General features: G+C 64.9%; 50 protein-coding genes (2 of these 50 only partly in view). 23 read left to right on the top strand and 27 right to left on the bottom strand.

Going from position 1 to position 57671, the window contains the following annotated elements; genetic code table 11:
- The 6 genes from XH92_RS27125 to XH92_RS27150 all read left to right on the top strand — a co-directional run.
- On the top strand, positions 1-1425 hold the 3' portion of the coding sequence (locus XH92_RS27125) for an AMP-binding protein (protein ID WP_194454844.1). Its footprint begins 546 nt before the window's first position; only the last 1425 of its 1971 coding nucleotides appear in the window; its start codon lies beyond the left edge, outside the window; it ends in the stop codon at positions 1423-1425.
- On the top strand, positions 1422-2207 hold the full coding sequence (locus tag XH92_RS27130) for an ABC transporter ATP-binding protein (RefSeq protein WP_194454845.1): 786 nt from the start codon (positions 1422-1424) through the stop codon (positions 2205-2207). Before XH92_RS27125 ends, XH92_RS27130 begins: the two co-directional genes overlap by 4 nt.
- A 9-nt stretch (positions 2208-2216) precedes the next feature.
- A complete protein-coding gene (locus XH92_RS27135; protein WP_210345479.1) occupies positions 2217-3146 on the top strand; it encodes a branched-chain amino acid ABC transporter permease in 930 nt (309 codons plus the stop codon).
- Positions 3147-3161: 15 nt separating this feature from the next.
- Positions 3162-4289, top strand: coding sequence for a branched-chain amino acid ABC transporter permease (locus tag XH92_RS27140; RefSeq protein ID WP_194454846.1), 1128 nt, complete (start codon positions 3162-3164; stop codon positions 4287-4289).
- Between the two features lie 107 nt (positions 4290-4396).
- A complete protein-coding gene (locus XH92_RS27145) occupies positions 4397-5722 on the top strand; it encodes an ABC transporter substrate-binding protein (protein ID WP_194454847.1) in 1326 nt (441 codons plus the stop codon).
- Between the two features lie 70 nt (positions 5723-5792).
- Positions 5793-6635 carry an ABC transporter ATP-binding protein gene (locus XH92_RS27150; RefSeq protein WP_194454848.1) on the top strand — a complete coding sequence of 281 codons (843 nt, stop codon included), beginning with the start codon at positions 5793-5795 and terminating at the stop codon, positions 6633-6635.
- 131 nt (positions 6636-6766) lie between these two features.
- Here the strand turns inward: XH92_RS27150 and guaB are convergent, their stop codons facing one another.
- Both guaB and XH92_RS27160 read right to left on the bottom strand, forming a co-directional pair.
- Positions 6767-8257 (bottom strand): IMP dehydrogenase, encoded by a 1491-nt coding sequence (gene guaB / locus XH92_RS27155; protein WP_194454849.1) that lies wholly within the window; start codon positions 8255-8257, stop codon positions 6767-6769.
- A 202-nt stretch (positions 8258-8459) separates the two neighbouring features.
- Positions 8460-8705: a hypothetical protein gene (locus tag XH92_RS27160; protein ID WP_092125564.1), complete on the bottom strand. Its 246-nt coding sequence runs from the start codon at positions 8703-8705 to the stop codon at positions 8460-8462.
- Positions 8706-8844: 139 nt separating this feature from the next.
- Here XH92_RS27160 and XH92_RS27165 point away from each other — a divergent pair, with 139 nt between their 5' ends.
- Both XH92_RS27165 and XH92_RS27170 read left to right on the top strand, forming a co-directional pair.
- The gene (locus tag XH92_RS27165; RefSeq protein WP_194454850.1) at positions 8845-10332 is read left to right on the top strand and encodes a DHA2 family efflux MFS transporter permease subunit; all 1488 of its coding nucleotides are present in this window, start codon (positions 8845-8847) and stop codon (positions 10330-10332) included.
- 658 nt (positions 10333-10990) lie between these two features.
- Complete coding sequence (locus tag XH92_RS27170; protein ID WP_194454851.1) at positions 10991-11764, top strand: hypothetical protein; 774 nt, start codon at positions 10991-10993, stop codon at positions 11762-11764.
- A gap of 12 nt (positions 11765-11776) precedes the next feature.
- On the opposite strand, the gene XH92_RS27175 is transcribed toward XH92_RS27170, so the two are convergent.
- Both XH92_RS27175 and XH92_RS27180 read right to left on the bottom strand, forming a co-directional pair.
- Complete coding sequence (locus XH92_RS27175; RefSeq protein ID WP_194454852.1) at positions 11777-12460, bottom strand: RlmE family RNA methyltransferase; 684 nt, start codon at positions 12458-12460, stop codon at positions 11777-11779.
- 33 nt (positions 12461-12493) lie between these two features.
- Positions 12494-13537, bottom strand: coding sequence for a Ppx/GppA phosphatase family protein (locus XH92_RS27180; RefSeq protein ID WP_194454853.1), 1044 nt, complete (start codon positions 13535-13537; stop codon positions 12494-12496).
- Positions 13538-13745: 208 nt separating this feature from the next.
- Between XH92_RS27180 and XH92_RS27185 the strand changes: the two genes are divergently transcribed.
- A complete protein-coding gene (locus XH92_RS27185; protein ID WP_194454854.1) occupies positions 13746-16118 on the top strand; it encodes a xanthine dehydrogenase family protein molybdopterin-binding subunit in 2373 nt (790 codons plus the stop codon).
- Between the two features lie 180 nt (positions 16119-16298).
- Here the strand turns inward: XH92_RS27185 and XH92_RS27190 are convergent, their stop codons facing one another.
- The gene (locus XH92_RS27190) at positions 16299-17090 is read right to left on the bottom strand and encodes a hypothetical protein (protein ID WP_194454855.1); all 792 of its coding nucleotides are present in this window, start codon (positions 17088-17090) and stop codon (positions 16299-16301) included.
- Positions 17091-17226: 136 nt separating this feature from the next.
- Between XH92_RS27190 and XH92_RS27195 the strand changes: the two genes are divergently transcribed.
- The 3 genes from XH92_RS27195 (at position 17227) to XH92_RS27205 (ending at position 20745) form a co-directional block, all read left to right on the top strand.
- On the top strand, positions 17227-17724 hold the full coding sequence (locus XH92_RS27195; RefSeq protein WP_194454856.1) for a YaiI/YqxD family protein: 498 nt from the start codon (positions 17227-17229) through the stop codon (positions 17722-17724).
- 4 nt (positions 17725-17728) lie between these two features.
- The gene (locus tag XH92_RS27200) at positions 17729-19546 is read left to right on the top strand and encodes an ABC-F family ATP-binding cassette domain-containing protein (protein WP_194454857.1); all 1818 of its coding nucleotides are present in this window, start codon (positions 17729-17731) and stop codon (positions 19544-19546) included.
- Between the two features lie 119 nt (positions 19547-19665).
- Positions 19666-20745, top strand: coding sequence for a D-TA family PLP-dependent enzyme (locus tag XH92_RS27205; protein ID WP_194454858.1), 1080 nt, complete (start codon positions 19666-19668; stop codon positions 20743-20745).
- 213 nt (positions 20746-20958) lie between these two features.
- Here the strand turns inward: XH92_RS27205 and XH92_RS27210 are convergent, their stop codons facing one another.
- On the bottom strand, positions 20959-21861 hold the full coding sequence (locus tag XH92_RS27210) for a LysR family transcriptional regulator (protein ID WP_194454859.1): 903 nt from the start codon (positions 21859-21861) through the stop codon (positions 20959-20961).
- A gap of 93 nt (positions 21862-21954) precedes the next feature.
- On the opposite strand from XH92_RS27210, the gene XH92_RS27215 reads away from it, so the two are divergent.
- Complete coding sequence (locus tag XH92_RS27215) at positions 21955-23172, top strand: MFS transporter (RefSeq protein WP_194454860.1); 1218 nt, start codon at positions 21955-21957, stop codon at positions 23170-23172.
- 6 nt (positions 23173-23178) lie between these two features.
- Here XH92_RS27215 and XH92_RS27220 read toward each other — a convergent pair whose 3' ends face one another.
- From XH92_RS27220 to XH92_RS27260, 9 genes are all read right to left on the bottom strand, one after another.
- A complete protein-coding gene (locus XH92_RS27220) occupies positions 23179-24402 on the bottom strand; it encodes a TIGR03862 family flavoprotein (RefSeq protein WP_194454861.1) in 1224 nt (407 codons plus the stop codon).
- Between the two features lie 2 nt (positions 24403-24404).
- Positions 24405-25322, bottom strand: a complete 918-nt coding sequence (locus XH92_RS27225; RefSeq protein WP_194454862.1) for an SDR family NAD(P)-dependent oxidoreductase — start codon at positions 25320-25322, stop codon at positions 24405-24407.
- A 280-nt stretch (positions 25323-25602) separates the two neighbouring features.
- Positions 25603-25749, bottom strand: a complete 147-nt coding sequence (locus tag XH92_RS27230; protein WP_246787647.1) for a hypothetical protein — start codon at positions 25747-25749, stop codon at positions 25603-25605.
- 335 nt (positions 25750-26084) lie between these two features.
- On the bottom strand, positions 26085-26564 hold the full coding sequence (locus XH92_RS27235) for a MaoC family dehydratase (RefSeq protein WP_163162560.1): 480 nt from the start codon (positions 26562-26564) through the stop codon (positions 26085-26087).
- 12 nt (positions 26565-26576) lie between these two features.
- A complete protein-coding gene (locus XH92_RS27240) occupies positions 26577-28301 on the bottom strand; it encodes an AMP-binding protein (RefSeq protein WP_194454863.1) in 1725 nt (574 codons plus the stop codon).
- Positions 28302-28431: 130 nt separating this feature from the next.
- A complete protein-coding gene (gene mmsB, locus XH92_RS27245) occupies positions 28432-29319 on the bottom strand; it encodes a 3-hydroxyisobutyrate dehydrogenase (protein WP_194454864.1) in 888 nt (295 codons plus the stop codon).
- A gap of 25 nt (positions 29320-29344) precedes the next feature.
- Complete coding sequence (locus XH92_RS27250) at positions 29345-30427, bottom strand: enoyl-CoA hydratase/isomerase family protein (protein ID WP_194454865.1); 1083 nt, start codon at positions 30425-30427, stop codon at positions 29345-29347.
- The gene (locus tag XH92_RS27255) at positions 30424-31569 is read right to left on the bottom strand and encodes an isobutyryl-CoA dehydrogenase (RefSeq protein WP_194454866.1); all 1146 of its coding nucleotides are present in this window, start codon (positions 31567-31569) and stop codon (positions 30424-30426) included. Before XH92_RS27255 ends, XH92_RS27250 begins: the two co-directional genes overlap by 4 nt.
- A gap of 121 nt (positions 31570-31690) precedes the next feature.
- On the bottom strand, positions 31691-33187 hold the full coding sequence (locus XH92_RS27260) for a CoA-acylating methylmalonate-semialdehyde dehydrogenase (RefSeq protein ID WP_194454867.1): 1497 nt from the start codon (positions 33185-33187) through the stop codon (positions 31691-31693).
- A 121-nt stretch (positions 33188-33308) separates the two neighbouring features.
- On the opposite strand from XH92_RS27260, the gene XH92_RS27265 reads away from it, so the two are divergent.
- Positions 33309-34223 (top strand): LysR family transcriptional regulator, encoded by a 915-nt coding sequence (locus tag XH92_RS27265; protein ID WP_194454868.1) that lies wholly within the window; start codon positions 33309-33311, stop codon positions 34221-34223.
- 15 nt (positions 34224-34238) lie between these two features.
- Here XH92_RS27265 and XH92_RS27270 read toward each other — a convergent pair whose 3' ends face one another.
- Positions 34239-34478 carry a DUF1127 domain-containing protein gene (locus tag XH92_RS27270; RefSeq protein WP_194454869.1) on the bottom strand — a complete coding sequence of 80 codons (240 nt, stop codon included), beginning with the start codon at positions 34476-34478 and terminating at the stop codon, positions 34239-34241.
- A gap of 164 nt (positions 34479-34642) precedes the next feature.
- Between XH92_RS27270 and XH92_RS27275 the strand changes: the two genes are divergently transcribed.
- Positions 34643-36214 (top strand): winged helix-turn-helix domain-containing protein, encoded by a 1572-nt coding sequence (locus tag XH92_RS27275; RefSeq protein WP_194454870.1) that lies wholly within the window; start codon positions 34643-34645, stop codon positions 36212-36214.
- 206 nt (positions 36215-36420) lie between these two features.
- On the opposite strand, the gene XH92_RS27280 is transcribed toward XH92_RS27275, so the two are convergent.
- Together XH92_RS27280 and XH92_RS27285 are read right to left on the bottom strand one after the other, a co-directional pair.
- Entirely contained in the window at positions 36421-37035 is a 615-nt protein-coding gene (locus tag XH92_RS27280) for a TetR/AcrR family transcriptional regulator (RefSeq protein ID WP_194454871.1), read from the bottom strand.
- A 60-nt stretch (positions 37036-37095) separates the two neighbouring features.
- Positions 37096-37644, bottom strand: a complete 549-nt coding sequence (locus XH92_RS27285; protein ID WP_194454872.1) for a PaaI family thioesterase — start codon at positions 37642-37644, stop codon at positions 37096-37098.
- A gap of 133 nt (positions 37645-37777) precedes the next feature.
- On the opposite strand from XH92_RS27285, the gene XH92_RS27290 reads away from it, so the two are divergent.
- Both XH92_RS27290 and XH92_RS27295 read left to right on the top strand, forming a co-directional pair.
- The gene (locus XH92_RS27290; RefSeq protein ID WP_194454873.1) at positions 37778-38548 is read left to right on the top strand and encodes an enoyl-CoA hydratase; all 771 of its coding nucleotides are present in this window, start codon (positions 37778-37780) and stop codon (positions 38546-38548) included.
- A gap of 327 nt (positions 38549-38875) precedes the next feature.
- The gene (locus XH92_RS27295; protein WP_194454874.1) at positions 38876-41155 is read left to right on the top strand and encodes an FdhF/YdeP family oxidoreductase; all 2280 of its coding nucleotides are present in this window, start codon (positions 38876-38878) and stop codon (positions 41153-41155) included.
- A gap of 249 nt (positions 41156-41404) precedes the next feature.
- Here the strand turns inward: XH92_RS27295 and XH92_RS27300 are convergent, their stop codons facing one another.
- The gene (locus XH92_RS27300) at positions 41405-42664 is read right to left on the bottom strand and encodes an MFS transporter (RefSeq protein ID WP_194454875.1); all 1260 of its coding nucleotides are present in this window, start codon (positions 42662-42664) and stop codon (positions 41405-41407) included.
- Between the two features lie 265 nt (positions 42665-42929).
- On the opposite strand from XH92_RS27300, the gene XH92_RS27305 reads away from it, so the two are divergent.
- The 3 genes from XH92_RS27305 (at position 42930) to XH92_RS27315 (ending at position 46263) form a co-directional block, all read left to right on the top strand.
- Entirely contained in the window at positions 42930-43097 is a 168-nt protein-coding gene (locus XH92_RS27305) for a hypothetical protein (protein ID WP_194454876.1), read from the top strand.
- Positions 43098-43487: 390 nt separating this feature from the next.
- Positions 43488-44684 carry an acetyl-CoA C-acyltransferase gene (locus XH92_RS27310; RefSeq protein WP_194454877.1) on the top strand — a complete coding sequence of 399 codons (1197 nt, stop codon included), beginning with the start codon at positions 43488-43490 and terminating at the stop codon, positions 44682-44684.
- A 274-nt stretch (positions 44685-44958) separates the two neighbouring features.
- A complete protein-coding gene (locus XH92_RS27315; RefSeq protein ID WP_194454878.1) occupies positions 44959-46263 on the top strand; it encodes an MFS transporter in 1305 nt (434 codons plus the stop codon).
- 17 nt (positions 46264-46280) lie between these two features.
- Here the strand turns inward: XH92_RS27315 and XH92_RS27320 are convergent, their stop codons facing one another.
- Positions 46281-47060, bottom strand: coding sequence for an acetoacetate decarboxylase (locus XH92_RS27320; RefSeq protein ID WP_194454879.1), 780 nt, complete (start codon positions 47058-47060; stop codon positions 46281-46283).
- A 219-nt stretch (positions 47061-47279) separates the two neighbouring features.
- Here XH92_RS27320 and XH92_RS27325 point away from each other — a divergent pair, with 219 nt between their 5' ends.
- Entirely contained in the window at positions 47280-48443 is a 1164-nt protein-coding gene (locus XH92_RS27325) for a patatin-like phospholipase family protein (protein ID WP_194454880.1), read from the top strand.
- A gap of 104 nt (positions 48444-48547) precedes the next feature.
- Here the strand turns inward: XH92_RS27325 and XH92_RS27330 are convergent, their stop codons facing one another.
- The gene (locus XH92_RS27330; protein WP_194454881.1) at positions 48548-50107 is read right to left on the bottom strand and encodes an acyl-CoA carboxylase subunit beta; all 1560 of its coding nucleotides are present in this window, start codon (positions 50105-50107) and stop codon (positions 48548-48550) included.
- The gene (locus XH92_RS27335; protein ID WP_194454882.1) at positions 50037-51011 is read right to left on the bottom strand and encodes an IclR family transcriptional regulator; all 975 of its coding nucleotides are present in this window, start codon (positions 51009-51011) and stop codon (positions 50037-50039) included. Before XH92_RS27335 ends, XH92_RS27330 begins: the two co-directional genes overlap by 71 nt.
- A gap of 130 nt (positions 51012-51141) precedes the next feature.
- Between XH92_RS27335 and XH92_RS27340 the strand changes: the two genes are divergently transcribed.
- Complete coding sequence (locus XH92_RS27340; RefSeq protein ID WP_194454883.1) at positions 51142-51363, top strand: acetyl-CoA carboxylase biotin carboxyl carrier protein subunit; 222 nt, start codon at positions 51142-51144, stop codon at positions 51361-51363.
- A 282-nt stretch (positions 51364-51645) separates the two neighbouring features.
- The gene (gene glsA / locus XH92_RS27345; protein WP_194454884.1) at positions 51646-53505 is read left to right on the top strand and encodes a glutaminase A; all 1860 of its coding nucleotides are present in this window, start codon (positions 51646-51648) and stop codon (positions 53503-53505) included.
- Positions 53506-53724: 219 nt separating this feature from the next.
- Here glsA and XH92_RS27350 read toward each other — a convergent pair whose 3' ends face one another.
- From XH92_RS27350 to XH92_RS27370, 5 genes are all read right to left on the bottom strand, one after another.
- Positions 53725-54252 carry a carboxymuconolactone decarboxylase family protein gene (locus tag XH92_RS27350; RefSeq protein ID WP_194454885.1) on the bottom strand — a complete coding sequence of 176 codons (528 nt, stop codon included), beginning with the start codon at positions 54250-54252 and terminating at the stop codon, positions 53725-53727.
- Positions 54253-54670: 418 nt separating this feature from the next.
- On the bottom strand, positions 54671-55030 hold the full coding sequence (locus XH92_RS27355; protein WP_194454886.1) for a Zn-ribbon domain-containing OB-fold protein: 360 nt from the start codon (positions 55028-55030) through the stop codon (positions 54671-54673).
- The gene (locus XH92_RS27360; RefSeq protein WP_194454887.1) at positions 55027-56163 is read right to left on the bottom strand and encodes a thiolase family protein; all 1137 of its coding nucleotides are present in this window, start codon (positions 56161-56163) and stop codon (positions 55027-55029) included. Before XH92_RS27360 ends, XH92_RS27355 begins: the two co-directional genes overlap by 4 nt.
- Positions 56164-56324: 161 nt before the next feature.
- On the bottom strand, positions 56325-57491 hold the full coding sequence (locus XH92_RS27365; protein ID WP_194454888.1) for an acyl-CoA dehydrogenase family protein: 1167 nt from the start codon (positions 57489-57491) through the stop codon (positions 56325-56327).
- A gap of 11 nt (positions 57492-57502) precedes the next feature.
- Positions 57503-57671 carry the final stretch of a CaiB/BaiF CoA-transferase family protein gene (locus tag XH92_RS27370; RefSeq protein ID WP_194454889.1) on the bottom strand. Its footprint extends 1031 nt past the window's final position, so 169 of the gene's 1200 nt are visible here — the last part of the coding sequence; its start codon lies off the right edge, out of view — the gene reads right to left on this strand; the stop codon is at positions 57503-57505.

Below are 57671 nucleotides of genomic sequence, written 5' to 3' on the forward strand. Positions count from 1 at the left end.
GCGGGCAACGGTTCGGACATCGCGGTCATCCTCTACACGTCCGGAACGACCGGTGCGCCGAAGGGCGTCATGCTGTCGGCGCGAAACTGCATCGATGCTGCAATCGACACCACGCGGTTCGACAGACTGACCGACAAGGACGTGGTGCTCGCCTATCTGCCGCTGGCCTGGGCGGGCGATCACTATGTCAGCTATGTGCAGGGCCTGGTGGCCGGATACTGCATGGCGTGTCCGGAAAGCAGCGACACGATCGAGCAGGATCGGCATGAGATCGGACCAACCTTCTATCTGGCTCCGCCACGAATTTTCGAGGCCATGTTGACACGGCTGATGGTCCGGATGGAGGACGCCGCACCGATCAAGCGGCGATTGTTCAGCTACTTTCTCGACGTCGCGCAGCGGTATGGCGAGCAAGTCCTGACGGGACGCCCGGTGCCGCTGTCAGGCCGATTGATCTATGCGCTCGGCCGCTGGCTGGTCTACGAGCCCCTCAAGAACGTTCTTGGCCTGTCCCAGGTGCGCGTCGCCTACACTGGAGGCGAAGCTATCGGTCCGGATCTGTTCGCGTTCTACCGCTCGATCGGCCTGAACCTGAAACAGCTCTACGGCCAGACCGAAGCGTTCCTCTATGTAACCTGCCAGCCCGATGGCGAGATCTACTCGGATACGGTTGGTCCGCCGGCGCCCAACGTCGATATCCGCATTGCGGAATCGGGCGAAGTGCAGTTCCGCTCGCCCGGCATGTTCCTCGGATATTTCAAGGACCAGGCAAAGACCGCGGAAGCCATGACATCGGACGGATACGTCAGGACCGGCGATGCGGGCTTTTTCGACGAGAAGACCGGGCATTTGAAGGTCATCGATCGTGCGAAGGACGTCGGTCGATTGGCTGACGGCACGATGTTTGCCCCCAAGTACCTCGAGAACAAGCTGAAGTTCTACCCCAATATCAAGGAAGCGATCACGTTCGGCGACTCCAGGGAGTTCGTCTGCGCGATGCTCAACATCGACCCCGTCGCGGTCGCGAATTGGGCCGAACGCAACAACGTCGCCTACGGATCCTATCACGAGCTTGCCGGGCATCCGCTGGTCTACGACATGGTCGCCAAAGACGTTGCCGCAGTGAACCGCTCCCTGGCCGCGGAAAAGCAGCTTGCGGGCGCCCAGATTCGCCGCTTCCTCATTCTGCACAAGGAGCTCGACGCGGATGACGGCGAACTGACCCGCACGCAGAAGGTGCGCCGCCGCTTCATTGCCGAACGCTATGCGCCATTGGTCACCGCCCTCTACAACGGAGCGCACGAGGCCGACATTTCCACGGAAGTGACTTTTGAGGATGGCCGGAAGGGCAAGATCGCGGCACAGGTCAAGGTTCGCGACATGCAAGTCATCGCTCCGGCAGAATCGCTCGGAAGGGCAGCATGAGAGCGCCGGACACCAACGAAATCCTGCTGGAGGTCGAGGGCGTGGCGCTGGCCTTCGGCGGCGTCAAGGCGCTGCGAGACGTTTCGTTCAACGTCAGAAAAGGCGAAATTCGAGCCATCATAGGCCCCAACGGCGCCGGCAAGACCTCGATGCTGAACGTCGTCAACGGTTTCTATCATCCAAACCATGGTGCCATCACCTTCAAGGGACGCACCCGGGCCAAAATGCAGCCTTTCGAGGCGGCGCGCGGCGGCATCGCGCGTACTTTTCAGAATGTCGCCCTGTTCAAGGGCATGAGCGCGCTCGACAACATCATGACGGGGCGCACCTTGAAGGTGCGCCGCGGGCTGTTGTGGCAGGCGCTGCGCTATGGCCCTGCTCTCGCGGAGGAGGTCGAGCATCGGCGCAAGGTCGAGGAGATCATCGACTTTCTCGAAATCGAGACAATCCGCAAGGTACCGGTCGGGCGTTTGCCATACGGCTTGCAGAAGCGTGTCGAACTCGGTCGCGCTCTCGCGATGGAGCCGGACCTTCTTCTCCTCGACGAGCCGATGGCAGGCATGAACCTCGAGGAGAAGGAGGACATGTCGCGGTTCATCATTGATGTGAACAATCACTACGGCACGACCATCACCCTGATCGAGCACGACATGGCCGTGGTCATGGATCTGTCGGATCGCGTCGCGGTGCTGGATCACGGCGTCAAGATCGCCGACGGCACGCCTGCTGAAGTGAAGATGAGTCAAGCCGTCATCGACGCATATCTTGGCGTCGCGCATTGAGGTGCGTCCATGATCGCATTGGGTCAGTTTCTCGAGGTCCTTATCGGCGGATTGATGTCCGGCGTGCTCTATTCGCTGGTCGCGCTCGGCTTCGTACTGATCTTCAAGGCATCCGGCGTATTCAATTATGCGCAGGGAGCAATGGTTTTGCTCGCGGGATTGGCGCTTGTTCGCGCCCTCGACCTCCTGGTCGCCAACGGCCTTCCGCTTTGGGTCGCGGTCGTCCTCGCGATCGGCTTTGCCGCCGTGATCATGGCGGCAACGGCCTGGCTCATCGAGCGGTTGGTAATCGGGCCTCTCGTCAACCAGGACGCCCTGACGCTGTTCATGTCGACGATCGGCGTGACATTCGTCATCGAAGGCGCCGCGGAGATGATCTTCGGATCGGATGTCTACCCGTTGCGGCTGTTCCCGACCGACGCCTGGTTCTTGTTTGAAGGCCTGTTCCCGGGTGGGATTCTGGTCAACAAGCTGGATGTCTGGGGCGCATTGATCGCAGGCGTCCTGGTCGCCGGCCTCGCCGTCTTCTTTCAGCGTACCAAGACCGGTCGCGCGCTCAGGGCCGTGGCCGACGATCATTTGGCCGCGCACTCGATCGGGATTCCAATCAGTTGGATCTGGTTCGTGGTCTGGCTCGTTGCCGGCCTCGTTGCGCTGGTCGCCGCGACCGTGTGGGGGACCAAGCTTGGCGTGCAGTTCTCCATCACGTTTCTCGCGCTCAAGGCTCTGCCCGTCCTGATTATCGGCGGCCTCACCTCCATTCCCGGAGCCATCGTCGGCGGGCTCATTGTCGGCGCGGGTGAGAAGCTCGCAGAGGTCTATCTCGGGCCATCGATCGGCGGCGGCATCGAATATTGGTTTGCCTACGTACTGGCGTTGGCGGTGCTGCTGTTGCGGCCACAGGGTCTGTTCGGCGAGCGCATCATCGAACGCATCTGAGGCAAGGAGATCGTTGTGCTTTATCGCGAAGCCGGCCAGTTCAAGACGAACTACGCGGAGGACATGGCGATCTTCCCGATCCGTCAGGATCGTATTGCGCTCGCTATTCTGCTCGGGATTGCGTTCATCGGCGTGCCGCTGTTGGCCAGTTTCCGTATCTGGCCGTTCCGCACCGACTATCTGTTGTGGGCCATCCTGCTGCCCTTCCTCATCCTGGCGCTCGCTGCCATCGGAACAAACATTCTGGTCGGCTATTGCGGCCAGATCTCGCTCGGCAGCGGCGCGTTCATGGCGATCGGCGCCTATTCCGCCTACAAGCTGGCGACCGGCGTTCATATCCCGCTTGCCTGGCTTGGTTTCGCGATCGCGATCCCACCGTTGCCCGTGCTCGCATCCATCCTGCTGGGCGGGTTGATGGCGGCCTGTGCCGGAATCCTGTTCGGCATTCCCAGTCTGCGGATCAAGGGTCTCTACCTGGCGGTCGCAACGCTCGCCGCGCAGTTCTTCTTCGATTGGGCGTTCCTGCGGCTCCCGTGGTTCACCAACTACGCCCCGTCGGGATCGGTGAATGCGCCGGAACTGGATTTCTTCGGCATGATCGTTCGCACGCCGGTCGAGCGCTACCTGCTGTGCCTGCTCTTCGTAACCGTGATGGCGGTGCTGGCGAAGAATCTCGTTCGCGGTAATCTCGGCCGGCAGTGGATGGCGATCCGCGACATGGATATCGCCGCCGAGCTGATCGGCATCCGACCGCTCTATGCAAAGCTCACGGCCTTCGCGGTGTCTTCGTTCATCATCGGGGTGGCGGGTGCGCTCTGGGCGTTCGTCTACCTCGGTTCATGGGAGCCGCTTGCGTTCTCGATCGACCGCTCGCTAGAGCTTCTGTTCATGGTCATCATCGGCGGGCTCGGATCGATCATGGGTTCGTTCATCGGGGCGGCTTTCATCCTCATCATGCCGATCATGCTGAATGTGATTCCGACCGAGCTCGGCCTGCCACTGTCGACGCAAACGATCACTCACCTCCAGTTCATCATCTTCGGATCCTTGATCTGCTATCTGCTCATCAAGGAACCCCATGGCTTCGCCAGGCTGATATCGATCGGCAAGGAGAAGCTCAGACTTTGGCCGTTTCCCTATTGAAGGAGCGATCGCGCCACGATCGCAACGCGGATGGCGGCCGCCGACAACGGAGAGGAAGGAAGCAACGCGGACGGAAAAGAGGGACTTTAAACGAGGAGGATATCAATATGGCAAGTGTTGCACGCAATGTATTGATACTGGCGGCCGCCCTGGCCGGCGCGGCGTTGAGCGCACCGGCCGCAGCGCAAAACGAGCAGTTCATTCCAATTCTGTCCTACCGGACCGGACCGTACGCTGTGAACGGCGCGCCCTACGCAAACGGCGTTGTAGACTATTACAACCTGATCAATGAACGTGACGGCGGCATCAACGGCGTCAAGATTCTAATCGAGGAATGCGAGACGGGTTACGCGACCGATAGGGGCGTGGAGTGTTACGAGCGTCTGAAGAGCAAGGGTCCAACCGGCGCGGCGTTCATCAATCCGCTGTCGACCGGCATCACTTTCGCACTCACCGAAAAGACCGCGACAGACAAGATCCCGATCATCACGATGGGGTACGGCCGTGCTGATTCCAAGAACGGCGCGGTGTTCGCCTATAATTTTCCATTGCTCGGCACCTACTGGTCCGCGGCCGATATCGCGATCCAGTACGTCGCCAAGGAACTCGGCGGCTTCGACAAGCTGAAAGGCAGGAAGATTTCGCTGCTGTACCATGACAGCCCCTATGGCAAAGAGCCGATTCCGATGCTGCAAGTGCTGGCGCAGAAGTACGGCTTCGACTTCACGCCCATCCCCGTCACGCATCCGGGCGTCGAGCAGAAGTCGCAATGGCTGGCGATCCGCCAGAACCGGCCGGACTATGTCCTGGTCTGGGGCTGGGGCGTCATGAACAGCACGGCAATCAAGGAAGCGGCCGCCGTCGCCTATCCGCGCGACAAGATGATCGGCGTCTGGTGGTCAGGCGCAGAGCCGGATGTGACGCCGGCAGGTGATCAGGCCGCCGGCTACAAATCGCTGATGCTTCAGCACGGCGCCGGCAAGTTTCTCGTTCATGCCGACATAGAGAAATATCTCTACGCGAAGGGCAAAGGTTCGACAGAACCTGGCAAAATTGGCGAAATTCTCTACAACCGCGGCATGACGAATGCCATGCTCGGCGTGGAGGCAATCCGCAAGGCACAGGAAAAGTTCGGCAAGAAACCGCTGACGGGCGAGCAGGTCCGTTGGGGGCTTGAGAACCTCATCCTCACCGCTGATCGTATCAAGGAACTCGGCTTTGAGGGGATGTTGAAGCCGGTCAGCATTTCCTGCTCCGACCATGAGGGCGCGCGCTACGGGCGCGTCCAGCAATGGGATGGCAAGGGTTGGAAAGTGATCTCCGACTGGTACACGGCTGACGAATCGCTCATCGAACCGCTCGTCGCCGATGTGTCCGCGAAGTATGCCGCGGAGAAGAAGATCCAGCCGCGCGATTGCGCGAAGGAAACCTGAGCCCGCGCGATCCGGGGGCAGTTTGGCTGCTCCCGGATCCCGGAAGGTGCAACTGCTTGGAGGTCTGCGCGTGTCAAACGCCAAGGCGGTCGCCGCTGCGACGGAAGCGGCAGCTCTGATTCTATCGGTCAACAATATCGAGGCTGTCTACGATCACGTCATCCTCGTGTTGAAGGGCGTCTCGCTGGAGGTCCCGCGCGGCGGCATTGTCGCGCTTCTCGGCGCCAACGGCGCCGGCAAGACGACGACCCTGAAGGCGATCTCCAATCTGCTGCACGCAGAGCGCGGCGAGGTCACCAAGGGCTCGATCCTGTTCAACGGCGTCGAGGTGAAGTCGCTGTCGCCAAACGACGTGGTGCGACGCGGCTGCATTCAGGTGATGGAGGGCCGGCGAGCCTTCCCCCATCTTACGGTCGAGGAGAACATCCTGACCGGCGCCTTTACGCGGACCGATGGCAAGTTCGCGATCGCGCAGGACGTTGAACGGGTCTACGCCTATTTCCCCCGCCTCAAAGAGCGACGCAACTCCACCGCCGGCTATACGTCGGGCGGCGAACAGCAGATGTGCGTGATCGGGCGCGCGCTGATGTCGCGCCCGAAGATGATCCTGCTCGACGAACCATCGATGGGCCTCGCGCCGCAGATCGTCGAAGAGATTTTCGAAATCGTTAAGGATCTCAACGCCAAGGAAGGCGTATCCTTCCTCCTCGCCGAGCAGAACACCAACATGGCGCTCAAATATGCGAGCCACGGCTACATTCTCGAAAATGGCCGCGTGGTGATGGACGGCGAAGCGCGCGCGCTCGCCGCCAACGAGGACGTCAAGGAGTTCTACCTTGGCGTCGCCGGAGACAAGCAGAAATCATATCGCGATGTGAAGCACTACAAGCGACGCAAGCGCTGGCTCGCCTAGCGCTCCCTCTCCCGCTTGCGGGGGAGGACTGAGGTGGGTATCGCCGCGAATCTCATTGTCCGCTCAATCCCCGCCATTTCGAGATTCCGGGCCTGGTGCCAACGCGCCATCCCGGAATGACAGTTGTGGACTTACACCCCGCCCGGATAGTTCGGGGCCTCGCGCGTGATGGTCACGTCGTGGACGTGGCTCTCACGCAAGCCCGCGCCGGTGATGCGGACGAACTCGGCCTTGTCGTGGAAATCCTTGATGTCCTTCGCACCGACATAGCCCATCGCAGCCCTGAGGCCGCCGGCGAGCTGGTGCATCACGTTGCCGACCGGGCCCTTGTAGGGCACCTGGCCCTCGATGCCTTCAGGGACCAGCTTCAGCGTGTCCTTGATGTCCTGCTGGAAATAGCGGTCGGCCGAGCCGCGCGCCATCGCGCCGACCGAACCCATGCCGCGATAGGCCTTGTAGGATCGGCCCTGCCACAGGAACACTTCGCCGGGCGTCTCGTCGGTGCCGGCGAGCAGCGAGCCGACCATCGCGATGTCAGCGCCGGCGGCGAGCGCCTTGGCGAGGTCGCCGGAATATTTGATGCCGCCGTCGGCGATCACGGGCACGTCGGCCTTCTTCGCCGCCGCCACCGCATCCATGATCGCGGTGAGCTGCGGCACGCCGACACCGGCGACGATGCGCGTGGTGCAGATCGAGCCCGGGCCGATGCCGACCTTGATGCAGTCGGCGCCCGCATCGATCAGCGCCTGCGCGCCGCCCTCGGTCGCGACGTTGCCCGCCACGACCTGCACGGCGTTGGAGAGCCGCTTGATGCGGTTGACGGCATTGAGCACATGCCGCGAGTGACCGTGCGCGGTGTCGACCACGACGACGTCGACGCCGGCATCGATCAGCCGCTCGGTGCGCTCATAGCCGGTCTCGCCGACCGTGGTCGCGGCGGCGACGCGCAGCCGGCCCTGCGCGTCCTTGCACGCGAGCGGATGGGCGACCGCCTTCTCGATGTCCTTGACGGTGATCAAGCCGACACAGCGATACTGGTCGTCGACGACCAGGAGCTTTTCGATGCGGTGCTGATGCAGCATCCGCTTGGCCTCGTCCTGGCTGACGCCCTCGCGCACGGTCACGAGGTTCTCGTGCGTCATCAGCTCCGAGACCTTCTGCCTGGGATCGCTGGCAAAGCGCACGTCGCGGTTGGTCAGGATGCCGACCAGCTTGCCCGGCACGTTCTTGCCCGCACCGGTCACGACCGGGATGCCGGAGATGCCGTGATCCTTCATCAGCGTTAGCGCGTCCGACAGCGTGGCGTCGGGACCGATGGTGAGCGGATTGACCACCATGCCGGATTCGAACTTCTTGACCTGCCGCACCTGCGCGGCCTGCCCGTCGGGATCGAAGTTGCGATGGATGACGCCGAGGCCGCCGGCCTGCGCCATCGCGATCGCCATGCGCGCCTCGGTGACGGTGTCCATCGCGGACGCCATGATCGGGATGTTGAGCGAGATCGCGCGGGTGACGCGCGAGCGGATATCGACTTCCGAGGGCAGGACGTCGGACAGACCGGGCTTCAGAAGCACATCGTCGAACGTGAAAGCTTCGCGGATAGCCGGAAATCCCGTGGCCATTGCCAACTCCTTATCTGCGGCCGAGCCGCGATGGTCTTACGGATGAGCGCAACCTCCGGCGACGCTCGCTGCGTCACCGTCGAATCGGCGCCCATCGGTGGGGTTGACGCTGGTCGATAGCATGGCGGCATGACGAATCAAAGTGTTTGCCAGCCATGCACAGGCTTTTTAGCGGGCCTGTTCAGGGGGGCCTGTAGCCCTCCTAGCGATATCCCTGCGGCGGCCCGTGGCGGCGGATCGCCTCGACCACCTCGCGATGGCGCCGGTCCTCGCGCTTCATGTGGACCGCGATCACCGCATGGGCCGACGGCACCAGCAGCAAGACGTGGAAAAACAGCCCGAAAATCGCGCAAAACACGATCAGGACCAGGTTGAAGATGGCCGAAAACGGCTGTCCGTTCAGGAGCAGCCCGATCGGCGGCAAGAGAGCGGCAAGGACGTAAATCACGGCGAACCTTTGGACACGGGCGGATGCATAGCAGTGTCACGCTGGATTTAGGTGGTTTACCGGGTTCCGCAATAGCGTGGCCGAGGGCAGGATGATATGGCCCCCTCGCCCGCCTTTTCAGCACAGCTGTCCTATTTTGATGAACAAACAACGCCTGATCCCGCTCATCGTGGCCACCGCCCTGTTCATGGAAAACATGGACTCCACGGTGATTGCGACCTCGCTGCCGGCGATCGCCGCCGATATCGGCACCAGCCCGCTGACGCTGAAGCTCGCGATCACCTCCTATCTGCTGTCGCTTGCGGTATTCATCCCGGCCAGCGGCTGGACCGCGGACCGCTTCGGCGCCCGCATCGTGTTTGCCGGCGCGGTTGCCGTCTTCATGCTGGGGTCGATCGGCTGCGCGCTGTCGTCCTCGGTGACCGATTTCGTGTTCGCCCGCATCCTGCAGGGCCTCGGCGGCGCGATGATGACCCCGGTCGGGCGGCTGGTGCTGCTGCGCTCGGTCGACAAGAGCGCGCTGGTCAACGCGATGGCCTGGGTGACGGTCCCGGCGCTGATCGGCCCGGTGATCGGGCCGCCGCTCGGCGGCTTCATCACCACCTATTTCTCCTGGCATTGGATCTTCCTGATCAACATCCCGATCGGGCTGCTCGGCATCTTCCTGGCGCTGAAATACATCGACCCGATCAAGAGCGAGGATCCCGAGCGCTTCGATCTGATGGGCCTGGTGCTGGCCGGCATCGGCCTTGCCGGCATCGCCTTCGGGCTGTCGGTCGCCGGCCTCAATCTGCTGCCATGGCCGATCGTCGCCGCGCTCGTCGGGGTCGGCACCGTGTCGATGACGCTCTACGTCATCCACGCCCGGCGCACCGGATCGCCGGTGCTCGATTTCGGCTTGCTGCGGCTGCCGACCATGCGCGCGTCGATCGTCGGCGGCTTCATGTTCCGGCTCGGCATCGGCGCGCTGCCGTTTCTGCTGCCGCTGCTGATGCAGGTCGGCTTCGGCCTGTCGCCGTTCCAGTCCGGCCTCGTCACCTTCGCCTCTGCGGTCGGCGCCATGGGCATGAAGACGCTGGCGGCGCGCATCATCAAGGCCTTCGGCTTCCGCAACATGATGACGGTCAACGCGGTGGTCAGCTCGGCCTTCCTCGCCGCCTGCGCCCTGTTCACGATCTCGACGCCGCTGATGCTGATCTTCACCATCCTGGTGGTCGGCGGCTTCTTCCGCTCGCTGCAGTTCACCGCGATCAACACGGTCGCCTATGCCGAGGTCGAGGCGCCGCAGATGAGCCGCGCCACCACCCTCGTCAGCGTCAACCAGCAGCTCGCAGTGTCCGCCGGCGTCGCGGTCGGCGCGTTCTCGGTCGAAACCACGCTGGCGCTGCATCACCAGACCGAGCTCTCCGCCGACGTGTTCGGACCGGCCTTCATCGTGGTCTCGTTGATCTCGGCGGCCTCGGCCTGGTTCTTCTGGCAGATGCCGGCCGACGCCGGCAACGAGATCGCCGGCCGCAAGGCGATCGACATCTCGAGCCGCAAGGGCGCCGAGAAGCGCGCCGCCACCGACGCCGTCAAGGCAGCGACCGAGGACACCCAGAACGCGCGCGATCAGCGGCTCGGCTAGTCGATCGAACGAGCCGCTCCCAAGGCACGGACACTGCAAGCTGCCGTCCGGTCACGGCCAAGCCCTTAGGGGTGGCCGATCGCTCCGGCTGGCTGTCCTCGATCCGGGCGTTCAACAAGTTGGTATGTGGGAACGTGGGTCGCTTCCAGCCACGATTCCAGCGCAGCTCCGCAGACCGTGCAGATTGCGTCACCCGTATGCGGCACCAAGAACTTCTCTTCAGTGCGTCGGTACTCGGCGCCGCAATTGCATTGAACAATTGTGGCCATATCAGAGATATGCGCCTGCGATATCAGATTTTCCAGTGTTGTAAGATGCAGCCGCGCAAGAAACGGCCCCAGTGCGCGAAACCCGACGCTGCACCAAGGCCGCCAACCCGGTGGGGGTTTTCTCCCGGTGGGCTTGGGGGGCGTTGACCGGGAGCACAGAGTCGACTCCGGCCAGGCACCGAGGTTCCAACCGGTCGCGCTGATATGTCGTGCCGCGCGCGCTGAGCCACCGAAACCGTCCTTAGACAGATCCCTAGATCTCGTCTCCGGCGCGTAGCGCCGGACGAGGCTCGCAGGCCGGCGCGGCCGGCTCAAGCTTTGTTGAATCGACCGTCGAAACCATGCCTGATTTCCCGGGTAAGGGCGCGTGGCCGCACAGGAGCGCGCTTATGAACTCCATCGAATACACGCGAAGCAAGGTTCCGGAAGTCACGCTCGTCTTCTGGATCATCAAGATTGCCGCCACCACGCTTGGCGAGACCGGCGGCGACACCGTCACGATGACGCTGAACTGGGGTTACCTGGCTGGCACCCTTCTGTTCCTGTCCGTGCTCGTGGCACTCGTTGCGGCGCAGATCGCCGCGAAGGCGTTTCACCCGGTGCTGTACTGGGCCACGATCGTCGCCTCGACGACGTTCGGCACCACCATGGCCGATTTCGCCGATCGCTCGCTCGGCATCGGCTACACCGGCGGCTCGACGCTGCTGCTCTGCCTGCTGCTGCTCACGCTCGGCCTCTGGTACTGGTCACTCGGGTCGATCTCGGTCAACACCGTGAGCAGCCCGAGGGTTGAGGCGTTCTACTGGACCGCGATCACGTTCTCGCAGACGCTCGGCACCGCGCTCGGCGACTGGATCGCCGACTCCACCGGCCTCGGCTACGAGGGTGGCGCGCTGGTTTTCGGCGCTGTGCTCGCCGCGATCGCGGCGGCCTATTACTGGACCTCGATCTCGCGCGTGACGCTGTTTTGGCTGGCCTTCATCCTGTCGCGGCCGCTGGGCGCCACGGTCGGCGACTTCCTCGACAAGCCGGTCAGCGACGGCGGTCTTGCGCTGAGCCGCCCGATCGCGTCCGCGGTTCTCGCGATCTTCATCGTCGTCTGCGTGCTGGTGCTGCCGCAGCGCGCCGGATCGCATCCGATGCCAGCCAGAACGACGGCTTAGCCGAGGGAGCGGTCAGCTTCGCGCGGCGCGAAACCCAGTCGCCAGCACGTAACGCTCCGAAGAATCCTGCCGGCTGGCGGCCGGCTTGACGTGGCGGACCGCCGCGAAATCGCGCTTCAGCTGCGCCACCAGTTCGGCGTCGGCGCCGCTCTGGAACACTTTTGCCAGGAACGTGCCGCCGGGATTGAGCACCTCGCCGGCGAAATGCGCGGCGGTCTCGACCAGGCCGATGATGCGCAGCTGATCGGTCTTGCGATGGCCGGTGGTGTTGGCGGCCATGTCGGACATCACGAAATCGGCGCGGCCGCCCATCATCGCGATCAGCTTCTCAGGCGCGTCATGGTCGAGAAAGTCGAGCTGCGCGAAGGTGACGCCGGGGATCTCGCCCATCTCCAGGAGATCAATCGCCACCACCTTGCCCTTGCCGTCGGCGGCACCGGTGCGCTTGGCCGCGATCTGACTCCAGCCGCCGGGCGCAGCGCCGAGGTCGACGACCGTCATGCCCGGCTTGAGCAGGCGATATTTGTCGTCGATCTCGAGCAGCTTGAAGGCCGCGCGCGAGCGGTAGCCCATCGCCTTGGCCTTGGCGACGTAGGGATCGTTGAGCTGGCGCTCGAGCCAGAGTTTTGACGACAGTTTTCGCTTGCCGCCGCTCTTGACCGTGACGTGCAGCCGCCCGGTGGTGTCTTTCGCCATGATCTTTCTTGGATTGGTGTGATTGGGCGTGTTCTAGCACGCCCGCAGCGCGCCGTCCTCGCGCATCATCTCGACCAGCATGCCTTCGCGCAGGCCGCGATCGGCGACGCGGAGCCGTGGCATCGGGAACGCGTTGCGGATGGCGTCAAGGATCGCGCAGCCGGCGAGCACGAGGTCGGCGCGCTCGACGCTGATGCAGCTGTTGTTGACGCGCGCCTCGTAGCTCATGCCGAGCAATTTCTGGATCGTCGCCGTGACGTCGCAATCGTTCATCCAGATGCCGTCGATGCGGCGGCGATCGTAGCGCGACAGATTGAGGAAGACGCCGGCGAGCGTGGTCACCGTGCCCGAGGTGCCGAGCATGTGCATGTCGCGCAGATCCCTACCGTGCTCGGCCGCGAACGGCGCGACGTGGCGCGCGACCTCATCGATCATCTGCGCATACATGTCCCGGGTGACGTTCCTGCCGCCGAAATGCTCGGCCAGCGTGACGACGCCGAGCGGGATCGACATCCACGCCTTGATGCGCGGCGGCGCATCGGGCGCGGCAGGATCGCGCTCGATCCGCACCAGCTCGGTCGAGCCGCCGCCGATGTCGAACAGGATGGCGCCGCGGCCCTTCGGGTCGAGCAGCGGCGAGCAGCCGATCACCGCGAGCGTCGCCTCGGTCTCGCGATCGATCACCTCGAGCTCGATGCCGGTCTCGGCCGCGACGCGCGCACGAAAGCTTTCGGCATTGCCGGCGGCGCGGCAGGCCTCGGTGGCGATCAGCCGCAGCCGGCGGGCCTTGCGGTAGCGGATCTTGTCGCTGCAAATGGCAAGCGCGGCAATCGCCCGCTCGATCGCCGCCTCGCTGATCGAGCCGGTCGCGGCGATGCCCTCACCGAGCCGAATGATCCGCGAAAACGAGTCGACGACGCGGAACCCGTCGCCGGTGGGACAGGCGATCAACAGCCGGCAATTGTTGGTGCCAAGATCGAGCGCGGCATAGACGCCACTTTCCGCGGCCGCCGCGACCAACCCTGACGGGGCTTCGCCGGCCGGAGGGCCGTCGCAAAGCCGCACATGGTCGTTCATCAAAACTGTCTTTCCGCAGGGCCAAAGGGAAATCCAGGGGCCCGCCGAATAATTGTCGTTCACGGAAACTTTAGCAGCGTCAAAGCCCTACGCAAACTCCGTTCACATTGGGTCCATGCCCAATCGGGCGTTGTCGTTAAGGGGGGCGTGCGTTATCTCCTCAGCGCCCCCAAACCCCGTCAAATCCGGGCATTTCAGGTCATTTTCGATGCAAGATCATACGCCGCTCGCCTCCCTCGAAAACGCTATTGCACTGCAAAAATACGGTGTCGGACAGCCCGTTCGACGAAAGGAGGACGACACCCTGGTGCGCGGCAAGGGCAAATACACCGACGATTTCTCCCTGCCCGGCCAGGCCACTTGCTGGATGGTTCGCTCCTCCCATGCCCACGGAATCATCAAGGGGATCGATACGGCGGCCGCCAAGGTGATGCCGGGCGTGCTCGGGGTGTGGACCGGTGCCGACCTTGCGGCCGCGGGCTACAACCCCTTCACCTGCGGCCTGCCGCTCAAGAACCGCGACGGCTCGCCGCTGAAGCAGACCAACCGCCCGGCGCTCGTGACCGACAAGGTGCGCTTCGTCGGCGATCCCGTGGCCTTCGTCGTGGCCGAGACCGCGGCGCAGGCGCGCGATGCTGCCGAGGCCGTCGAGGTCGACATCGAGCCGCTGCCGGCGGTAACGGACGCGGCCGAAGCCGCCAAGCCCGGCGCGCCGCAGCTCTATGACAACATCCCCGATAACGTCGCGCTCGATTATCACTATGGCGACACCGCCAAGATCGAGGCGGCGTTCGCCGACGCCGCGCATGTGACCAAGCTCGACATCGTCAACACCCGGGTCGCCGTGGTCTCGATGGAGCCGCGCGTCGCGCTCGCGCATTACGACAAGAAAACCGAACGCTTCACGCTGCAGGTACCGACCCAGGGCGTCTCCGGCAACAAGGCGATCCTGGCGCGGCTGCTCAACGTGCCGGCCGACAAGGTCCGCATCCTTACCGGCAATGTCGGCGGCTCATTCGGGATGAAGAACCTCAACTATCCCGAATACACCTGCATCGCGCATGCCGCGCGCCAACTCGGCCGTCCCGTGAAGTGGCTGGACGAGCGCTCGACCAGCTTCCTGTCCGACAGCCAGGGCCGCGCGCAGCTGATCCACGCCGAACTCGCGCTCGATGCCGACGGCAAGTTCCTCGCGGTGCAGCTGTCCGGCTACGGCAATCTCGGTGCCTACATCACCGGCGTCGCGCCGGGCCCGCTGTCGCTCAACACCGGCAAGAACCTCGCCAGCGTCTATCGCACGCCGCTGCTCGGCGTCGACATCAAGACGGTGCTGACCAACACCACGCTGATGGGCGCCTATCGCGGCGCCGGCCGGCCCGAGGCCAACTACTACATGGAGCGGCTGATCGACGCCGCCGCCGACGAGATGGGCATCAACCGTTTCACCTTGCGCAAGCGCAACTTCATCAAGCCATCGCAGCTCCCCTTCCCGGCGGCCTCCGGCGTCACCTATGACAGCGGCGATTTCGCCGGCGTGTTCCAGAAAGCGCTGGAAATCTCCGACTACGACAACTTCGCCAAGCGCAAGAAGGAAAGCAGGAAGAGCGGCAAGCTGCGCGGCATCGCCGTCGGCTCCTATCTCGAGGTCACCGCGCCGCCGAGCGGCGAGCTCGGCAAGATCACCTTCGAGCCCGACGGCTCGGTGAAGCTCACCACCGGCACGCTGGATTACGGCCAGGGTCATGCCACGCCGTTCGCGCAGGTGCTGTCCGAGCAGCTCGGGGTGCCCTTCGAGAAGATCACGCTCGAACAGGGCGACAGCGATCTGGTGCGCTTCGGCAACGGCACCGGCGGCTCACGCTCGATCACCGCGACGGGGCAAGCGATCGTCGAGGCGTCCGCACTCGTCGTCGAGAAGGGCAAGAAGGCGGCCGCGCACATGCTGGAGGCCTCCGAGGCCGACATCGAATTCGGCCAGGGCCGCTTCACCATCGCCGGCACCGACCGCTCGATCGGCATCATGGAGCTCGCCGAGCGGATGCGCGAAAGCAAGATGCCCGAGGGCACGCCGGAGACACTCGACGTTGATCACGCCACCAAGGAGACCGCGTCGACCTTCCCGAACGGCTGCCACGTCGCCGAGGTCGAGATCGATCCCGACACCGGCGTGACGCAGATCGTGCGCTACTCGGCGGTCAACGATTTCGGCACCGTGGTCAATCCGATGATCGTCGCCGGCCAGCTGCACGGCGGCGTGGCGCAGGGCATCGGCCAGGCACTGATGGAGGAAGTCAGCTACGACGCCTCCGGCCAGCCGATCACCGGCTCGTTCATGGACTACGCGCTGCCGCGCGCCGGCGACGTGCCGTCGATGCTGGTCGGCGACCATCCGTCGCCGGCGAAATCCAACCCGCTGGGGACAAAGGGCTGCGGCGAAGCCGGCTGCGCCGGCAGCCTGGTCTGCATCGTCAATGCAGTGGTCGACGCGCTGTCGGAGTACGGCATCAAGCACATCAACATGCCGCTGACGCCCGAACGCGTCTGGCGCGCGATCCAGGACGCCAAGGCAAAGGCGGCGTAAGGGCTGCCTTGCCGCCCCTACCGGATCCGCAAACACCACTGTCATCGCCCGCGAAAGCGGGCGATCCAGTATTCCAGAGGCAGCAGTGCTTGAGCCGAGGGGCCGCGGCGTACTGGATCCCCCGCTTTCGCGGAGGATGACAGTTGTGCGCGTCGGTGGAATGTCGGCAGCGTCGCCGGCCTACGCCGCCGCCTGCTCGCGCGGCTGGGTGATTGCGATGTGCCAGCAATGCGCCAGCGGGACGCCGTTGCCGAGCACCAGCGCGTCGAGTTCGACGAAGCGGTGGCCCTTCTTGTCGTAATTGCCGGTCACCTTGGCGCGCGCGGTCAGCTCGTCGCCGATCTTGCCGGCCGACAGCAGCTGCATCCGGGTGCCGACATGGATCCACGGCCCGAGGATCGCATTGTCGACCAGGACCTTGTTCATCACCCGCGGCAGCAGGCCGGGATGGCCGAGACCTTCGCGCAAATAGATCGGGTCGGTCTCCCTGATATCGGCGAGATATTCCCTGGCGGCATCGCCGGACCAGTCGCGTGGAATCACGCCGAGCCACTTGCCCTCTTCATAGGACGAGGCACTGACCGGCTTGCGCTCGGCGACGGCCGCGACCTGCTTGTAATCGTCGAGCACGACCTTCGGCACTGATGCCGGCAGCGACGCAGTGCCGGTGGCACAGAGCTCGCCGCGGCTGTGCAGTTCGATCATGAGCCCATTCCCCGTCTCCCGGCCGGCCAATTCCGCGATCTCGCCGTCATAGACCGGCTTGACGAAGCGCGCTTCGATCAGGCCGCGCTCCAGGAAATCGCGGCCCCATCTCTCGACCGGCAGATGCATCATGTAGGCCATCACGTCGACGCCGGGCACGAGCCCGCCGGAAAAGCCGAACTTCCGCGCCACCGTGTCGTCGTGGATCTTGTTCTCCGAGAGCTTCGAGGTGTTGTACGCCGAGACGCGGTAGGTCAGCGAAACCATGGGGTTTTCCCTTATTTCCGTTGCTTTTCTGGCGACAATGGTAGTCGAACAAAGAGGCATGGCAAGCCTCTCGTTTTGCTCGCAATTTTCCGCCCGATGGAGTACACGCAGGCCGCGCCTGCCAGCCAATGAATCGATGACTGAAACCCCTGCCTTGACCCGCATCTATGTCGACGCCGATGCCTGCCCGGTGAAGGACGAGATCTATCGCGTCGCGATCCGGCTCGGCGTGCCCGTCAGCGTAGTCGCGGGCAATTTCATCCGCGTGCCGCAGGATCCCCTGATCGAGCGCATCGCCGCCGGTTCCGGCATGGATGCGGCCGACGACTGGATCGCGGAGCGCGCGCGCGCGGGCGATGTCGTGATCACCGCGGACATTCCGCTGGCGAGCCGCTGCGTCAAGGCCGGCGCCGAGGTGATCGCGCCGAACGGCAAGCCGTTTGCCGAACAATCGATCGGCATGACGCTCGCGGTGCGCAATCTGATGACCGATCTGCGCTCGTCGGGTGAGATCACCGGCGGCCCGAAATCCTACTCGCCGCGCGACCGCTCGAATTTCTTGTCGACGCTCGACCAGACCATCCGCCGCATCCAGCGCCGCCGCGCCGAGCAGGTGCCGGCCAACGGGAATTAGCGCGATGGCTCCGCCTCCTCTCATCCAGCTCAAGGACATCAGCCTGACCTTCGGCGGCACGCCGCTGCTGTCAGGCGTCGAGCTGTCGGTCTCCGCGGGCGAGCGCGTCTGCCTGATCGGCCGCAACGGCTCCGGCAAATCGACCTTGCTGCGGATCGCGGCCGGGCTGGTCGAGCCTGATGCCGGCAGCCGCTTCGTGCAGCCCGGCGCCACTATCCGCTACCTGCCGCAGGAGCCTGATTTCGGCGAGCACAAGACGACCCTGGCCTATGTCGAGGCCGGCCTTGGTCCCGGCGACGACCACTACCAGGCGCGCTATCTGCTCGAACAGCTCGGCCTCACCGGCGAGGAGGATCCCGCGCATGTCTCCGGCGGCGAGGCGCGCCGCGCGGCGCTGGCACGCGTGCTGGCGCCCTCGCCCGATATCCTGCTGCTCGACGAGCCGACCAACCATCTCGATTTGCCGACCATCGAGTGGCTCGAGGGCGAATTGGAGAGCCGGCGCTGCGCGCTGGTGCTGATCAGCCACGACCGCCGCTTCCTCACCAATCTGTCGCGCACCACCGCCTGGCTCGACCGCGGCCAGATCCGGCAGATCGAGCGCGGCTTCGGCGCCTTCGAGGCGTGGCGCGACGAGGTGCTGGCGGAAGAAGAGCGCGAGCAGCACAAGCTCGACCGCAAGATCGTCAACGAGGAACACTGGCTGCGCTACGGCGTCTCCGGCCGCCGCAAGCGCAACGTCAAGCGGCTCGGCAATCTGCATGCGCTGCGCGACCAGCGCCGCAACTATCGCGGCGCTACCGGCAATGCCACGCTCGCCGCCGCCGAGGCCGAGAAATCCGGCCGCCTGGTGATCGAGGCCAAGAATATCGTGAAGGCCTACGGCGAACGCACGATCGTCGGCGGCTTCTCGACCAGGATCCAGCGCGGCGACCGCGTCGGCATCGTCGGCCCGAACGGCGCCGGCAAGACCACGCTGGTGCATCTTCTGATCGGCAACGATCCGCCCGACTCGGGCTCGGTTCGGCTCGGGGCCAATATCGAGATGGCGACGCTCGACCAGCATCGCGAAAGCCTCGATCCGAAGCTGACCCTGGCCGAGGCGCTTACCGGCGGCCGCGGCGATCACGTGATGGTCGGCGACAAGTCGAAGCACGTCATCGGCTATATGAAGGATTTCCTGTTCGCGCAGGAGCAGCGCGGCACGCCGCTCGAAGCGCTGTCCGGCGGCGAGCGCGGCCGCCTGATGCTGGCACGCGCGCTGGCCAAGCCGTCGAACCTTTTGATCCTGGACGAGCCGACCAACGACCTCGATCTCGAGACGCTCGACGTGCTCGAGGACATGCTCGGCGATTACGAGGGCACCGTGATCCTGATCAGCCACGACCGCGACTTCCTCGACCGCGTGGTGACGTCGGTGATCGTGCCCGAGGGCCAGGGGCGCTGGATCGAATATGCCGGCGGCTACTCCGACATGCTGGCGCAGCGCGGCGCCGACGTGAAGCGCGAGATGGTGAAGGCGGAAGCTCCTGCCGAGGAGAAGAAGGAAGCGAGAGCCGCGGCACCCGAAGCGGCGCCCAGGCGCCGGCTGAGCTTCAACGAGAAGCACGCGCTGGAAACGCTACCGAAGACGATCGACAAGCTGCACGCCGAGATCGCCAAGCAGCAGAAGCTGCTCGATGATCCCGACCTCTATGCGAAGGATCGCAAGAAATTCGACGCCGCCTCGGCCGCGATCGCCAAGGCCCAGGACGAGCTCGCCGCCGCCGAGGACCGCTGGCTGGAGTTAGAGGTGCTGCGCGAAGAGATCGAACAGGCATGACGCGCAAAGAATTGTAGGATGGGTGGAGCGCAGCGATACCCATCACGCCGCAACGACCGAATTTGATGGGTTTCGCTTCGCTCTACCCATCCTACGAGGCCGAAGAAGAGAGAAAAAGCATGACCACGCCCCTCGCCGCCAAGATCGCCAAGGAATACGGCACGCCCTGCGCAGTGATCGACATGGACCGGGTCGAACGCAACATCGCACGCATCCAGAAGGCCTGCGACGAGGCAGGCGTCGCCAACCGGCCGCACATCAAGACCCACAAGAACCCGATGCTGGCGCAGCTGCAGATCAAGGCCGGCGCGAAGGGCATCACCTGCCAGAAGCTCGGCGAGGCCGAGATCATGGCCGACAGCGGCATCGACGACATCCTGATTAGCTACAATCTGCTCGGCGACGAGAAGATGGCGCGGCTCGGCGCGCTGCAGGGCAAGGCCAACATCACGGTCGCGGCCGATAATTCCGTCGTGGTCGGCGACTTGCCGAAGGCCGCTGCCGCCTCCGGCCGCCCGCTCTCGGTCGTGGTCGAATGCGACACCGGTCGCAAGCGCGCCGGCGTCGAGACCCCGGCCGAGGCGATTGCGCTGGCGCGCGAGATCGCGGGTTCGAAGGGCCTGAGCTTCGCGGGCTTCATGCTGTACCCGACCGAGACCGGCTGGGCGGATGCGCAGAAGTTCTACGATGAGGCGCTGGCCGGTGTGCGCGCCCACGGCCTCGATGCGACGATCGTCTCGACCGGCGGCACGCCCAACCTTGTCAATCTCGGCAAACTGAAGGGCGGCACCGAGCATCGCTTCGGCACCTACATCTACAACGACCGCATGCAGGTCGCGGCCGGCGTCGCGACCTGGGACGATTGCGCGCTGCATATCTATTCCACCGTGGTCAGCCGTGCCGGCCCCGAGCGCGGCATCCTCGACGCCGGCTCCAAGACGCTGACCTCGGACACCGGCGGCCTCGAAGGCCACGGCCTGATCCTCGAACATCCCGAGGCCAAGATCGCGCGCTTCGCCGAAGAGCACGGCTTCCTCGACCTCTCCCGCAGCAACACGCGGCCGAATGTCGGCGACGTCGTGCGGATCGTGCCCAATCACGTCTGCGTCGTCGTCAACATGATGGACGAGGTCGTGATGGTGCGCGGCGACGAGATCATCGGCGCGTTGCCGGTGACGGCGCGCGGGAAATTGCGCTGATTGAGCGCCCGCGCATCCTTCGAGGCTCGCCCAGCGGCGCAATTGCGCCGCAAGGCTCGCACCTCCAGCGACAAAGGCGAAGCCTTTGCGCGGGGATGACGCTCTCGCTACAGACCGGAATGACGCTCTCTCTGAGCCGTCACCCTGAGGCGCGAGCGAAGCGAGCCTCGAAGGGCGGCTGCGGGCTACAGGTCGCACCACGCAGCCGCCTCGCTACCCCCGGATCAGCGCCTGCAGCTCCTGATCCAACGCGGTGCGGAACACCTCGATCGGCCGCGCCAGGCGGCCGGCGGGCGGGCGATGCACGATCCAGGCGCGCACCGCCGGATTGAAATCCGCGATCTTCACGGTCTTGAGCCGGCTGCGGATCGGGCTTCGCTTCAGCGCCACCGGCGTGACGAGGCCGATGCCGAGCCCGCGCGCCACCAGCGACAGGCGCAGCTCGCTGTCGAGCGCCTCGACCGCGATGTTGAACGGCAGATGCGCCGCATCGAAATGACGCTTCAGCGTCTGGCGGAAGCCGCAACCGTCCTGGTTGATCACCCACCCGGTCCGCGACAACCATTCGAGGTCGACGAATTTCGGTGTCTTCATCTCGCGCGCGACGACGAACACCACCGGCTGCGCGCCGAGATCGGAGGCCTCGAGATCATCGGGCGGCGCGCTGCCGTCGGGCAGGCAGATCGCCGCGGCATCAAGCTCGTTGCGGCTGACTCGCTCCATGTGGTTGGGCGACCAGCCCGAGACGACGCGCACGGCGAGCGCTGGAAATTCGCCGCGCACCGCATCGAGCGGACCGGTCAACCCAGCCTCCGACAGGAACGGCGTCAGGCCGAGCCTGAACTCGCCGCGCACCACGCCGTCATTGGCAACGCCCGACTTGAGGTCGTCGAGCATCCGCAGCACGCGGCGGCCCTGCTCATAGGCCTCGATTCCCGCCGCCGTCGGCTTCAACGGCTTCGACAGCCGGTCGAGCAGCTGCGCGCCGAGCATCTCCTCGAGATTCTGGATCCGCCGCGTCACGCCGGGCTGGGTCAGGTTCAGCCGCGCCGAGGCCGCGACGATCGATCCGGTCTCCACCACGGCGACGAACGCCACAAGGTCATGGGTATTCATAACAATCTCGCATATTCCTCATCATCTTATTTGAATTGTAGCATATTAGACCGATCCCCTAAAGGGGGCCTCGCCACTTCCTCGCGAGGTCCCATGACCATCTCCGAAGCCACCAAACTCTCCCCGGGGCGCAGCGTCTCGGTGCGACCCCTGATCTGGATCGGCGCCATCACGACCGGCACCGTCGTCACCAACCTGTTTGCGCCGCAGATCCTGGTCGGCCTGATGGGCCGATCGCTCGCCATGACCGCGCTGCAGGCCGGCCTGATCTCGACGCTGACCCTGCTCGGCTACGCGCTCGGGCTCGTGCTGCTGGTGCCGCTGGTCGACCTCGTCGAGAACAAGCGGCTGATCCTGCGGACGCTGGCCTGCGCCATCGTCGCCGCGATCGGCACCGCGCTGGCGCCGACGCCGCTGATTTTGCTCGCCGCCACCTTCATCCTCGGCGCCTCCTGCGCCGCGATCCAGATGGTGGTGCCGCTGGTGGCATCGATGGTGCCGCCGGAACGCCGCGGACAAGCGATCGGTGACGTCATGAGCGGCCTGATGATCGGCATCCTGCTGTCGCGGCCGATGGCGAGCCTGATCGCCGACAGCTGGAACTGGCGCGGTTACTACCTGACCTCGGCCATGCTGATGACCGTGCTCGCCGCCGCACTGGCGCGCTATCTGCCGACATTGCAGCCGGCCGCAAAAGTCAGCTATGGTGCGCTGCTGCGCTCATTCCCGAGATTGCTGCGCGAGGAGCCGGTGCTGCGCGTGCGTTCCTGGACCGCGGCGCTGGTGATGGCGTCCTTCACCGCGTTTTGGGCCGCTATCGCGCTGCGGCTGCCGGATGCGCCGTTCAAGCTCGACGCCAGGGGGATTGCACTGTTCGCGCTGATCGGCATCGCAGGGGCGGCAGCGACGCCGATCGCCGGACGCTGGGGCGACCGGGGTTTTGCGCGACCATTGCTGATCGTCTCGCACCTTCTCATCGCCGGCGCGCTCGCGCTGTGCGCCTGGGCCGGCATGATCGAGTCGCGGATCGCAGCCATGTCGATGCTTGGCGTCGGCGCCGTGCTGCTCGATTTCGGCATCACCACCGACCAGACGCTCGGCCGCCGCGCCGTCAATCTGTTGCAGCCCGAGGCGCGCGGCCGCATCAACGGCCTGTTCGTAGCGCTGTTCTTCATCGGCGGAGCCGTCGGCGCAGCGGCAGCGTCGGCGGCATGGAGTTATGGTGGATGGACGGCCGTCTGCGCAGTGGCCGCCACGTTCGGCGTGCTCGGGCTCATCACCGACATCGCGACGAAGACGGGCTCGGAATGACCAACGTTAGGAGGCGCGTTGCGCGAGCCACCTCAACGCGCCCTTCCCCGCTGCGGCGCCAGTTGCGAACGACGCCTGCAACAGATAGCCGCCGGTCGGTGCTTCCCAGTCCAGCATCTCGCCGGCGGCGAAAACGCCGGGCAGCCGCCGCAGCATGAAATGCGGATCCAGCTCGCTGAACGCAATTCCGCCCGCGCTCGAGATCGCGCGATCGATCGGCGCGATGCCCGTGAGCTGAACCGGAATCGCGTTGACTAGCTGCGCGAGCTCTGCCGGCGAGAACGATGTCAGTTGCCGGCCAGATGCAATCGCTGTCTCCTGCATCAGGCCGATGCCGACAGGAGAGAGTTGCGCCGCCTTGCGCAGGAAGTTCGCGAGTGACTGCTTGCCGCGCGTCCCGGACAGGCGGCTGGTCAGGGCGGCGGCGTCGAGGTCCGGCCGCAGCGCGATCGTCAGCATTGCCTGCCCGATACCCAGCACCGCCTCGCGCAATTCCGCAGACAGCGCGTAGATGGCACCGCCTTCGATGCCAGCGCGGGTGACGACGGCCTCGCCGCGCACCGTGTGCAGGCCGATCGTGAGCGCGATGCCCTTCAGCGGCTGCCCTTCGAAGCGATCACGGAAGACGTCCGACCACGCGACCGCGAAGCCGGAATTGGCCGGCCGTATCGGTGCGACGACGATGCCCTTCGCCGCGATGGTCACCGTCCACATCCCGTCGGAGCCCAGCCGCGGCCAGCTTGCGCCGCCGAGCGCGAGCACGGTTGCATCAACATTGACCACGCGCGGACCATCCGGCGTCGCAAACAACAGTCCGCCGCTGTCGTCCCACCCAATCCAGCGATGCCGGAATGCGAATACAACACCCGCGGCATCGAGCCGCCGCAGCCAGGCACGCAGCAGCGGCGATGCCTTGAATACTTTTGGAAACACGCGGCCGCTGGTGCCGATGAAGGTTGGTTGCCCCAGCGCGGCGCTCCAGGCGCGCAGCGCGTCGGGCGGAAACGCCTCGACCGCGGCCTTCAGATGCGGCATCGCCTCGCGATAGCGCCCGAGGAAATCCGGCAGCGGCTCGCTATGGGTGAGATTGAGCCCGCCGCGGCCGGCCATCAGGAACTTGCGGCCGGCCGACGGCATCGCGTCGTAGATGGTGACCTTTGCACCGCCCGCCGCAAGGGTTTCCGCCGCCATCAGGCCGGCAGGTCCGGCTCCGATGACGGCGACGACCATGCTCAGAGCTTGATCCCGGCCCGCGCGGCGGCCTGGGCGACGTATTTCTGGGTCTGCTCGAACGCGCCCTGCAGCGCCTTCGCGGTCGACATGTCGGCGATCGCGTTGAAGTGCGCGGCAACGCCGTCGGGCGTCCATTCGGACTGCGGCAGGTTGACGCCTTCGGTCTCCAGCACGCGGATCACCGCGAACGAGCCGGCACCGGCTCCCATGATGGTGCGGGTCGGCGCGTCTTCGCTGAGCAGGAATTCGACCGCCGGCGTGATCGCTTCCGGCCTCATCAGCGCCAGCGCCTGCGGCGGCAGCAGTTCCTCGGTCATGCGGGTCGCAGCCGTCGGCGAGATGGTGTTGACCTTGATGTTGTTCTTGCGGCCCTCTTCGGCGAGCACGTTCATCAGGCCGACCATGCCGGCCTTGGCAGCACCGTAATTGGCCTGGCCGAAATTGCCGAACAGACCGGATGACGAGGTCGTCAGCACGATGCGGCCGTAGTTGCGCTCGCGCATGCCGGCCCACACCGCCTTGCAGCAGTAGAAGGTGCCGGTGAGATGCACGTCGAGCACCTTGGCCCAGTCGGCGACCTCGAGCTTGGTGAACGACTTGTCGCGCAGAATGCCGGCATTGGCGCAGAGCAGATCGACGCTGCCCCACTCCTTGGTGGCGCGCTCGACCATCGCGGTGACCTGCTCGAAGTTCGAGACGTCGGCGCCGTCGGCCATCGCGGTGCCGCCGGCCTTGCGGATCTCCTCGACCACGGTCTCGGCCGGCGACAGCGAGCCGCCGGTGCCATCGCGCGCGCCGCCGAAATCGTTGACCACGACCTTGGCGCCGCGGCTGGCGAGCCCCAGCGCGTGCGCCCGCCCAAGACCATTGCCCGCGCCGGTGACGATAGCCACGCGTCCGTCAAACCTGATTGCCATGCTTGTCGTTCCTGCTCTTAAATCCCTTCTCCCCTTGTGGGAGAAGGTGGCGCGCGCAGCGCACCGGATGAGGGGTTCTCTCCACGGATGAGCACGCGGAGAGAGACCCCTCACCCGGCTTCATCTCGCTCCGCTCGATTGCGCCACCCTCTCTCACAAGGGGAGAGGGTGATTGCCCGAGCGGCATGAAAAGGTTGGGGACTTTTGAGCAGCGATGGATGGCCGGGTCAAGCCCGGCCAGGACCCAAGAAGGCCAGACCCAAGGCGGCCACCGGGCGCGCTAGACGGAAGGGGTCATCGAGCCGCAGGGTTTCAGGCTCTTGAGCAGGTGCCCGCTCCAGCACTCATGATGCTCCTGGGCGTAGCTCATCGAGCCGATCACAATCAAACCGACCACGACAAGTCCGGCGACGATGTTCTGCACCATGGCTGCCACTCCCGCGACCGCACCGCCTGAAGGGCGTATGATGGACACTAGGGATCAAGGCCGTCAATGGACTCCTTGGATTAGGCGGGCTCGCTCCACCTCTCCTGCTTGCGCGAAAGGTGGAGCTACTCAACCATCTGCTAGAGCCTTTTCCATTCCGATTGAATCGGAACGGGGGCTCTAGATTCTTGTTCGGAGCGTTTTCTTCGTGCGAACCGGTGTCCACTTCGCTGGAAAGAGCATGATCCGGAAAAGTGTGAAGCGGTTTTCCGAAAAGATCATGCTCAAACAAGGAGCTGAAGCGCGATGATGATTCAACCCAATCTCATCGCGCTTTAGCTGAAATAGATCAGGCCGAGCCAGTCGGCGACCAGCGCGGGCTTTTCCTCGCCCTCGATCTCGACCGTGACATTGGTGCGCGACAGCAGTTCCTTCGGCTTGCGCAGCGTGGCTTCGGCCAGCACGAAGCGGCCGCGAACGCGCTTGCCCGATCGTACCGGCGAGATGAAGCGCAGCTTGTCGAAGCCGTAATTGACGCCCATCGCGGTGCCCTCCAGCACCGGCATCACCTCGTAGGACATGATCGACAGCAGCGACATCGTGAGGAAGCCGTGGGCGATCGTGGTGCCGAACGCGGTCTCCTTCTTCGCCCGCTCGGGATCGACGTGGATGAACTGGTGATCCTCGATCACGTCGGCATAGGTGTCGATGCGGCCCTGATCCAGCAGGTGCCATGAGGACACGCCGATCTCCTTGCCGACCATGCCCTGGTAGGTTTCCAGCGACACCGGCGGCTTCTTCCAGACTTCGTTCATTGCTAACCTCCGCTAACCGGAGGTCCGCACCTTCTGCAGCTCCGGAAATTCTTCCTCGCGGAACTCGGCTCCGCGCAACGCATCGCTTCTGACATCGTCATGTTCGAGCCGCCGCAACTGTACCCGACGGATTTTTCCAGAAATCGTCTTGGGCAGCTCGGTGACCAGCTCGATCTTGCGGATGCGTTTAAACGGTGCGAGCCGCGCGTGCAAATGTTTGAAGATCGACAGCGCCGTCTCCGGGCTGCGCTCGACACCGGAAACCAGCAGCACATAGGCCTTCGGGACCGCCAGCCGGATCGGATCCGGGCTCGGCACCACGGCAGCTTCCGCCACCGCATCATGTTCCAGCAGCACGCTCTCCAGCTCGAAAGGCGAGATGCGATAGTCGGAGGACTTGAACACGTCGTCGGTGCGGCCGACGAAGGTCAGATAGCCCTCGTCGTCGGTGAACACGACGTCGCCGCTGCGATAGATTTCGCCGTCGGTGCCGATCAGTTTGCCGTCGTCTCCCTGATAGCCCTGCATCAGGCCGGCCGGCCTGTCAGCGCCGAGCAGCAAGGTCACCTCGCCTTCCTTCGCGGCTTGGCCATCACTGTCCGTGACCTGAACGCGATAGCCGGGCAACGGCCGGCCCATCGAGCCGACCTTCACCTTCTGCCCCGGCGAGTTGCCGGCAAGCGCCGTGGTCTCGGTCTGGCCGTAGCCGTCGCGGATGGTGAGGCCCCAGGCCGATTTGACCTGGTCGATGATCTCTGGGTTGAGCGGCTCGCCGGCGCCGCAGACCTCGCGCAGCGAGACCTTGAAGCTTGCGAGGTCTTCCTGAATGAACATCCGCCACACCGTCGGCGGCGCGCACAGCGTGGTGACGCCGCAGCGGCCGATGATCGAGAGCAGTCCCTTCGCCTCGAACCGCGGCTGGTTGGCGATGAAGATCGTCGCACCGGCATTCCACGGCGCGAAGAAGCAGCTCCAGGCATGCTTCGCCCAGCCGGGCGAGGAAATGTTGAGATGGATGTCGCCGGGCTGCAGGCCGATCCAGTACATGGTCGAGAGATGGCCGACCGGGTAACTGCGCTGGCTGTGCCGCACCAGTTTTGGTTTGGCCGTGGTGCCCGAGGTGAAATAGAGCAGCATCGGCTCGTCGGCCTTGGTCGGGCCGTCAGGCGTGAACGCGTCCGGCGCCTTCGCGGCAGCCTCGAACGGCAACCAGCCGTCCTGCGGTTGCGCAGCGCCGACCACGATGCGCACCAGCTGGTCGCTGCCGAGACCGGCGAACTTCGCGACCTGATCCTGCGTCGCGACGACCGCCTTGGCCTTGCCGCGATCCAGCCGGTCGCGCAATTCATCGGCGGTCAACAGCGTGGTCGCGGGGATCACGACGACGCCGAGCTTCATCGCCGCCAGCATCGTCTCCCACAGCGGCACGACATTGCCGAGCAGCAGCAACAGATGGTCGCCGCGCTTCAGCCCCTGCGCGCGCAGGAAGTTCGCCACCTGGTTGGAACGGCGCGACAGCTCGGCAAACGACAGCTTGGTCTCATTGCCGCTGGCGGCATCGACGATCCACAGCGCCGGCCGGTCGCGGCTGTCGGCATTGTGCGCGAGCTCGGCGTCGAACCAGTCGAGCGCCCAGTTGAACGGCACCGGATCCGGCCAGCGGAAATCCCTCACCGCCGTATCGTAGTCGGCGCGGTGCTTGAGCAGAAAGGCGCGTGCGTCCTGAAATGTGGTCATCCGGCTTCACCACGTATTCTAACGTCATCCTGAGGAGCCGCGCATTGCGCGGCGTCTCGAAGGATGGCCACAGACACCGTCTTTCCATCCTTCGAGGCTCGCTCCGCTCGCACCTCAGGATGACGGCGATTTACTTCGGGGCAAGAGCCCTAACGTGCTGGATAATTCCGGAAAAGTCGACCCCGCCGTGGCCCGACGCGTCGAAGGTCTTATAGAGCTCCTGCGCGTGCTTGCCGAGCGGCGTCACCGCGCCAGCGGCATTGGCCGCGTCCTGTGCGAGCGTCAGGTCCTTGACCATCAGGTTGGAGGCGAAACCCGGCTTGTAATCGTTGTTGGCCGGCGAAGTCGGCACTGGACCTGGAACCGGGCAATAGGTCGTCAGCGACCAGCACTGCCCCGATGAGGTCGAGGCGACGTCGAACAGCGCCTGGTGCGACAGGCCGAGCTTTTCGGCGAGCACGAAGGCCTCGCCGACCGCGATCATGGAAATGCCGAGGATCATGTTGTTGCAGATCTTGGCCGCCTGCCCCGCACCGCCGGCGCCGCAATGCACGATCTTCTTGCCCATGTTGGCCAGCATCGGCTGGGCCGCGGCGAAGGCCTTGTCCTCACCGCCGCACATGAAGGTCAGCGTCGCGCCCTTGGCGCCGCCGGTGCCGCCGGAAACCGGCGCATCGACCGAAGCCATGCCGTGCTTCGCCGCCAGCGCATGCGCCTGCTTGGCGCTTTCGACGTCGATGGTCGAGCAGTCGATGATCAGCGCGCCCTTGGCCATCGCGGGCAACACTTCGTTCCAGACGCCCAGCACATGCTTGCCGGCCGGCAGCATGGTGATCACGACATCGGCACCCTTCACCGCGCCGACGCCGCTCTCGGCGATCGCGGCGCCATCGTGCCTCGCCTGATCGCGCGATGCTGCAACCAGATCGAACGCGGTCACCTTGTGGCCGGCCTTGACGAGATTGGCCGCCATCGGCCCGCCCATATTGCCGAGCCCGATGAATGCGACGTTTGCCATGGGAAGTCCTCCGCTTGCGACGTTTCTATTTGCTGCCAGGAAATTTCAGTTCGGCGGCGCCGATCTCGGCGAAGTAAGGCGCCAGCATCTCCGCCGTCACATCCTGGATATTGGGCGGCGACCATTTCGGATTACGGTCCTTGTCGATCACGGCGGCGCGCACGCCCTCGCGGAAATCGTCGCTGGCGAACACTTCGAGCGCGGCGCGATATTCGCGCACCAGGCACTCTTCCAGCGTTTCGGTCGCCCGCGCCAGCCGCAGCAGCTTCAGCGTCACCACCATGCCGCGCGGCGATTTCTCGCCCAGCGTCTTCAGCGTGGCCTGCGCCAGCTCGGAGCCATCGGCTTGCAGCGCGTCAACGATGTCGTCCATCCATCCGCGCGCGAACCAGCCGTCGATTTTGGCCTGCATCGCGGCAACAGGGCCGGATTTCTCGCCGGTGGCGAAACCTTGGATCAGCCGGTCGATAGCGGCCGAGTCAGTACCCGGCGCAACCTTGGTCAGCGCCTCGCGCAGTGCGGGCAGCTTGGCGCTCGGCACCACGGCATCGGCAAACTTCGCGTAGATCGCGTCCGGGCCATTCATCGTGGTGCCGGTGAGACCAAAATAGGTGCCGATCTCGCCCGGTGAGCGCGACAGCAGATAGGTGCCGCCGACGTCGGGGAAGAAGCCGAGCCCGACCTCGGGCATTGCGAGCTTGGTTCGCTCCGTCACGACGCGATGACGGCTGTGCGCCGACAGGCCGACGCCGCCGCCCATCACGATGCCGTCCATGAAGGCGACATAGGGCTTCGGGAATTGCTTGATCCGCGCGTTGAGGATGTACTCGTCGCGCCATAGGATCTTGCCGAGATCGCCCTTGACCCTCGAGCTCTCCCACAGCGCGCGGATGTCGCCGCCGGCGCACAGGCCGCGCTCGCCGGCGCCTTCAAGCACGATGACTGCCACATCAGGATCGGCTTCGAACGCGTCGAGCGCCTTGTCGATGTCGTGGAACATCTCCAGCGTCACGGCATTGATCGCCTTCGGCCGGTTGAGGCGGATGATGCCGGCAGAACCTTCCTTGCGCGCGATCAGATCGCCTTCGCCCGCTGCCGCATCATTCATCGCGCGCCCTCGATCAATTTGCGCGACACGATCAGCCGCATGATTTCATTGGTGCCTTCGAGGATTTGGTGCACACGCAGATCACGCACGATCTTCTCGACGCCGTATTCGCTGAGATAGCCGTAGCCGCCATGCAGCTGCAGCGCCTGGTTGGCGACCTCGAAGCCGACGTCAGTGCCGAACCGCTTCGCCATCGCGCACAGCATGGACGCGTCCGGATCCTTGCGGTCGAGCGCGGCGGCAGCGCGCCACAGGAAGGTGCGTGCGGCTTCCAGCTCGGTCGCCATGTCGGCGATCTTGAACTGCAGCGCCTGGAATTCGTCGAGCCGCTTCCCGAACGCCTTGCGGTCCTTCATGTAGGCCAGCGCCTTGTCGAGCGCCGCCTGCGCGCCGCCGAGCGAGCATGCCGCGATGTTGAGACGGCCACCGTCGAGGCCGGCCATCGCGATCTTGAAGCCGATGCCCTCCTCGCCGAGCCGGTTCGCGACCGGCACGCGCGCGTTCTCGAACACGACCGCGCGGGTCGGCTGGGCGTTCCAGCCCATCTTGCGCTCATTGGCGCCGAACGACACGCCCGGCGTCTTGCCGTCGATCACCAGCGTCGAGACGCCGCCAGGGCCATCGCCGCCGGTGCGCACCATCGCCACCAGCAGGTCGGTGCTGCCGGCGCCGGAAATGAACTGTTTCTGACCGTTGAGCACGTAATGATCGCCATCGCGCACCGCGCGGGTGCGCAGCGCAGCAGCGTCCGAGCCGGCGCCCGGCTCGGTCAGGCAGTAGCTCGCGATCAACTCCATGGTGCAGAGCTTCGGCAGCCAGGTGTGGCGCTGGGTGTCGTTGCCATAGGCATCGATCATCCAGGACGCCATGTTGTGGATCGAGATGAAGGCCGACGTGGTCGGACAACCCGTCGCCAGCGCCTCGAAGATCAGCGCCGCGTCGAACCGCGTCATCGCCGAACCGCCGACATCGTCCTTGATGTAGATGCCGCCGATGCCGAGGCCTGCCGCCTCGCGCATCACATCGACCGGAAAGTGCTTCTTCTCGTCCCATTCGAGCGCGTGCGGCGCGATCCTCGAAGCCGCAAACGCCCGCGCCATGTCGCGAACCGCGATCTGGTCCTCGTTGAGAGCGAACTGCATCTCGCGCCCTACCCTTGCTACGCCTTCGTCATTGCGAGCGAAGCGAAGCAATCCATATCTCCGCGCGGGGAAAGAATGGATTGCTTCGTCGCTACGCTCCTCGCAATGACGGGTGGCGAAATCACTTCATCGTCGGAATCGAGAACTCCGCGCCATCCTTGACGCCGGACGGCCAACGCGAGGTCACCGTCTTGGTCTTGGTGTAGAAGCGGACCGAGTCCGGACCATGCTGGTTGAGATCGCCGAAGCCGGACTTCTTCCAGCCGCCGAAGGTGTAATAGGCGATCGGCACCGGGATCGGCACGTTGACGCCGACCATGCCGACATTGACCTTGGCCGCGAAGTCGCGCGCGGCGTCGCCGTCGCGGGTGAAGATCGCAACGCCGTTGCCGTAGTCGTGGTCGGACGGCAGCGCCAGCGCCTCGTGATAGTCCTTGGCGCGCACCACCGACAGCACCGGGCCAAAAATCTCTTCCTTGTAGATCCGCATGTCCTTGGTGACGTTGTCGAACAGCGAACCGCCGAGATAGAAGCCGTTCTCGTAGCCCTGCATCTTGAAGCCGCGGCCGTCGACCGCGAGCGTCGCGCCTTCCTTGACGCCGATGTCGATGTAGCTCTTCACCTTCTCGACCGCCTCGCGGGTCACCAGCGGGCCGTAATCGGCCGACGGATCGACCGAGGTGCCGATCTTGAGCGACTCGACGCGCGGGATCAGCTTTTCCATCAGCCGGTCGGCGGTGGTCTTGCCGACCGGGACCGCAACCGACACCGCCATGCAGCGCTCGCCAGCCGAGCCGTAGCCGGCGCCGATCAGCGCGTCGACCGCCTGGTCCATGTCGGCGTCGGGCATGATGATGGCGTGGTTCTTGGCGCCGCCGAAGCACTGGCAGCGCTTGCCGGTCTGCGCGGCACGCTCGTAGATGTACTGCGCGATCGGAGTCGAGCCGACGAAGCCGATGGCCTTGACGTCGGGATCGTCGAGGATGGCGTCGACCGCCTCCTTGTCGCCGTTGACGACGTTGAGGATGCCGGCCGGCAGGCCCGCTTCGATCATCAGCTCGGCCAGTTTCATCGGCACGCCCGGATCACGCTCCGACGGCTTGAGGATGAACGCATTGCCGCAGGCGATCGCGGGCGCGAACTTCCACATCGGGATCATCGCCGGGAAGTTGAACGGCGTGATGCCGGCGACGACGCCGAGCGGCTGGCGCATCGAATAGATGTCGATGCCGGGGCCGGCGCCCTCGGTGTACTCGCCCTTCATCAGGTGCGGGATGCCGCAGGCGAACTCGGCGACTTCGAGGCCGCGCTGGATGTCGCCCTTGGCGTCAGGAACGGTCTTGCCGTGCTCGCGCGCCAAAAGCTCGGCGAGCTTGTCGTAGTCGCGCTGCACCAGCTCGACGAATTTCATCATCACGCGGGCGCGGCGCTGCGGGTTGGTGGCGGCCCACTCGGGCTGCGCCGCCCTGGCGTTCTCGACCGCGGCGCGAACTTCGGCCTTCGAGGCCAGCGCCACCTTGGCCTGGACGTCGCCGGTCATCGGCTCGAAGACGTCAGCCGTACGGCCTGAGGTGCCCTTGACCTCCTTGCCACCGATGAAATGTCCGATAGAGCGCATGAATATCCTCCCTTGGAGACCTGAATCGCCGCTCCGCGCCGGCGAGATCGCTTTACAAACCCTAATGACCCTGCATTTTATAGGATTCAAGTCCGATAAATTGCACCATAGATGTGCGGAAATGCAGGATCAAGGCGGCGACACGATCGACTGGGACGACTTCCGTTTCGTGCTTGCCATCGTGCGCGGCGGGTCGGTGTCGGCTGCCGCCAAGCAGCTCGGCGTCGATCATGCCACAGTGATCCGGCGTGTCGACCGGCTGGAAGGCCACCTCTCCGCAAAACTGTTTGATCGCCGCAAGACCGGCTACCTGCTGACCGAGGCCGGCCAGCGCGTCGCCGACAGCGCCGAAGCGATGGAATCGACCATCGTCGCCAACCAGGAGGCGGTCGGCGGCTCGCGGGCGCATCTCACCGGCACGGTGCGGATCGGCGCGCCGGACGGCTTCGGCAGTCACTTTTTGGCCTCGCGGCTGGTCAAGTTCACCGAGCGGTATCCCGATCTCGATCTGCAGCTCGTTGCCACCGCGCGGCTGTTCTCGCTCTCCAAGCGCGAGGCCGACATCGCGATCAGCCTGACCATGCCAAAGGAAGGCCGCATCGTCGGCCGTAAGCTGCTCGACTACACGCTCGGGCTTTATGCCGCACCCGCCTATCTGGCGCAGGCGCCCGCCATCGCCGCGCGCGCCGACCTGCCGCGGCATCGGTTCGTCGGCTACATCGAGGAATTGCTGTTCACGCCGGAGCTGGACTATCTGCCGCAGGTTTCGCCGAAGATCTCCGCCAAATTCCGCAGCGCCAACCTGATCGCGCAGCTCAACGCCACCATCGCCGGCTTCGGCATCGCCGTGCTGCCGCACTTCATGGCATCAGCCCATCCCGAGTTGCAGCCGGTGCTGCGCGACGAGGTGCGGATCTCGCGCACCTTCTGGCTCCTGATGCACGCCGACAGCAAGGACCTCGCCCGCATCCGCGCCGTGGCCGACTACATCTACGAGACGGTGGAAGCCGAACGCGTGCTGTTCAGCGGAACGTAGGGCATATCAACGTCGTCAGACGGGTCGGATGCCTCGTGGGTCCGAGTCCCGGTTCGATGCGACGTAGTCGACCTCGCCGCGCGAAATCCCGATGTCCATGAGCTCCCGATCACTCAGGCTGCTGAGATCGGCGCGCAGCCGCTCCCATTTGCGCCATTCTTGAGCTGCATCCCAAAATCCCTTGAATGCGCTGAAGACCCGCGGCATCGATGCGGTCGGCTGGGCTGAACTCGTCGGACTGTAGGTCGTGCTCATTGCAGCACCTCCCGAGGTACGTTCTTCCACCTGGACAAGGTGCCGCGGCATGGGCGCGCGCGCTTAACTCGCTGCTTACATTTTCCTCACCAGCGGCTTATTCTTGGCGCGGTGCCAAGGCGCCTCACGACGATGGTCTGAGGCACACCCAAGGGATTCGCAGCTTGCGCTATCTCTTCGAGGAGTACGCACTCGACACGGACCGGCGCGAGTTGCATCGCGGGGCGGACATGGTCTCGGTCGCGCCACAGGTATTCGACCTGCTCGACTTCCTAATCCGCAACCGGGAGCGCGTCGTCAGCAAGGACAACGTCATCGACGCCATCTGGAATGGGCGCAGCGTGTCCGACGCGGCCCTGACCACACGCCTCAACGCTGCGCGGAGCGCAATCGGCGATTCCGGCGAGGAGCAGCGCCTCATCAAGACCCTTCCGCGCAGAGGCTTCCGGTTCGTCGGTGCGGTCCGGGAAGAGCGGGCGCCGGCTGACCCGGTGACGGCCGACAAGTCGATAGAACTGCAGCAGCCACCCCTGAAGCTCCCCGACAAGCCCTCGATAGCCGTGCTGCCTTTCCAGAACCTGAGTGCCGACCCGGAGCAGGAATATTTCGCCGACGGCGTCGTAGAAGACATCACGATGGCCCTGTCGCGGTTTCATTGGCTGTTTGTGATCGCGCGCAATTCGAGCTTCACCTACAAGGGCCGGCCCATCGACATCAAGCAGGTCGGCCGCGAACTCGCGGTGCGCTATGTGCTCGAAGGCAGCGTGCGCAAGGCCGGAAACCGCATTCGTATCGCCGGCCAGCTTATCGATGCTGAAACCGGCGCGCATCTGTGGGCTGACCGCTTTGACGGCGCGCTCGAAGATATCTTCGATCTACAGGACCAGGTGACGTCTACCGTCGTAGGCGCAATCGCACCCATGCTCCAGCGCGAGGAAATCAAGCGAGCCACGCGCAAGCCAACCGAAAATCTGGACGCATACGACTACTATTTGCGCGGCCTGGCGACCGCTCGTCGGTGGACGAAGGATGCAAACAGCGAAGCGCTCCAGCTATTCTACAAGGCGATCCAGCTCGATTCCGGTCTGGCGTGCGCCTATGGCATGGCCGGATGGTGCTACATCCAGCGCAGGGCGCGACGCTGGATGACCGATCGTGCGCAGGAAACTGCCGAAGCTACGCGGCTCGGGTGGAAGGCCGTGCATCTGGGAGCAGATGACCCAGCAGCGATGTGCATGGGTGCATATGTACTCGCCTTCATAGCCCACAAATTCGATGATGCTATTGCGTTCGTGGATCGCGGACTGGCGATCAACCCGAACCTGGCAATGGCTTGGAATCTTGGTGCTTGGGTCAGGGCCTTCAGAGGCGAGCCCGATCTCGCGCTTGACTACGCTGCGCGCGCCATGCGCCTGAGCCCGCTCGATCCGTCCATGTACGCCAACCACGGCGCCGTATCGTATGCGCATTTTCTATCGGGCCACTACGATATGGCATCGTCATGGGCCGAGAAAACATTACGCGACAATCCGGATTTCCTGCTGGCCATCTGCATGTTCGCCGCCAGCAATGCGCTCACCGGACGCCTCGAGCCGGCTCAAAAGGCCATCGCGCGTCTACGCGAACGCGCTCCCAATCTACGCATCTCCAATTTGGAAGAGCTGGCGCCGTTTCGCCGGCCGAAGGATCTTGCGCGCTTTATCAAAGGCCTTCGCGAAGCGGGGCTTCCTGAATGATCGCCGGTTCGCAGCGTGGAAGCCGAGCGCGCTGTTCAGCGGGACGTGAGCCGGACTCCACTCCTCCACCCGTCATCCTGAGGTGCGAGCGGAGCGAGCCTCGAAGGATGCACGGTCCGGCTGGTGGCCGTCGATCCTTCGAGGGCCGCTGAAGAAGCGGCCACCTCAGGATGACGGACAACGTCCGGAGTGCAGGGCTTAAAACGTTAGTTCACCTTGGCCTTCTTCGCCGGCGCCTTGGCCGCGGCCGGACGCCCCAGTGCCGCCTCTCGGCCCGCGCTCAGGATTTCGTCGGACATTTCGCCGTTGCCTGCGATCCGCGACATCACGATAGTGCCCATCATGGTCGCGAGCGTGGCCATCGCCTGCCTGCGCGCGGTCTTGCGCGGCACGTCCTGGATCTGGTCGGCCATCATGTCGATCATCTGGTCGAGCTTGAGCGCAAAGGCCTTGCGGGTCTTCGGGCTCTCGCGGGCGATCTCGGCGCCGAGCGCCGGGACCGCGCATCCCTGGCCGGGATCGTCGCGATGGGTCGCCGACAGGTAGCCCTCGACCATGGTCGCCAGCCGCTTCTCCGGCGGCACCTCCGCCGTGACCTTGCGCCAACGCTCGGTGGCGCGGTCCATGGCGTAGTTGAAGGCCTCGATCACCAGCGCCTCGCGCGAGTCGAAATGCGCGTAGAAGCCGCCATGGGTCAGGCCGGCATCCTTCATCAGGTCGGCGACGCCGATGCCATGGGCGCCCCGCTCGCGCAGCCGCGTCGCGGCCTTCTTCACGATCCGCGCGTGGGTCTCCTGCTTGTGTTCTTTCGAATAGCGCATGCGGGTCTCATGGAATGTTTCTAATCATATAATAGCAGATTTGCGGCCGCGATGCTGTATTTATTTTGTCTTATTCAGCGTCTGGGGTTCCCCGCCCAGCATGGAAAATGTCGCGGTCGCGTGCACCGCAAGATTGCCCTTGCCGTCGCGGACGAAGCCCTCGGTGTAGCTGGTCTGGCGGCCGAGCTTGATCACCTTGCCCTCGGCCGAAATGGTCCCGGAACGCGCCGAGAGCGGCCGCAGATAGGTCAGCTTGAGGTCGAGCGTGACCGAGGTCTGCCCCGCCGGCAGCAAGGTCGAGATCGCACAGCCCATCGCGGTATCGAGCAGCGCGGCGGCGGTCGCGCCGTGCAGCAAGCCGATGGTGTTCTCCAGGCTCTCATGCGGCTCGAGTTCCATGACGATCCGCCCCTCCTCGACCACGGCCATGCGGAAGCCGATCAGCTTGGCCATCGGCGGCGGCGGCAGACGGCCGTCGCGGATCGCGCGCATCGCCTCGATCCCGGACATCGGCATCGCTGCCTTCCCCACCGGGCCGGGCGCCTGCCATTCGACCACGCGCGTGCGCGTCAGTTCGGGCGAATGCAGGTCGGATGTCTCGGCGGTCATGACGGCTCCATTTATATGATACGTGTAATTCTATATATCCGCGCCCCGCGGCGCAACCGCCGGACCGGTGCCTTGACAGAGCCGTGCTTTGTCCGGGACATGGCGCCATCATTTCCTGCGCCGGGACCTTTCCATGGACACGCTCAATCGCCACTGCGGCATCGCCCGCGACAACAGAGGCGTCGTCCGCCTCACGATCTGCAACGCCGGCAAGCTGAACATCGTCAGCTCGGCCGTGACCAACGGCGTGCGCGAAGGCTTTGAGCACCTGGCTGCCGACCGCAGCATCCGCGCGGTGATCCTGGCCGGCGAGAGCGAGCGGAGCATGATCGGCGGCGCCGACATCAAGGAGATGGCGACGCTCGACCAGAAGTCGGCAGAGCAGTTCATCAGCCGGCTGCGCGATCTCTGCGAGGCCGTGCGCAAATTCCCGGCGCCCGTCATCGCCCGCCTGCCCGGCTGGTGCCTCGGCGGCGGCCTCGAGGTCGCGGCCGCCTGCGACGTCCGCGTCGCCGCCCATGACGCGATGTTCGGCATGCCCGAGGTGCGCGTCGGCATCCCCTCGGTGATCCATGCGGCGCTGCTGCCGCGCCTGATCGGCTGGGGCCGCGCCCGCTGGCTGATGATGACGGCGGAGAACATCGACGCCCCGACAGCGCTCGCCTGGGGGCTGGTCGATACGGTGGCAAAACCCGGCGGTCTCGACGAGGCCGTCGAGCACACCGTCAAGGCGCTGCTGGAATGCGGACCCGAAGCGCTGCGGATCCAGAAGGACCTGCTGCGCCAATGGGAAGAACTGCCGCTGACCGAGTCGGTCAATCTCAGCGTCGGCGTGTTCGGAAAATCGTTCCAGACCGGCGAGCCGCAGCGCTTGCTGCAGGGATTTTTGGATCGCAAGCGGTAATAATGACACCTGTAGCCCGGATGGAGCGCAGCGAAATCCGGGACGTGTCATCCGCGGATCAAACTGTCCCGGATTGCGCGGAGCCTGTCATCGGGCGCGCATTCGCGCGACCCGTTGGCTCCATCCGGGCTACGACGGCAGCCTGACGGAGTGTTGACCGCGGGCGCCAGCGGACTAGTCTAACCTCCATCGCGAGGTTGGGGCTCCAGATCGAGAACGTCAATCGGAACGCACTGCTCTCGCACATCGCCGCACTCGCGGGCCAACAACACAATCACTTTCGGGACAAACGCACGGGGTCATAACTCAAGAGCTGCAGGAGGACATATGGTCCAAAAGCGCGACGTTCCGGGTATCCGACCCTACAATGCTCCGGCCGGTGGCTGGGGCGCCCTCAAGGCCACCGCGACTGCGGTTCGCGACCAGATGGATCTGGTCGAGGCGCCGATCACACTCTTGCGCACCAACAAGCCCGACGGCTTCGATTGTCCGGGTTGCGCCTGGCCGGACAAGGAGCACACCTCCACCTTCCAGTTCTGCGAGAACGGCGCCAAGGCCGTGACCTGGGAGGCGACCAGCAAGCGCGTCACGCCTCAATTCTTCGCCGACCACACCGTCACCGAGTTGCTGACCTGGAGCGACTTCCATCTGGAGAACGAGGGCCGCCTGACCGACCCCCTCGCCTATGACGCTGCGAGCGACACTTACCAGCCGATCAGCTGGGATAACGCCTTCGCGCGGATCGGCGAGACGCTGCGCAGCCTGCCCGATCCTGACATGGCCGAGTTCTACACCTCCGGCCGCGCCTCGAACGAGGCTGCTTTCCTGTTCCATATCTTCGCCCGCGAATACGGCAGCAACAATTTCCCCGATTGCTCGAACATGTGCCACGAGGCGACCAGCGTCGGGCTGCCGCAATCGATCGGCATCGGCAAGGGCACGGTCTCGCTGGACGATTTCGACCATTGCGAGCTGATCATCGCGATGGGCCACAACCCCGGCACCAACCATCCGCGCATGATGGGCACGCTGTGGGAGGTCTCGCGCCGCGGCGTGCCGATCATCGTATTCAACCCCTTGCGCGAACGCGCGCTGGAGCGCTTTGCCGATCCGCAGGACCCGATCGAGATGGCGACCTTCAGCTCGACGCGGATCGCCTCGACCTATTACCAGCCCAAGGTCGGCGCCGACGCCGCGGTGCTGAAGGGCGTCATGAAGGCGCTGATCGAGAAGGACGACGCGAGCCACGACGTGCTCGACCACGCCTTCATCGCCGAGCACACCAACGGCTTTGCGGCGTTCGCTGCCGACCTGCGCGCCACATCGTGGGACGCGATCGAGACCGTCTCCGGCTTCAGCCGCGCCCAGCTCGGCGAGGTTGCCGCCGCCTACGCCAAATCCAACGCCACCATCGTCACCTACGGCATGGGCATCACCCAGCACAGCCGCGGCACCGACAATGTCCAGCAGATCGCGAACCTGCTGCTGCTGAAGGGCAACTACGGCAAGCCGGGCGCCGGCATCTGCCCGCTGCGCGGCCACTCCAACGTGCAGGGCAACCGCACTGTCGGCATCACCGAGAAGCCGAACATCCCGATGTTCGAGGGCATCGAGCGCACCTTCGGCTTCAAGCCGCCGCGCCACCACGGCCATGACGCGGTCGCGGCGATGGAGGCGATTGACGACGGAAGGTCCAAGGTCCTGATCTGCCTCGGCGGCAATTTCGCCATCGCGCTGCCCGATCCCGAGCGCTGCGCCGCGGGCATGCGCAAGCTCGAGCTTGCGGTTCATCTCGGCACCAAGCTCAACCGCTCGCACCTTCTGGTCGGCAAGCAGTCGATCATCCTGCCGGTGCTCGGCCGCACCGAGCGCGACATCCAGGCCTCGGGCCCGCAAGTCGTCACGGTCGAGGATTCGATGTCGATGGTGCACGCCTCGCGCGGCAAGCTGACCCCGGCCTCCGAAAACCTGCTTTCGGAATCGGCCATCGTTGCCGGCATGGCGATGGCAACCTTGCCGGCGAGCAAGGTGCCGTGGACGGATCTGATCGCCGATTACGACCGCATCCGCGATGCCATCGAGGGCGTCTTCCCCGACTTCAAGGATTACAACGCGCGGATCCGGACTCCCGGCGGCTTCCGCCTGCCGCTGCCGCCGACCGAGCGCAAATGGACCACGCCGTCAGGCAAGGCCGAATTCCTGATCTTCGATGGCCTCGAAGAGGACCCGGTGCTGTCGGACGAGACCATCCTCAAGCTCGCGACGATCCGCAGCCACGACCAGTACAACACCACGATCTACGGGTTGAACGACCGCTATCGCGGCGTGTTCGGCCGGCGTGACGTGCTGTTCGCCAACGAGGCGGACCTCACCGCGCGCGGCCTCGCCCACGGCGATCTCATCGAGATCGAGACCGCGCTACCGTCAGGCGAGCCGCGCCGCCTCACCCTGACCGCGATCGTCTACGACATCGCCCGCGGCTCGGTCGCCGCCTATTATCCCGAAGCCAACGGCCTGGTGCCGCTGGACTATCAGGACAAGGAAAGCGGCACGCCGTCGTACAAGTCGGTGCCGGTGCACATCCGCCGGGCCGAGCGGGCGGCGTGACTGACTTCGTAGCGCGCTGTTTGGGAATGGCCTGCACGCGGAAGGAACGTCGCGCAGAATGCGAGGACTGTCAGAACAAGGCTGACCCAGATAACGTACTTGACGATGTCCTTGCCCGTGATCATCGCTTCACTTCCTGTGCTATTTGGTAGCTCGTAGCCCGGATGGAGCGAAGCGAAATCCGGGGCGTACCATCCGCGGATAGGGTTTCCCGGATTGCGCTTCGCTCCATCCGGGCTACGCAGCCCCTCACCTAGCATTGGCCGGCGCATGCACCGGCCACAGATCGGCGCGCCAGTGCAGCGCGATCGCCAGCATCGCAACGAAGCCTGCCGCCGCGAGCACCGTGCCGGTTGCGGTGTAGCCGATCAGGTCGATCAGGCTGCCGGCCGCGAGCAGGCCGAGCGGCAGGCCGTAGATCACCATCATGCGCACGCCCATCACCCGGCCGCGCAGATGCGCGCTGGCATTGCGCATCAGCATCACGGCGGCCGAGATCATCGACATGCTCTGCGCGATGCCGGCCAGCACCAGGCAGGCCATCGCCACCGGCATGGTCCTGAGCTCGACGAACACCAGCAGCATCGCGTACCAGGCGAGCGTCGCGCCGATCAGCAGCCGCGCGATGCGGACGCCCCCGGCCATGCTGAGCGTGATCGAGCCGATCAGCGAGCCGAATGCAAAACTCGCCGAGAGATAGCCGAGGCCGGTCTGATCGGTCTGGAAGATCTCGCGCGCGACATAGGGCAACAGGCCGTTGGTCAGCGGAAACGCGGTGAGGTTGGCCAGGAACGCGACGCAGAGCGCGGCGCGCATGCCCGGGCCGCTCCAGGCATAGACGATGCCCTCCTTGAGGTCGCGCAGCAGTTTCGAGCCCGGCACGTCGCCGAGTGCCTCAGCCGTGTCGTGCGCCTTGGCCGGACGGCCCATGCAGAGCATCAGGATCGCGGCAACGAAATAGAAGCTGGCGATCCCGACATAGACGTAGCCAATGCCGAGCGCCGCGAACAATCCTGCTCCCGTCAGCGCGCCGGCGATGCGTGCGCTATCCTGCGTCGTGCGCGCCAGGCTGATGGCGCCGACCAACTGCGCCGGCGGCATGATGTCGGCGAGCAGCGCGCCGCGCACGCCAAGGTCCGACGGACGGATCACGCCCATCAGCGCGACGATGACCATGACCTTCAGCGGCGCCAGATGGCCGGTCAGCGCCAGCGTCATGATGGTCCCGGCGAGTGCCGTATAGGCAAAGCGCATCACGGCGAGCAGATCGCGATGCCCCATCCGATCGCCGATCATGCCGACCACGGGCGCGACCAAGGTGCCCACATATTGCAGGGACGCGAGCACGGTCAGCAGCAGCACCGACCCGGTCTCGACCATGATGTACCAGCCGAGCACCAGCGTCTCGACCTCGAACGCCCAGGAGGTGAGCAGGTCGGACGGCCATTGAAAGCGATAGCTGCGGATGCGAAACGGCGCGAGCGCGGAGGTCCGCGTGGCCCCGCTCAAGACGCGATGACGCGTGTCACGGCGTGTCCTGCCCTTTTTCTTGGTTCTTCTGGGTCTTGAGTCCGGGTGTTGATTCTCTTGCGAAAATCCTTGTTCCGGAGCGTAACGCCGAGGCCGCAGGTGTCAATCGAAGCCAGTGCATGCGGCCATGCGCGAGGGCAACGCTAGCGGCGTGCTGCACTGCCCTGCGCCCGCGGGACGATCAGCCCCTCCGCCCCGCGCAGGAATGTGCTAACATGCCTGTGCCGAAATCGCGGAGGACCACATGACAGCCTTCGAAGTTTTCGCGATCTATGTGACGCCCTTTGTGATCATCGGGATCGCCATCAAGCTGTTGATGAAGCGTTACTCCGTCGACCTGCCCGACGCGCAGAAGCAGGCAGGCTCCGCGCCGAAGCGCCGTTTCTTGCTCGGCGCCTGGCGGACCGACTAGGTCGCGTCGCGAGCCATCCCTGACCGCCTTCGCGGAGGAATTCTCAAGGCCCGGCGATTCATGTCGGGGGCTTGCGCGAGTGATGACACCGCGCTGTTTGACGTCTTGGATTGCGACTCATCCTCATCGTCGTCCCGGCGAAGGCCGGGATCCATTACCCCAAGTCTCAATTGGTGCGCGGCGCTGGGGCCACGATCACGCACATCGCTGAATGCGGTGGTAATGGGTCCTGGCCTTCGCCAGGACGACGGTGGTGATTGCGGGACTGTCCCAATCCCCAATTCATGCGAACACGACATTTTGTCATGCCGCGCGCAGTTGCAATTTTTGCATTGCATCATATGATGAATATAATCCAATCAAATCCCCGGCATTGAAGGGAGTCCAGCCATGGCAACCAGCACCGATCCCGTCGTCATCCTCTCCGCCGCCCGCACCCCGCTCGGCCGCTTCATGGGCGAACTCTCGCCGCTGGCGGCCCACAAGCTCGGCTCGCACGTGATCGGCGCGGCGCTGGAACGCGCCAGGCTTGCGCCCGAACGCGTCGACGAGGTGTTCATGGGCAACGTACTGCCCGCCGGCCAGGGCCAGGCTCCGGCCCGCCAGGCCGCGCGCGGCGCCGGGCTGCCGGATGCCACCGGCGCCACCACGGTCAACAAGGTTTGCGGCTCCGGCATGAAGGCGACCATGCTGGCCCACGACATCATCAAGGCCGGCTCGGCCGAGATCGTGCTGTCCGGCGGCATGGAGAGCATGAGCAACGCGCCGTATCTGTTGCAGAAGGCGCGCGGCGGCTATCGCGCCGGCCACGACCGCATCATCGACCACATGATGATGGACGGGCTCGAGGATGCCTATGAGACCGGCCGCTCGATGGGCGATTTCGGCGAGGCGACCGCGGAGGCCTATCAGTTCACCCGCGCCGACCAGGACGCGTTCGCGATGGAGACGCTGAGCCGCGCCCGCAAGGCGGTCGAGGGCGGCGCCTTCAAGGCCGAGATCGCACCGATCACGCTTGCGGAGAAAGCCGGTCCGCGCATCATCGCCAATGACGAGCATCCGCTGAAGGTCGATCCGGCGAAAATCCCCGGCCTGAAGCCGGCATTCCGCGCGGGCGGCACCATCACGCCGGCCGCCTCCTCGGCCAATGCCGACGGCGCCGCGGCGCTGATCCTGAGCCGGCGCTCGCTCGCCGACCGCGACGGCCTGCCTGTTCTGGCCGAGATCAAGGGCCACGCCACCCACAGCCAGGAGCCGCAGTGGTTCACGACAGCGCCGATCCCGGCGATCAGAAAACTGCTCGACAAGGTCGGCTGGAGCGTCGGCGATGTCGACCTGTTCGAGATCAACGAGGCATTCGCGGTGGTCGCGATGGCGGCGCAGCGCGACCTCGGTATTCCCCGTGACAGGCTGAACATCAACGGCGGCGCCTGTGCGCTCGGCCATCCGATCGGCGCTACCGGCGCCCGGCTGATCGTGACCTTGCTGCACGCGCTGGAGGCACAGAACCTGAAGCGCGGCGTTGCCGCGCTGTGCATCGGCGGCGGCGAAGCCACCGCGATCGCGGTCGAGCGGGTGGCGCACTGAGCTAGTCAGCCGTCATTGCGAGCGAAGCGACTTGTCCGCCGAAGCCTTGGCGAAGGCGGAAGCAATCCATCCTAGCGCGTGCGCGGAACGATGGATTGCTTCGTCGCTTCGCTCCTCGCAATGACGGTCGCTTATGAATGGCGTCCGTGAGGCAGTTCGACGGCCCACACGCCCGAGTCCGAAAACGAGGGAACTTTGGCATTTTAGCCATGGCGTCCCCGTGGCATATTGTGCATCACGAATAGAATTCTCATCGCATTTCATCCGGGGCCCAATGATCTCGAACTGGCTTGCTTCCGCCCTCGCCCGCCGCAACATCCATTACGGCTGGGTGATGGTCGCCGTGACCTTCTTCGCCGCGCTGATCTCGGCCGGCACCGTCGGCGCGCCCGGCGTGTTCATCGTGCCGCTGCAGAAGGAGTTCGGCTGGTCGACCGCCGAGATCTCCTCCGCGCTGTCGATCCGCTTCATCCTGTTCGGGCTGATGGCGCCGTTCGCCGCCGCGCTAATGAACCGCTACGGCCTGCGCAACGTGACGCTGGCGGCGCAATTGATCGTGGTGTCGGGCCTATTGGCCTCGCTCGCCATGACGCAGGTGTGGCAGCTCATCCTGTTGTGGGGCGTCGTGATCGGGATCGGCACCGGCATGACCGCCCTGGTGCTCGGCGCAACCATTGCGACCCGCTGGTTCGTGGCGCGGCGCGGCCTCGTGATCGGCATGCTCACCGCGAGCGTCGCCACCGGGCAGCTCGCCTTCCTGCCGCTGCTCGCTACAGTCACCGAACATTATGGCTGGCGCGTCGCGCTTGGATTCGTCTGCGTCATGCTCGGCGTCGCGGCCTTTGCCGTGCTGATGCTGATGCGCGACCGGCCGAGCGATGTCGGCCTGCGCCCATTCGGCGACGAGGGCACCGCGCCCCTGCCCGCGCCGCCGCCGGCCAATGCGCCGATCATGGCCGCCGCGCTCGGCACGCTGCGCGACTCCTCCAAATCGTCGGTGTTCTGGATCCTGTTTGCGACCTTCTTCGTCTGCGGCGCCTCGACCAACGGCCTCGTCCAGGTCCACCTGATCCCGATGTGTCTCGACTACGGCATCCCACAGGTGCAGGCCGCGAGCCTGCTCGCCGCGATGGGCATCTTCGATTTCTTCGGCACCATCATCTCGGGCTGGCTGTCGGACCGCTTCGACAATCGCAAGCTGCTGTTCTGGTATTACGGCCTGCGCGGGCTGTCGCTGCTGTACTTGCCATACTCCGACTTCACCTTCTACGGGCTGTCGCTGTTTGCGATGTTCTACGGGCTCGACTGGATCGCGACCGTGCCACCGACGGTGCGCCTCACCGCGCAGCGCTTCGGCGCCGAGCGCGCCAATCTGGTGTTCGGCTGGATCTTCGCCGGCCATCAGCTCGGCGCCGGCGCCGCGGCGTTTGGCGCCGGGGTGTCACGCACGCTTTACGCGAGCTATCTGCCGGCCTTCTTCATCGCGGGCGCGCTTTGCGTGATCGCCGCGCTCAGTGCGCTGGCGATCTCGCGGCCGCAGCCCAAGGCCGTGCCGGAGGCGAAGCCGGCCGCGGCCTGATGGCGCGCCGCTGCGCGCTACTCCGCGGCGAGGCCGGTCGGCTCGGCGTGCTCGACCTTGTTGTAGTCGTGCACGACGCGGCCGAACGGCAGCGTCAGGTCGGCGAGGAAGTGATGCGCGCCGACGACGCGCTTGACCGGGAAGTCCGCGACCGGTGCATTGACGTGCGGCACGAGATGCAGCCGGCCGGGCCCGATCCACGACCCCTTGACGACGATGTCGGTCAGGTTGATCGCAACCAGCTGGCAGATTTCGAGATGCCCGTCGACGCCGGGGATCATCTTCAGATTGATCTGCGTCTTCGACAGCGTGGCACGAGTGACGTCGCCATTGCCCGCCATGCTCTCGTGCTTGTAGCCCATCGTGCCCATCGCGACGAGCTGCCCGGCATATTCCAGCGTGCCGGTCAGCGTGTCCTTGACGATCTCGAGCTTGGGATGGGCGTACTTCTTCGGAAAGCCCCAGATCTCGCGGCCGGCCGCGATCGGCGGATCATCGTCGAGATACATCTGGCAGACGAAGTTGACCTCCTCGCCATGCAGCCGCGCCGGGATCACGAGACCGGACTCGGTGTAGCTGCCGAAGCCTGAGCTGTCGGGCATCTTGATCCATTCGTAGTGCACGATCGCCTGCTCGATCGGCTCCAGCGGCTCAGGCAGGGCGGCACGGATCAGCTCCGGCTCGGTCTCATAGGTGATGACGAGGAATTCGCGATCAATGAAGCGGTACGGACCGGCGGGATAGCTCGGACCGGCAGCCGGCATCGACGGAAGCTTGAACAGGTCTTCCCTGCGCATCGCAATAACCCCCTGTTTGCAAAGTTTGCGCGGAAGCTAACGGCCGAGATTGACAGCGAGATGAGGGATTTCAGTCAGGTGCATGACCCACGGCTTGCGGTGGAGGTCAATGCTAACCATGCAGGCAGCCATGCCGCACCGCCATGCACGGGCACCGCAGTTGTCATCACGGCGTCATCGGCGGACTGAATTCTCGCCGCGCATTTTGGAGTGTCTGATATGGACGCGCGTACCCCTCATCCCGACGATATCGAGCACGCGACGCCCGGCTGGCGTCCCGAAGGATGCGATCGCGTGGCCCTGGTTCTGCAGGGCGGCGGCGCGCTCGGCGCCTATCAGGCCGGCGTCTATCAGGCGCTGCACGAATCCAACATCGAGCCGGACTGGGTCTGCGGCGTCTCGATCGGCGCGATCAACTCGGCGATCATCGCCGGCAATCCGCCCGAGAGAAGGCTGGAGCGGCTGCACACGTTCTGGGATCGCATCACCAGCCGCAAGATCTGGCACTACACGCCGGATGGCGACATCTTCCGGAAGGCGCGCAATTTCACCAGCTCGTGGATGACGACGACGCTGGGCCAGCCCGGCTTTTTCACCCCGCACCAGAGCAATCCGTGGCTCAGCCCGGCCGGCGCGCGCACCGCCACCAGCTACTACGACACCACCCCCTTACGTGAATCGCTGCTCGAGCTGGTCGATTTCGACCGCATCAATTCCAAGAAGATCCGCTTTGCGGTCGGCGCGGTGAACGTGCTCTCCGGCAACTTCATCTATTTCGACAATGCCCATGACGAGATCATTCCCGAGCACATCATGGCGAGTGGCGCGTTGCCGCCGGCGCTGCCGATGGTGAAGGTCGGCACCGATCATTTCTGGGACGGCGGCATCGTCTCCAACACTCCGCTGCAGCATCTCCTCGACCAGGAGGACAACGCGAACTCGCTGGTGTTCCAGGTCGATTTGTTCTCGGCGCGCGGCGCACTGCCGCGCGACATCCAGGACGTGATGGCCCGCCACAAGGACATCATGTATTCGTCGCGCACCCGCTACAACACCGACGTCTACCGCAAGACCTACGGCCTGCGCTGCGCCCTGCACAAGGCGCTCGAGAAGATCCCCGAAGACCAACTGTCGGAGGAGGAGCGCCAGCTCAAGAAATCGAACAGCAAGCTGCCGGGCATCACGCTGCTGCAGCTGATCTATCAGCAGAAGGCGTATGAAGGTGACGCCAAGGACCACGAATTCTCCGGCACCTCGATGCGTGAACACTGGGTGAGCGGACACGAGGACACCAAGCGCTCGCTGAAGCGGCGCGAATGGATCAAGATGCCCGAGAACGGCATGGGCATCGTGATCCACGATGTGCATCGCGAAGCGGAGTAGATAAGGTCGTCATTGCGAGCGAAGCGAAGCAATCCATGTCACCGCTTGCGGAGATATGGATTGCGTCGTCGCTGCGCTCCTCGCAATGACGATTGGGAGAGCCCTTACGGCCGCGTCGACATGTTGCTCGGCGGGCCGGCCGTGCGGATCGGCTCGGCGAGACGCGCGAACTCGCAAAGCAGCGAGCGCGTCTTGCGCGGGTCGATCACCTCCTCGACCCAGAACTTCTCGGCCGAGCGGAACGGCGAGCGCAGCTTGTTGAGACGATCCTCGATCTCGCGCAGCTTGGCGGCGGGATCGGCGGCAGCGTCGATCTCGGCGCGATAGGCGGCCTCGATGCCGCCTTCGAGCGGCAGCGAGCCCCAATAGGCCGACGGCCAGGCATAGCGCATCGAGAAGCGGTTGGCCGGCTGATGCACCACGCCGGCTACGCCGAAGGCGTTGCGGATGATGATGGTACACCAGGGCACCGTGCTCTGGTTGACCGCGGCCATCGCGCGCACGCCGTGGCGGATGGTCGCTGTCTTCTCCGCCTCGAGCCCGATCATGAAGCCGGGGCAATCCATCAGATAGACCACCGGCAGATGGAAGGTCTCGGCGAAATCGACCCAGCGCACCACCTTCTGGCAGGCGTCCGCGGTCCACGAGCCGCCATAGTGGAACGGATCGCTGGCGAGCAGCAGCACCGCCCTGCCCTCGATCCGCGCCAGCCCGGTGATCACAGGCCGGCCGAAATTGCTGGCGACCTCGAAGAACGAGCCCTTGTCGACGACCGCGTCGATGATCGGCCGCATCTTGTAGACCTGCTTGCGATTGCGCGGCACGGCCTTCAGCAGCGATTCCTCGGCGCGTTCCGGATCGTCGGTACAGGGAATGGTCGGCGGCAGATCGTAGACCGACGCCGGCAGGTAGGACAGGAAGCGCCGCGCGTAGTCGAACGCCTCCTCTTCCGTCTCGACCGCCTGGTCGATCGCGCCGGCGCGGGTCTGGATATCGGCGCCGCCGAGCTCCTGCTTGGTCAGATCCTGGCCGAGCCGCTTCACCACCGGCGGACCGGCGACGAACATTGCGGAGTTCTTGGTCATGATCGAGTAATGCGTGGCCGCCAGCCGCGCGGCGCCAAGGCCAGCGACCGAGCCGAGGCCAAGACCGACCACCGGAACGCACGACAGATTGGCAAGCGTGTACCAGTACGAGCGCGTGCCGCCGACGCCGCCGGGCAGATTGGCCGCGCCCCGGGTCTCGATCGTCTTCACCGAGCCGCCACCGCCGGAGCCCTCGATCATCCGGATGATCGGCAGGCGGAAGTCATGCGCCATCTCCTCCGCCATCAACGGCTTGGTGGAAATCGATGCATCCGCCGAGCCGCCGCGCACGGTGAAATCGTCGCCGACCACCACCACGGTTCGGCCGTCAACCCTGGCGCGGCCGAACACGCAGTTCGCCGGCGTCAGATGCTTGAGTTCATTGCTCTCGTCGTATTCGGCGATGCCGGAGATGGCACCGACTTCATGGAAGCTGTTCTGGTCGACGAGCTTGTCGATACGCTCACGAACCGTGAGCCGGCCCTGGTCGCGTTGCCGCTTGACCTTGTCAACGCCTCCCATCTCCCGCGCGAACGCTTCGCGCCGGGCGAGGTCGTCGAGTTCCGGCTTCCAGTTCATTCATTGCCTCCGTCTTGATGATTTTGTTGTTGTTATGGGTGGTCACCGGAAGCGATTTGCGTTCGATCCGATTGCTGAAGATGTCGCCGTCGGCGCCTTCGAGTAGGCTGCCGAGCGCGGCGGCGAGTTCGACCATCTGCGGCGCGACCTCGCGGTGCAGCCGCTGCTCGTCATACATCGCCGAGAGCAGGCCGATCGTGGTGACCACATAGGTCTGATATTGCGGCGACCATAGCGGCACCGCGACGCCGTTGATGTGCGGGCTCCACAGGCCGCAGGCGACGACGTAGCCGTGCTCCTGCAGATGCCGGCGGTTGGCCGCGATGCGCGGCGTCAACATCTTGGCACTGTCCGGCAGTTCGCCTTCCATCTCGGCTATCAGCGCATCGCCGATCGCGGGATCGAGCGCCGCGGTATAGGCATGGCCGGCGGCGGTGGTCGCCATCGAGATGCGGCTGCCGGTCGCCTCATGCAGGCCGAGCGCGTTCGCCGCGCGGGCGAACTCCAGATAGACCAGATGGAAGCGGTCGGGGATCACGAAGCCCACCGTGCCGGGCAACTGGTCCGCGACATCCTGCAGACGCAGCCGGATCAGATTGCGCAGCTGGAGCCCCTTCATCATCGAGGTGCTCATCGCGACCGCGCTTGGGCCGATGCGATATTTCTGATCGCGCGGCAGATAGACGAGTTGCCCCATCCGCGTCAGCGTGTGCGTCAAGCGCGACACCGTCGATCGCGGCAGGCCGCAGCGGTTCGAGATTTCGAGATTGCCGAGCCGGGCTTCGTGCCCCTCGAAGCACCGCAACACATCAAACGCGCGCGACACCACCTGGATGACATCGCCATCGCCAGTCTCGCTGGCGAGCATTCCCTGCCGGCTAAGCCGTTCCGAGCGCCGTCCCATTTGTTTTGGCTCCATTCCGTCTTGCGGAATAAAATTCCACTTGCAGATAAGGCTACCTCAGGCAATCTGCCGCCACAACAAAAAGCCGTTCGCCGGATGAAATTTCCGCAAGACGGTATCGGAGAGTGGAATGCCAGAGATCAAGATTGTGACCGAAGTTGCCGGGCGCGTTTGCGCGCTTCCCGTTGAAGCCGGCAGCAATATCGGCGACGGCGCCGAGATTGCGTTCGTCGAGGCGATGAAGATGGAGATACCGGTCACATCGACCGCAGCAGGCAAAATCAAGTCGATTCTGGTCAGGATTGACGACGTCATCGCCGAAGGCCAGGCCGTCGCGATCGTCGAGACCTGAGTGCGGCTGCCGAGCCGCCCGGCTCGGACCAAATTCCCAGATGTCATGTGATGGACGGTGGCTCCTTCGGGAGTCGCACGGCGTCGCATGCTGTTTCGCTTTCGAAACATTCTCGACTAGAAAGTTTCGTATGGCGACACAATTTCCGAGCAACCGCTCGTTTTGTGAACATCTGTTCGAAAACCGACAGCCACCGGTTCGCGCCTGCTCGGCTCCGCACACGGCTGATCTCGATGCGCGCTCGGTTGCGCGCGCCCTGATTGCGTTGCACAACAGGAGGCGATGAAACAATCGCCTCCTCCCGTCACCGCCAGCACCGTCAACTGGGCCCGCTCGCAGCCGCCGCTGCTGCGGTTTCTGCACGCGTGTTACGCAGACTTCCTCCTGGAAGCCGGCGGCGCGGTCGCCGACTACATTCCGGAGCTCGGCAAGGCCGACCCTGCCCATTTCGGCATCAGCCTGGCGACGCTCGACGGCCATGTCTACGAGGTCGGCGACACCAGGGTGCCGTTCACCATCCAGTCGATGTCGAAGCCGTTCGTGTTCGCGCTGGCGCTGGACACACTCGGCGCCGAACGGGTGGAAAGCGTGATCGGCGTCGAGCCGTCGGGCGATCCCTTCAACTCGATCCGGCTCAATGCCGACAACCACCCGTTCAATGCGATGGTCAATGCCGGCGCGATCGCCTGCTCCGGCCTGCTCCATGCCGACAAGGGCGACGGCGCTTTCGACTACATCCGCCACGCGCTCGGCCGCTTCGCCGGCCGCGAGCTCGATGTCGACGAGGCGGTCTACGCCTCCGAGAGCGCCACCGGCGACCGCAACCGGGCGATCGGCTATCTCTTGCGCACCAATAGCGTGATCACCGAGAACGTGCCCGCAGTGCTCGACGTCTATTTCCGGCAATGCGCCATCCTGGTCACCGCGCGCGATACCGCCGTGATGGCGGCGACCCTGGCCAACCGCGGCATCAATCCCGTGACCGGCGAGCAGGTGGTGACGCCCTACGCGATCGCCCGCACGCTGTCGGTGATGACCTCGTCCGGCATGTACGACTTCGCCGGTGAATGGATCTACCGCGTCGGCATTCCCGCCAAGAGCGGCGTCGGCGGCGGCATCCTGGCGGCGCTGCCTGCCCGGCTCGGGCTCGGCAGCTATTCGCCGAAGCTCGACAAGCACGGCAACAGCGTGCGCGGCATCAAGGTCTGCGAGGCGCTGTCGGCGCATTACGACCTGCACATGCTGAACCGCAGCGACGACGCCCGCCACAGCATCATCGCCGACTACAACATCGGCAAGAACCCGTCGCGGCGGGTACGGCGGCCGCAGGAGCAGGAGATCCTGGCAAAGCACTTCCAGGAAGTGCGCGTGATCGAGCTGGTCGGCACGCTGTCGCTCTCCAATGTCGACTACGTCTCGCGCCGCCTCGCCGGCAGCCCGCGGCCGGAATTCGTGATCTTCGACCTGCGCCGCGTCACCGCGACGACCCGCGCCGGCGCCCGGCTGGTGGCGGAGGCCTTCCAGGAGCTGGCCGAGCTCGGCGTCACCGTGATCCTGTCCGGCATCAAGCGAACCTCACGGGCGTGGGCCACGATCAGCGAATGGACCCACCGGCTCGGCAATATCAGGGACTTCTATCTGCTCGACACCGCGATCGAATGGGCGGAGGACCAGATCGTCTACCGCTATGGCGGCTCGATCGACTTCCTCGAGACCACGGAGCTTGCCGAGCAGCCGCTGCTCGCCGGATTGAGCGAAACAGAGATCGCCGACCTCACCTCGCTCTGCACGGTCAGGACCTATCAGCCGAACGAGAAGATCATCGCTGCCGGCAGCGAGGCGACCTCGCTGTTCTTCCTGCGCAGCGGCGTGGTCCACGTTACCCTGCCCGACGGCATCCGGCTCGCGACGCTGACCGCCGGCATGGCATTCGGCGAGATGGCGCTATTGGAGCCGAAGCGCTCGGCGGACGTGCTCGCCGACATGTCGGCGACCGCCTATGAGGTGGCGATCAGGGACTTCGAGAGCTTCCGAGAGCAGCATCCGCGCGCCGGCGAGCGGATCATGCGCAACCTCGCGCAGATCCTCGCCGAGCGGCTGATCGTGGCGAACGCGAAGGTGGATCTGCTGACGTCGGGGTAGCTACAGCCTGCCGTCGCGGGGCGCCCCGGCCAAAATATCGAAAACAACCCCATGCAAAGTAGCCGGCGGCTGCCGGCGCTCGACAAGCAACTTGACACGTCGGGCAACTCAGCGATATTTTTCCATTATTCCGAAATAGTGCGAGCGCCCCTTGGCCCCGCCTTCGCGGGGCGGAGCCGCGCAGTGCGACGTCCAGAGCGCACCTTTCCGGATCATGCTCTAGCTCACCACTTCCGTCACCGGCTGCATGTCGATCTCGAACGTCTCGAGAAACTTCGACGTCATGATGTAGAAGCCGACCGAGAGCTGCAGCTCGATCAGCGCGGCCGGCGTCAGCAGCGCCGCGATCGCCTTGAAGGTGGCGTCCGTCGGCTTCTTCAGCTTGACGATCTCGTCGGTGAAGGTGAGCGCCGCGCGCTGCACCTCGTTGAAGCAGGCAGCTTGCTGCCAGTTCTCCAGCGCGGCGTTCTGCTCATCGGTGACGCCGACGTTCTTGCCGATGCGCTTGTGCGCGACGATCTCGTAGGGCGCCTCACAGAGGATGCCGGTGCGCGTGATCGCGAGCTCGCGCACGATCGGATCGAGCTCGCCCTTGTGGCGGATCGCGCCACCGAGCCGGCAGTATTGTTCGAAGTAGCTCGGCGAGTGCGCCATCATGCGGAAGATGTTGGCGTTGCGGTTCTTGTCGAGGATCTCGCGGGTGCGCGGGCTTGCCTTCGCGGGATCGGAGTAGTCGATGCGGGCCATTTCCTAACCTTGATCTGCTGTCGTTTCTGTCGGGTTCCGAAACAGTATCCGCCGACCGTCGCAGGAGCAACACGCGCGAGTCAAATTGCCGCCGCATTCCCAGACAACCCTGACATAGTCGATATTCGCTGAGTGGGGACTCATCAAAGCGAATGCTCGACGCGGGGTGTTCCGAGTACAAAATCTGGCCGTCGAGCGCGCAATCCGCGCAACGATGAGTCACGCCCAAGTCTAGGGGAAACGCATGAAGGAAGCCACCAAGAGGGCGGCCTCGGAAGCGCTTGCGCAAATGCTGGCGGTGACGGCGATGCTCGTCATCGCCAGCTTCGTCTTTTATTGGCGATAGTATCCGCAACTCGAGGGGCAAGAGTGATCTGATTCAGCCTCGTCTTGCGTACTGATCGGATCGTTCGGCCCCTCATTTCGCCTTTGCGAAATACGGAACCAGCCGTCCCGCAAATTGCGTGAAGCGCGCGAAAACCTTGTCGCCGATGGCGAGGTCGTTGTCGCCATGCGCCATCATGCGAAACCCCTCGTCGGCGTCGACGAGCACGATGTTGTAGGGCACATGCGCCCTCGTCTCCGGCGTCGCGGCGCGGCAGACCAGTGAGGCCGCATACACGGTCCCTGCCCCGCTCGCGCGATGTTCGGCGAGATCAGGCGAGCCACAGGCGGCGCAGAAGCTGCGGCGGAAATACTGCCGCGCACCGCAGGCGTTGCAGGTCTGGTAGACGATGGCTTCCGCGCCCTTGGTCCAGTCGACGATCGGTCCGCTCATCGCACGCGCTCCAGGAACATGCTGACATGCGACGACAGCACACCGCCGTCGCCGTGCAGCAATGCGACGGAGGCGTCGCGCACCTGGCGGTTGTCGGCGCGGCCGGTCATCTGCAGATGGGTTTCGACCAGATGCGCCATCGCGCCGCCGACGCCGCAATGGCCATAGCTGAGCAGGCCGCCATGGGTGTTGAGCGGCATCTCGCCGTCCTGATTGAAATGGCCGGCGCGTACCCGCGCCGCCGCCTCGCCGCGCTTGGCGAGGCCGAGGTCTTCCAGCAGCATCGCGAGCGTGATCGTGAAGCTGTCGTAGACCGCGGCGTAGCGCACGTCCGAGATCGCGACGCCCGCAACCTGCTTCGCCTTCGCGATCGATATCTCGGCGCCGAGTTCGCTGAGCGCGGGCGCGGCCGTGACGTGCTGATGGGTATGCGCCTGGGCGCAGCCGCGGACGCGGACCTGGTGCTCGGCAGTCGGCTCGCGACTGATCACGCACGCCGCGCCGCCGTCGGACACCGGGCAGCAGTCGAGCAGTTTGAGCGGCATCGCCACCGGCTTCGAGGCCATCACGTCGGCAACCGTGATCGGCTCATGGAATTGTGCGCCGGGATGCGTCAGGGCGTGCTTGCGCATCAGCACCGCGAACTCGGCAAGGTCTTGCTGCGTCAGACCGTACTCGTGCATGTAGCGCGTCGCGACCAGGCCGTAATAGGCCGGGATCGTCGGCCCGAGCGTCACCTCGTAGTCGGGGTGGCCGACCTGGGCCAGCGCCTGGATCGAGGCGTCGCGGCTCTGCCCGGTCAGCCGGTTCTCGCCGCCGACCACCAGCACGTGCTTCGCAACCCCGGCATCGACGAGGTGATGCGCCAGCATGGTCATCGCAAGGCCTGTGGCGCCGCCGACCTGCACGGCATGGGCGTATGACGGGCGGATGCCGAAATGCTCGGCGAACACGGTCGCCAGCATGATGTGCGGCGAGACCGTGGAATAGCCGCACAGGATGCCATCGATGTCGGACCGCTTCAGCCCGGCATCGGAGATCGCAAGCTCGGCCGCCTTGCTCATCAGGTCGAGCGAGGACAGACCTTCATGCTTGCCATAGGACGTGAGGCCGACGCCGGTGACGAAGCTCATTTCTTAACCTCCCCTTGCAAAGGGGAGGTCGGCTTGCGCGAGCAAGCCGGGTGGGGATCTATCTCCGCACCGTTCGCTCTCGCCTGTGGCTGACCCCCACCCTGCCCTCCCCCTTTCAGGGGGAGGGAAAAGAAAGCGTTGTCTGCGCGAAGCCGATCTCATCAATACGACTTCGGAAGGCCGAGCACCTTCTCGCCGATGAAGCTGAGGATGAGCTGCGGGCTGATCGGCGCGATGCGCGGGATCAGCGACTCCCTGAGGTAGCGCTCGACATGATACTCCTTGGCATAGCCGAAGCCGCCATGGGTCATCACCGCCTGCTCACAGGCGTGGAAGCCGGCTTCCGCAGCAAGATACTTTGCCGAGTTCGCGGCCGGACCGCAGGGCAGGTTCTGGTCGTATTGCCAGCCGGCGCGCAGCACCATCAGCCAGGCGGCCTCGAGCTCCATCCAGCACTTCGCCAGCGGATGCTGGATCGCCTGGTTCATGCCGATCGGACGGTTGAACACGATGCGGCCCTTGGCGTATTCCGACGCCCGCTTCAGCGCGATCTGGCCGAGGCCGACAGCTTCGGCCGCGATCAGGATGCGTTCGGGATTCATGCCGTGCAGAATGTATTCGAAGCCGCGGCCCTCTTCGCCGATGCGGTCTTCGACCGGGATCTCGAAATTCTCGAAGAACAGCTCGTTGGAGTCGACCGGCTTGCGGCCCATCTTCTCGATCTCGTGCACGGTGACGCGCTTGCGGTCGAAATCTGTGTAGAACAGGCTGAGGCCGTGGGTCGGGCTGCGCACCTCCTCCAGCGGCGTGGTGCGCGCAAGCAGCAGGATCTTGTTGGCGACCTGCGCGGTCGAGATCCACACCTTCTGGCCGTTGACGATGTATTTCTCGCCCTGGCGCACGGCGCGGGTCTTGAGCTGGGTGGTGTTGAGGCCGGTGTTGGGCTCGGTCACCGCGAAGCAGGACTTGTCGCGGCCGTCGATGATCGGCGGCAGCATGCGCTGGCACTGCTCCTTGGTGCCGAACACCGCCACCGGGTTGAGGCCGAACACGTTCATGTGCACCGCGGACGCGCCGGACATGCCGGCGCCGGATTCGGAGATCGTGCGCATCATGATCGCAGCATCGGTGATGCCGAGCCCGGAGCCGCCATATTCCTCGGGGATGCAGATGCCGAGCCAGCCGGCATCTGCCAGCGCGCGGTGGAAATCGGCCGGATAGCCGCCCTCCTTGTCCTTCTTCAGCCAGTAGGCCTCGTCGAAGCGCGAGCAGATCTTGGCGACGGCATCGCGGATCGATTCCTGGTTGGCGGAGAGTGCGAAATCCATCTGTCGTGCTCCTATGCCTGCACCGCTTTGGCCGCGCCGTCGCGCACCATCGCCGCAATCTCGTCGGCCGAGAAACCTGCCTCCTGCAAAATCTCCGCACTGTGCTCGCCGAGCCGCGGCGCCAGCCGGCTCGGCTCGACCTTGGTCTCCGACCACCGCGCCGACGGCGTCATGCTGCGG

It is taken from the genome of Bradyrhizobium sp. CCBAU 53421 (assembly GCF_015291625.1).
GTDB lineage: Bacteria > Pseudomonadota > Alphaproteobacteria > Rhizobiales > Xanthobacteraceae > Bradyrhizobium.

What these genes read in the sequence shown, in the direction of transcription:
- XH92_RS27130 (WP_194454845.1), top strand. Translation starts at nt 1,422, where the DNA reads ATGAGAGCGCCGGACACCAACGAAATCCTGCTGGAGGTCGAGGGCGTG.
- XH92_RS27135 (WP_210345479.1), top strand. Translation starts at nt 2,217, where the DNA reads ATGATCGCATTGGGTCAGTTTCTCGAGGTCCTTATCGGCGGATTGATG.
- XH92_RS27145 (WP_194454847.1), top strand. Translation starts at nt 4,397, where the DNA reads ATGGCAAGTGTTGCACGCAATGTATTGATACTGGCGGCCGCCCTGGCC.
- guaB (WP_194454849.1), bottom strand. Translation starts at nt 8,257, where the DNA reads ATGGCCACGGGATTTCCGGCTATCCGCGAAGCTTTCACGTTCGACGAT.
- XH92_RS27165 (WP_194454850.1), top strand. Translation starts at nt 8,845, where the DNA reads ATGAACAAACAACGCCTGATCCCGCTCATCGTGGCCACCGCCCTGTTC.
- XH92_RS27170 (WP_194454851.1), top strand. Translation starts at nt 10,991, where the DNA reads ATGAACTCCATCGAATACACGCGAAGCAAGGTTCCGGAAGTCACGCTC.
- XH92_RS27175 (WP_194454852.1), bottom strand. Translation starts at nt 12,460, where the DNA reads ATGGCGAAAGACACCACCGGGCGGCTGCACGTCACGGTCAAGAGCGGC.
- XH92_RS27180 (WP_194454853.1), bottom strand. Translation starts at nt 13,537, where the DNA reads ATGAACGACCATGTGCGGCTTTGCGACGGCCCTCCGGCCGGCGAAGCC.
- XH92_RS27185 (WP_194454854.1), top strand. Translation starts at nt 13,746, where the DNA reads ATGCAAGATCATACGCCGCTCGCCTCCCTCGAAAACGCTATTGCACTG.
- XH92_RS27190 (WP_194454855.1), bottom strand. Translation starts at nt 17,090, where the DNA reads ATGGTTTCGCTGACCTACCGCGTCTCGGCGTACAACACCTCGAAGCTC.
- XH92_RS27195 (WP_194454856.1), top strand. Translation starts at nt 17,227, where the DNA reads ATGACTGAAACCCCTGCCTTGACCCGCATCTATGTCGACGCCGATGCC.
- XH92_RS27200 (WP_194454857.1), top strand. Translation starts at nt 17,729, where the DNA reads ATGGCTCCGCCTCCTCTCATCCAGCTCAAGGACATCAGCCTGACCTTC.
- XH92_RS27205 (WP_194454858.1), top strand. Translation starts at nt 19,666, where the DNA reads ATGACCACGCCCCTCGCCGCCAAGATCGCCAAGGAATACGGCACGCCC.
- XH92_RS27210 (WP_194454859.1), bottom strand. Translation starts at nt 21,861, where the DNA reads ATGAATACCCATGACCTTGTGGCGTTCGTCGCCGTGGTGGAGACCGGA.
- XH92_RS27215 (WP_194454860.1), top strand. Translation starts at nt 21,955, where the DNA reads ATGACCATCTCCGAAGCCACCAAACTCTCCCCGGGGCGCAGCGTCTCG.
- XH92_RS27220 (WP_194454861.1), bottom strand. Translation starts at nt 24,402, where the DNA reads ATGGTCGTCGCCGTCATCGGAGCCGGACCTGCCGGCCTGATGGCGGCG.
- XH92_RS27225 (WP_194454862.1), bottom strand. Translation starts at nt 25,322, where the DNA reads ATGGCAATCAGGTTTGACGGACGCGTGGCTATCGTCACCGGCGCGGGC.
- XH92_RS27230 (WP_246787647.1), bottom strand. Translation starts at nt 25,749, where the DNA reads ATGGTGCAGAACATCGTCGCCGGACTTGTCGTGGTCGGTTTGATTGTG.
- XH92_RS27235 (WP_163162560.1), bottom strand. Translation starts at nt 26,564, where the DNA reads ATGAACGAAGTCTGGAAGAAGCCGCCGGTGTCGCTGGAAACCTACCAG.
- XH92_RS27240 (WP_194454863.1), bottom strand. Translation starts at nt 28,301, where the DNA reads ATGACCACATTTCAGGACGCACGCGCCTTTCTGCTCAAGCACCGCGCC.
- mmsB (WP_194454864.1), bottom strand. Translation starts at nt 29,319, where the DNA reads ATGGCAAACGTCGCATTCATCGGGCTCGGCAATATGGGCGGGCCGATG.
- XH92_RS27250 (WP_194454865.1), bottom strand. Translation starts at nt 30,427, where the DNA reads ATGAATGATGCGGCAGCGGGCGAAGGCGATCTGATCGCGCGCAAGGAA.
- XH92_RS27255 (WP_194454866.1), bottom strand. Translation starts at nt 31,569, where the DNA reads ATGCAGTTCGCTCTCAACGAGGACCAGATCGCGGTTCGCGACATGGCG.
- XH92_RS27260 (WP_194454867.1), bottom strand. Translation starts at nt 33,187, where the DNA reads ATGCGCTCTATCGGACATTTCATCGGTGGCAAGGAGGTCAAGGGCACC.
- XH92_RS27265 (WP_194454868.1), top strand. Translation starts at nt 33,309, where the DNA reads ATGCAGGATCAAGGCGGCGACACGATCGACTGGGACGACTTCCGTTTC.
- XH92_RS27270 (WP_194454869.1), bottom strand. Translation starts at nt 34,478, where the DNA reads ATGAGCACGACCTACAGTCCGACGAGTTCAGCCCAGCCGACCGCATCG.
- XH92_RS27280 (WP_194454871.1), bottom strand. Translation starts at nt 37,035, where the DNA reads ATGCGCTATTCGAAAGAACACAAGCAGGAGACCCACGCGCGGATCGTG.
- XH92_RS27285 (WP_194454872.1), bottom strand. Translation starts at nt 37,644, where the DNA reads ATGACCGCCGAGACATCCGACCTGCATTCGCCCGAACTGACGCGCACG.
- XH92_RS27290 (WP_194454873.1), top strand. Translation starts at nt 37,778, where the DNA reads ATGGACACGCTCAATCGCCACTGCGGCATCGCCCGCGACAACAGAGGC.
- XH92_RS27295 (WP_194454874.1), top strand. Translation starts at nt 38,876, where the DNA reads ATGGTCCAAAAGCGCGACGTTCCGGGTATCCGACCCTACAATGCTCCG.
- XH92_RS27305 (WP_194454876.1), top strand. Translation starts at nt 42,930, where the DNA reads ATGACAGCCTTCGAAGTTTTCGCGATCTATGTGACGCCCTTTGTGATC.
- XH92_RS27310 (WP_194454877.1), top strand. Translation starts at nt 43,488, where the DNA reads ATGGCAACCAGCACCGATCCCGTCGTCATCCTCTCCGCCGCCCGCACC.
- XH92_RS27315 (WP_194454878.1), top strand. Translation starts at nt 44,959, where the DNA reads ATGATCTCGAACTGGCTTGCTTCCGCCCTCGCCCGCCGCAACATCCAT.
- XH92_RS27320 (WP_194454879.1), bottom strand. Translation starts at nt 47,060, where the DNA reads ATGCGCAGGGAAGACCTGTTCAAGCTTCCGTCGATGCCGGCTGCCGGT.
- XH92_RS27325 (WP_194454880.1), top strand. Translation starts at nt 47,280, where the DNA reads ATGGACGCGCGTACCCCTCATCCCGACGATATCGAGCACGCGACGCCC.
- XH92_RS27330 (WP_194454881.1), bottom strand. Translation starts at nt 50,107, where the DNA reads ATGAACTGGAAGCCGGAACTCGACGACCTCGCCCGGCGCGAAGCGTTC.
- XH92_RS27335 (WP_194454882.1), bottom strand. Translation starts at nt 51,011, where the DNA reads ATGGGACGGCGCTCGGAACGGCTTAGCCGGCAGGGAATGCTCGCCAGC.
- XH92_RS27340 (WP_194454883.1), top strand. Translation starts at nt 51,142, where the DNA reads ATGCCAGAGATCAAGATTGTGACCGAAGTTGCCGGGCGCGTTTGCGCG.
- glsA (WP_194454884.1), top strand. Translation starts at nt 51,646, where the DNA reads ATGAAACAATCGCCTCCTCCCGTCACCGCCAGCACCGTCAACTGGGCC.
- XH92_RS27350 (WP_194454885.1), bottom strand. Translation starts at nt 54,252, where the DNA reads ATGGCCCGCATCGACTACTCCGATCCCGCGAAGGCAAGCCCGCGCACC.
- XH92_RS27355 (WP_194454886.1), bottom strand. Translation starts at nt 55,030, where the DNA reads ATGAGCGGACCGATCGTCGACTGGACCAAGGGCGCGGAAGCCATCGTC.
- XH92_RS27360 (WP_194454887.1), bottom strand. Translation starts at nt 56,163, where the DNA reads ATGAGCTTCGTCACCGGCGTCGGCCTCACGTCCTATGGCAAGCATGAA.
- XH92_RS27365 (WP_194454888.1), bottom strand. Translation starts at nt 57,491, where the DNA reads ATGGATTTCGCACTCTCCGCCAACCAGGAATCGATCCGCGATGCCGTC.